We start from the raw sequence: 57,671 nt of genomic DNA, 5'->3' as shown, positions 1-57,671 counted from the left end.
CGCCTGCCGCGGGTCGACCGGCGCGGGCTGTCCGGCCTGCGCGGGGTAACCGGGCTGCGGCTGGGCCGGGCCGAACCCGCCCTGCGCCGGGGCCTGCTGGGCGGGCTGACCGGGCTGACCGGGGTGGGGCTGCTGCTGGGGGTAGCCGTAGCCGGGAGCCTGGCCGGCGGCAGCGGCGGCTGCTGCCGCTGCCTGCGGGTCCGGGTGGCCTGCTTGCTGAGGCGCTCCCTGCTGGGGGTGCGCGGGCACGAAGCCCTGGGGCAGCGGAGGGAGTCCCTGGCCGGTCTGCTGCGGCGGGGGGACCTGGCCGACGGGCTGCTGCGGCTGCTCGGGAGCCTGGCCGGTGGGCTGAGCCTGAGGCTGCTGCGCCTGCTGCTGCGGGTCCTGTGCCGTGGGCGGGGTCGCGGGGGCGGGCGGCGTGGGAGCTGCCTGGGCCTCCGGCTCGGGCTGGGGCTCCGGCTCCGCCGTCGCCGGTGCGGTCTCGGCGTCGGCCTGCGCGGGGGAGTCCGCGTCTGCCTGGACGTGCGCGGGCTCGTCGCCCTCGGCACCGGACACCGACCCGGTGGAGTCGCCCGGCTCCGTCTCCTCGGCGCGCTCCTCCTCCGGCTCGTCGTCATCGGCGCCGCCGAACAGCCGTGCCGCCTCCGCGTCCGCTGCCGCGTGGTTCAGCGTGACCTCGGGCTGCTCCGCCACCGGCGGTACGGGGGTGGGCTGTTCGGGAGCGGGCGCCGCCGGGATGCCGCCCGCCGGGGTGGCGGTCGGGGCCGGGGCGGCGGCCTGGGCGTCGTCGTCCACCGGACGCAGCACCGGGAAGCCGGGCGCGGCGGGGCCGGCCGACGGCGGCTGTGAAGGCGCGGGAGCGGCGGGCGGCGGCGTGGGCACGGTGGCGGCAGGGGCGGGTGACTGAGCAGGAGCGTGCTGCTGGGGCACGCCGAGGCCGCCGGAGGTGTCCTGGCCGGCCTGCGGTGCACCGGTCGTGGGCTGCTGGGGGTAGCCGTAGCCGCCGGAGGTGTCGTGACCCGGCTGGGGCACGCCGAAGCCACCCGACGTGTCCTGGCCGGCCTGCGGTGCACCGGTCGTGGGCTGCTGGGGGTAGCCGTAGCCGCCCGAGGTGTCGTGACTCGGCTGGGGCACGCCGAAGCCACCCGACGTGTCCTGCCCCTGCTGCGGCGCACCGGCCCCCTGCTGCGGGTAGCCGTATCCGCCGGCAGAGGGGGTGCCGCTCGCGGCGGACTGCTGCTGCGGGAAGCCGTAGCCGCCCTGGCCCGCGGGCGTGCCCTGGGCCGGGGTGTGCTGGGCGGGCGGAGCAGGCTGCGAGGGCTGGGCGGGTTGCTGCGACGGGACACCGAAGGTCTGGGGCTGGGCCGGTGCTTGAGTGCCCGGCGGAGGCCCCTGCGCCGGGACGCCGGGCGGCCCGGTGGGTGTACCGACGGGTGGCCCGGTCGGCGGTGGTGGTGAGCTCTGGCCGGCGTCCTGTCCGCCTCCGGAGGAGCCACCCTGCGTGCTTTGGGCGTACCAGGCGGGAGGTGTGTAGACGATTTCGAACTCGCCGGTGAGATCCACCTCGTGATCGTCCCCGTCCGAGGAAGGGCTCCCGCCGTTGTACTCGGACCGATCCCTGTTCACTGCTTGCCTCCTGGTCAGCCACTGCTGCTGAGCTGGTCGTCGTCGCGGCCGGGCGGAACCGAGTGGCGAGTCCCACGCGACTGCGATCGTCACCGCACCACCAGAAGCCTAATCACTCGCATGGCGCTACGGAAAAGCCCCCATGGGCGCGGACGGTATAGCCCCGGGTGCCTGGACGGAAGAGTCTGCTGGGCGTGGGCGGAACGCCCCCTGGGCGCGGCGCAGTTCGCGGTCCGCGCCCGTCGACGACGACGGTCAGTCCATGCGGCGGGCCACACCGAGCAGGCCCGTCTCGGCATCGGTGGGCTCGGTCATCACGAACTTCTGGTGCTTGCGGGTGCACCACAGGGCGACCCCGTCGTGCAGGGTCGGCAGGTGCTGGAGCTGGTCCTCCGGGATGCCCAGCGTGTCCCGTACCGCCTCGGTCTCATACGGCGAAATGCGCTGAATACCCACCAGATGGGCCTGCGAGAGCCAGCGCGGCGCGTGCTCGCTGACGAAGGGGAGCACCGTCACCACGGCCTGCCACGGCACGGACGTCACACGACCGCGCGGCGGGCGGATGCCGCAGTCCCGGAACAGCACGACCGGACTCGACACGGAGGGCCCCTGCGCGGGCACCCGGCCGACCGGGTAGACGGTCACACACTGCTGGCCGCCGCCCGCCGCCTGGGCCAACTGCTGCCAGGCCTGCGGACGGCCGGTCTCGACACCCACGCGCGCCCCCGTCGCGGCGGCGCGCAGCGCCAGCACCTGGGCGAGCCACAGGCCGCCCACGAGCACGACGTCGAAAGGGGTCGGACGGGACAGCCCGAGCACGGCCGGGTGCGACTCCGGGTCGGTGCCGATGATCACGCCGTCGTCACCGAGCGGCATGCTGATCGCCGCGAGCTCGTCGGCGGTGACGACATGACGGTTGCGGCGCGGGCCGCGCAACCCGAAGCCGGGGCTGAAGATGCGGCGTTGCTGCTGCGGCGGCTCCGGCTGCCGGATGATCGGAATCATGCCGGTGTCGGTGGGCGAGGCCACGTGTGCGGGCGGGCGTGCGGGGTTACGGCCCTGCTGTCCCGGAGGCGCGGTCGGAGCGGGGTGGGACATCAGTACGTACCTCCGAGCGGCAGAGTGGCGAGGGCTCCGGGGACCTGCTCCCGGTCGAGACGGACCAGGCCGACCTTCGAGGAGCTCGCGGCCCGCTCCAACTCACGCCCCACCTGGCCGAGTTCGCTGTCGCCGCGGGCGGTGACGCGGATGTGGCCGCTGAGCGAGACACCGCGGTTCCCGGCCTTGCTCAGAGTCATGCTGAACGTCGTGGCGAGCACCGGCAGCGAGGTGAACCGCGTCACCAGCTCCGGCAGTGCCGCACCGCCGCTGCCCAACTGCGGCCAGCGGGAGACCCAGTACGTGGTGTGCCACCGGTCGTCCACCCGCCAGGTGCGCACCGCCTCGACGGTACGGCGCTGGGTGCGACCGTCCTGTCCGTGCTGCGCGTTGGCGCGCGGGTTGAGGCAACTGGAGGTCGCGAGGGCCTGCACGAGCTCGGTCTCGTCGAGGAGCGTCGCCTTGAAACCGGCACCGGCCAGCCGGCTCGCCAACTGGTCGGCCACGCGCAGCAGTGCGCGCTGCGCGCCTGGAACGCCGTCGCCGCGCGCCTGCACGGCCTCCGGGCACAGCTCCGGGTCGAGCTTGAGGGCGACCCAGGTGAGCCGCAGCGCGGGAGAACCGGCCTGCGCCTGGAGGGGGCCGTAGGAGCGCGCGGCCAGCGACTGCTGCGGCAGATGCGGCGCGGGCGCGGGCTGGGTGTGCTGCACGACCTGGGCGGAGGCGAGGCGGATCCCGTCGACCTCCAGCGCGTCCTGGATCAGCCGCAGCGGCAACTGACGCCCGGCGGCCCCGGGACGCAGCGGCTGGTCGGCCGGTTGGACGAAGAGGACGGCGGTCAGGAAGGTGCCGTCGCCGATCATGCCGATGGAGCGGTCGTCACGGGAGACGAAGGAGTAGGTGCGCAGCGCCGGGTCGCACTCCACGACCGGCACCAGCATCGCGTCGGTGCCGGGCGGGACGGGCGTCTTGGCGTCACGCTTGCGCTGCCGCAGCGCGCGCGTCGTCTCGTACCACTCGGGCAGCGGACGACGGCCGCGGCGCAGGACCGCCATCAGGAGCAGCAGCGCCGCCACGGCGCCGGCCGGAGCCAGCAGCCAGGAGGTGTCGGCAACCCAGGCGACCAGCATGACCGCGGCCGCGAGCTCCACCAGGATGAGCTGCTGCAACCGCACCGGGCCCAGACCGCCCGGCCGGGGCAGTGTCCGCGGCGACGCGGCGGCGGGGGCGGCGGGAGCGGCCGGCGTACGTCTGCCGTTCGGCCCACCTTGTTGCTGCTGTGCGCGGCGTCCGCGCCGAGTGCTCGTAGCGCTGGTCATCCCCCGGGACATCCCTTTCGCGAAGTATGGCCGTACGTAGGCGAGATCCTCTGTCAGGGATCCCGGCGACGGGCCAGGGGCACCGATGGCCCACAACATGCATGCGAGTGGCTCACGGTACCCGTTGCGGAACGCGAGGCGACACAGGGGACACCGAAACCCCAGGTGGTCCAGCCTGTCATGGAGCCGACTCACTTGGTGGAGCGCAGTGGTGAAGCTCTGTGAAGATGCGGGGGCGGCCGCGCACCTGATGAATCCCGCTCGGCCGGCGCAGGGCATAGTAGGTGCCTGCGCGACCCGCGCGGGCACATAGGCGCGGTCGGGTCATCACAAACGCGATCGGGTACCGCGAATTGCCGCGGAGTACCGCAAGACGATCGAGCATCACAAACGGGAGAAACGGGGACCATGGCAAAGCAGCGTCGGGACGAGCTCGCCGCCTACACCTTCGCTCGCAAGCGCACCGTCGCGGCGTTCCTCGCGCCGTCGCCCGGCGGCTCGGAGGAAGGCGCGCCGCGTCCGGTCCGTACGGTGATGCCCAGCCTCGCGGTGGGTGTGGTGCTGGTGATCGGCTTCATCGCATGGGGCGTCATCAAGCCCACCGCGCCCAAGGGTTGGGACACTCCGGGCGAGTACATCATCGTGGACAGCGACTCCACGACGCGCTACGTCGTCCTCGACCCGAACCCGAACGACAGCAAGGTGGAGAAGGTCCTCCACCCCGTCCTCAACTACGCCTCCGCCAAGCTCCTGCTCGACAAGGGCAAGGGCACCGTCCTCGAGGTCCCCGGCAAGGAGATCGACAAGAGCGGCATCCGGCACGGGGCGACGATCGGCATCCCCTACGCCCCCGACCGGCTGCCTTCCAAGGAGGACGCGGAGAAGGCGAAGACGTGGGCGGTGTGCGAGCGGCCGGCGCCGGGCGAGAAGGGCGCCATCGACCGGGCCGTCTTCGTCTTCGACGACGATGACGCCAAGTCGCTGGAGAACTCGGGGAAGGTCGACTCCCGCAAGGCCCTGTACGTCATCGACACCAAGACCGAGCAGGAATACCTGGTCGACGGCAAGGGGAACCGCTTCCTGCTGGGCGGCAAGGAAGGCCTCGACTCCACCTCCATGGAGCAGCTCCGCTCCGCCGTCATCGGCAGCAGCGCCACGGCCGAGCCGCAGCCGGTGAGCCAGGAGTGGCTCAACACCCTCAACGACGGCGGGGACATCACCTTCCCGACGGTTCCGTCCGACGGCGATCCCACCTCGGTCCAGGGCCTGCCCGCCGAGGCGGGCACGGTCGGTCAGGTGCTCAGGGCGCGGGACGCGCAGAGCGAGCAGTTCTACGTCGTCCTCAAGGACCGGGTCGCCGCGATCTCGCCCTTCGTCGCCGGACTGCTGGTCGCACGCGACGAGGCCGGTGCCGTCAAGGTCCCCACCCGGGACATCATCGAGGCCAACGGCGGCCGGGCGGACCGCTTCTACGCGGACAAGGGCTGGCCCGACTACGTTCCCCGGCAGGCCAACTCCGCCGCGACGGCGTCCGGCGAGGCCCGCACCACTTCGTGCAGCGTCTACAAGGGCTCCTTCGGATCGGACAGGAAGCCGGAGCTCGCCGCCTGGGCCGGGACGAACTACCCCAAGAAGGTCATCACCGACTCGCTGAGCGCGTACGTCTCGTCCGGCTCGGGCCTGCTCTTCCAGGAGGTCACCGGTACGGCCGGGGGCGGCGGCGCGGTGTACCTGCTGACGGACACCGGCCTGCGGTACTCGCTGCCGGCGAGCAACGACAGTGAGGCGGAGAACGGCGAATCCGGCTCGTCCTCGTCCTCCTCCGACGGCGGCTCGTCGCAGAGCGGGCCGAGCGAGACGGACAAGGCGCGTACGCGGCTGGGCTACGAGGACCTCTCCAACCCCAAGTTCGTGCCGCAGACCTGGGCGACGTTCATCCCGAAGGGCCCGACGCTGGACACCGCGAGCGCGACGCAGCCGCAGAGCCAGTGACGCGCGCTGCCCGCCGGTCAACGGGCCGGTGGCTCGATGGCCAACGGGCCGACGGGCAAGGGCACTTGAAAGTAAGACGACGCACGGGTCACAGGATCGTCGCCCAAGTGTGTGAGCCGTGTAACTGATTGGCCTTGCCTGTGGTTGAGTGACAGGCTGACGATAGAGTGTTTGCAGCGCTCAAGCGTGCGAAGCTCGTCCGGGCACCGGAAGAGGTATCCCGGATCAACGACGACATGGGGGAAGGTTCAACATGGCCGGCCAGTTCCGGGTAACAGAGGACGAACTCACCAAGCTCTCCGGTGACATCAGCACCGCGAACGGTCAGCTTCAGGGCGAGATCCGCCGCCTCAACGGAGTGATCGACCAGATCGCCGGCGGTTGGAAGGGCCAGGCGGCCCAGTCGTACCGCCAGTTGCAGGACCGCTGGAACGCCGACGCGAAGCGGATGAGCGACATCCTCAACGACATCAAGGAAGCCGTGGACTCCACGCGGAGCAACTACTCCGCGTCGGAAGAGCAGCAGAACTCCGAGATCAGCAAGATCATGTCCGACTTCGGCTGATCGAGCCGAGCGGAATTCCGGCTGTTCCAGCCGATCCGGGACGACCGTGACCCACTGAGCAGGTCGGGTCGACCCAGCCGATCTCCACAGACTTCCAACGATTCTTCCTGAAAGGGAACGACGATGTCGATCCTCGTCAATTACGCAACGATCACCAACGCGTCCACGGACGTGAAGTCGACTGCCGGCCGTATCAAGCAGCAGCTCGACGACCTCGAGGCCGCCGTCAAGCGCGTCGCCAACTCCTGGGAGGGTGAGGCGCAGGAGGGCTACCAGCGCAAGCAGCGCGAGTGGGACCAGACCGCCGCTGACCTGCACGCCACCCTGCTGAAGATCTCCACGGCGCTGCAGAACGCCGCCGAGAACTACCAGGCCACGGAGAAGAGCAACGCCTCGACCTGGGGCTGAGCCCGTCGGCGACCCGAGGGACATGAGATGAAGGGAATCGGCCCAGCGGACGCCACGGCGACCGCTGGGCCGACCTCTGCTTCGGGGCCGTACACACCTCCTGCGGGAGTGCACACAGCAAATCCCGCAAATATTCACAAACGCAGCCACACGCGTGACATCTACATGACCGAGCTTCGAAGGAAGCAAGCAAACCCTGGGGGCCTGAGCATGAGGGGCCTGGACGTGAAGGGCCTGAACGTGAAGGACCGGACAGCCCGTTCGCGTAGCCGCATCGGCCGCAACAGTGGAACCCGCGCACTCCAGCGGGTTCTCGGCGTGCTCGCGGTGACCGGGGTCTGCCTTGCGTCGACACCGCCCGTGTCCGCGGCACCGACGGACACGACGGCGCCCACCCGCCTGACGGACTCCTCCGCTTCGCGCGGCAACCCGGACTTCGGCCTGTCCGCCAGCACCGAGTGCGTCTTCGGCGGGGACGTCATCAAGTCCACGCCCTGGTCGCTCCAGCGGATCCTCCTGGACCAGTTGTGGGGGCAGGCGACGGGCAAGGGCGTCAAGGTCGCCGTGATCGACACGGGCGTCGACGACTCCAACCAGCAGCTCAGCAGCGCGGTGGCAGGCGGCAAGACCTTCGTCGACGGCCCGCCCACCAAGGACATCGAGGGCCACGGCACGCGCGTCGCGGGCATCATCGCCGCGCGCCCGCTCAAGGGGACGGGCTTCGTGGGCATCGCACCCGACGCCAAGATCCTCTCCTACCGCTACACGGGCGGGGAGGAGAAGCAGGGCAACTCGGGGACGATGAGCAGCGCGATCAAGGCCGCTGTCGCCGCGGGCGCGAAGATCATCAACATCTCCTCGGACACCGCGAACCGGAAGGACAACGGGCCACTGCGGGATGCCGTCGCTGCCGCCGTGAACTCGGGCGCCCTCATCATCGCGGCCGCCGGCAACGACGGAGCCGACGGCAAGTCCGCGGACACCTACCCGGCGTCGTACCCCGGCGTCCTGGCGGTGGCGGCCTCGGACCGCAACGACGAGCGCGCCTTCTTCTCACAGGCGGGCGACTTCGTGGACGTCGCGGCACCGGGCGTCGGCATGGTCTCGACGGTTCCGACGGACGGCCAGTGCACCGCCGACGGCACGAGCTTCGCGGCGCCGTACGTGGCGGGTGTCGCGGCTCTGCTGAAGGAGAAGTACCCGGACTGGAACGCGGCGCAGATCGCCACGCGCATCGAGGAAACGGCCCAGCGGCCGGGCCGGGGCCCCAACCGCTTCATCGGCTGGGGCGTCGTCGACCCGGTCGCGGCGTTGTCGGACGGCTCCACCCCGGCCGAGTCCCCGAAGCCGGACCCCCCGGTCACGGCCGGCTCGGGCGGCGTCGTACCCATGGCTGTCACCATGGGTGAGAGCGAGGCAGAACGGGAACGCCGGGTCGCAACGTACGTCCTGGGCACGGGACTTGCCATCGCCCTCGTGATTGCGGGGAGCGGGGTGGCTGTACGGGACTGGCGCGGCCGCCGGGTCGGAACCTCCGGTCGGTCCGGGCGGTCCGGTGGGTTCGGGCAGTCTGGTCGGTCTGGTCGGTTCGGGCGGACCGGTTAGGGGCTGGGTGATGACAGCGACGACGGCGACGACAGCGACAACGGCGATGGCGTGGCGCGGGCACCGAGTGGGTGCTGACAACTTGAGAAACAGGGGAGAGGACAACGGGGTATGAGTAACGGAATGCGGGTTGATCTGAGCCAGCTGGATGATGTCATCCGCAAGCTCAACGGCCTTCTGTCGGACATGGACAAGGCCAACACGAAGGCAAAGTACGAGACGGACATCCCGAGTACGGCCTTCGGCAGCATGAAGTTCCTGGAGTCCAACGAGCTTCACAGTGCGCACCAGGACCAGAAGACGAGAATCGAAAAGATCATCAGGGATCTGCACCAACTGATCGATGATTTCGGCAAGAGCACCTCGAAGGTCAGGGACAAGTACAGCAACCAGGAGCAGGCGAATGCGCAAGGTGTGAGTGCTGCTCCCGGCGCAGCCAACTAAGCCATTCAGCGACTGGCCACTGACAGAGGGGACGTTTCAACCATGGCCTACGGCGGTTACTACCAGAGCCCTGAGTACTACGAGGCTCAGGAAAAGGCACGACAGCAGCGAATCCAGGACAAGCACGACGAGAAGCTCGAATCGCTTCCCAACGGAGGCATGGGGGGCCCGAACCGCGCCAACCTCGACACGCCCTTCATGAAGATGAGCATCCCTGACCTGCGTGCCATGATCCTGGACGCGGACCCTGGTCGGATCTATGAGGTCAGCCAGCACTGGAAGTCGATCCACAACATCCTGTCCGGCGGCGATGGCGACGGCAAGAGCGGCGCCGTGGACTCGGTGTCGGCGAAGGACAGCGTTGCGGGCATGTTGCAGAGTGCCGTGGAGAACGTCCTCGAGCACTGGGAGGGCGACGCGGCCGAGGCCTTCCGCAAGAAGGCCAACGAGATCATGCAGAACGTCCGGAACGGAGCTGCGTGGGCCAACCACTACGGGGAAGCCATGCACGGCGTTCAGAACGACCTGCGGAACTCCATGTCCAAGATGCGCGAGGTCGAAGAGCCCGGTTTCTGGGACAAGGCCTGGGACAAGATGTGGGACGACGAGCGCAGCGACCAGCAGCTCCTGGACGACATCAACAAGGGTGTGAGCACTGACGCCGCGCGTCAGGCGAATGCCGACTCTCTGTCTGCGGGGAAGGAAGCGCAGCTACAGGGGGTGGCGATCATGGAGCAGTTGGCGGTCAACTACAAGGCTTACTCGAAGGGGACCTTCCGGGACGACAATCCGACGGATCCCTTCCAGCCCCCGAACCCCCAAACACCAATGCCTACCCCTATTTCCATGCCTTCTGGGGGTAGCTCAAGTCCAGGCATGGGAGGCGGCACCGCCAAGCCGTGGAGCGCCGGGCCGACCACCAGTGTCAAGCCTGCTCCCACGGTGCCCCGTGACTCGGGCATCACGGGAGGCTCGCAGTTGCCGACAGCCAGGACGAAGATCGACAGCATTTCACCCGGTCTGTCAGGGACAGGTCCTGTCACAGGCGCCGGCGGTGGTATCGGTGGCGGTGGTGGCGGTATCGGTACCGGTGGCGCTCAGGGCCCGGGCATCGTGGCTGCTGGCGGAGGCCCTGGCCTAGCGGGCGGTGCGGCAGCACGTGGTGGCATCGGAGCCGCGGGCGGTCGCGGTGGCGTGGCTGGCGGCGGTGCGGCAGGCCGTGGCGCTGGCGGACGAGCCGGTATGGGCGGTATGGGCGGCGGTGCCGGAGCGGGCGCAGCTGGCCGAGGAGGGGCTGGCGCGAGCGGCCGCGGAGCCCTGGCGAAGTCTCGTGGCGGTGTGGTCGGTGCGGCCAAGGGGGTCGCCGGCAAGGGTGCTGGCGGCGGTGCGGGCCTGCATGGCAGCCGCGGCGGTACGCAGCGTGGCGCCATGGCGGGCGGAGCTGGCGGCATGGGCGGCCGCAACGGGCGTCGGTCGGAGGACGAGAACAGCCGGGGCGACCGTCCCGACTACCTGGTCGAGGACGAAGAGACCTGGATCTCGGAAGAGGACCGCAACCGGAACGTGCCGCGAACCATCGAATAGGCAGGTAGGCGCACCGGGCAGAGTTGCTACCGGTCCGCTGTGAAGGCTGCTATAGCCAGCCTTAGTTGAGTGAGGAGCAGGGAATTGGGTGCCAAGCGAGTCTGGTCCACGACAGGTGTCGTGGCATTGACAGGAGCCTTGCTCCTCACATCAGCGCCATTGGCGTCAGCAGATGAGGTCAGAGACGCTCAGTGGCCGCTTTCGGTCTATGACGCTGAAAAGGTTTGGAAGACCTCCGAAGGCGCTGGAGTCACCGTTGCAGTCGTCGACTCAGGTGTAGATTCCAGTCACCCGGATCTTGTCGGTCAAGTTCTGCCAGGAAAGGACTTCACTGGCTCCGGAGACCCTCACAAAGATACTCTCGGGCATGGCACTTCGATGGCCAGCCTCATTGCTGGTCACGGGCATGGGGCAAATGGCTCGGCGGGCGTGATGGGGCTAGCTCCTAAAGCGAAGATTCTGCCGTTGCGGGTGAATGCGACCAGGGGTGCGATTGATGGGAAAATTGATACAGCGGGTTGGACCGCTGGTGTCCGCTATGCGGTAGACCACGGCGCTTCAGTAATCAATCTGTCACTCGATGACACTTCCGCCTACCCTGGCTCGAAAGCCGCCAAGGCAATCGAGTATGCGCAGTCACACGATGTCGTCGTTGTCGCGGCTGCGGGAAATGACGCGGGGAAGGTCAATTACCCGGCCGCGCTCCCCGGTGTGGTAGCCGTCTCGGCGGTGGACAAGGCTCTCATTCCTTGGTCTAAGTCCAACACCGGCAACGTCGTCGTCGCAGCGCCCGGAGTGGAAGTCGCCCAGGCTGACCCAACGACTGCCAGTGGCTATGCGGTGGCAGACGGAACCTCTGGTTCCACTGCATACGTATCAGCCATCGTCGCGCTCCTCCGTTCCAAGTACCCTGACCTGACTGCAGGTCAGATCGTCAACCGCCTGATCAAGTCCGCATCCTTCCTGAACAACAAGGGCAGGACTGCGCCGGACGAGGAACTCGGCTACGGAATCGCCCGTCCGGGTACGGCCTTGACGATGGAGATTCCCAAGGGCTCGAAGGAGGGCCCCCTGGCCAAGGGCTCGTCCTCCACTTCCACGAACTCTGCCGCCGGCTCCGACGACAACGACAGCACCAGTCAGGCCAAGAAAAAGAAGAAGTCCTCCTCGGGCGGCCTTCTCCTCATCGTCGGAATCGCAGCCGCAGTGCTCGTAATCGGCGGCATCCTCTTCGCCGTACTCCGCAGCCGCCGCAACGGAGGAAGCGGCGGCCCCGGCTCCGGCGGCAGCCCCCAGCACCCCACATACCCGTCCGCCCAGCAGCCGTACCCCAACTCAGCTCCCAACCAGGGATACCATGCTCCTCCGGGACAGTTCTCGCAGCACCCCAACTCCTACAGCCAGCAGCCCCCGAACCAAGGGCAGTAGGAATGAGGAGGGGGAGCGCACCCCCTGGGTGAGGCTGTGAATTCCGAACTGCCGGATCTGAATTCCCAGTCTGCTGCTGATGAAATGGCATCTCGTACCGTCGGCCAATTCAGGGGCATCCTGCTCGGGCTTGCAGTTGTCGCTCCTTGGCTGCTTTTTCGTCGGGTCGCTCATGTCCGGTTTCAAAATGTTGTGGCTGACATCGCTGGACTTGATCGGCACGCACGTGGGTCTCTGGTGCATGCTGCGCGGGTATCGCCATGACAACCGGGTTCTCAAGACTCGTGGGGCGTGCATTCACGCTGTAACCATGCTGCTCTGCCTCGTGCGAATTGCGGTGTGGAAGTGACGAGCCATCAGCGATCAGCCCGAGAATGAGAAGGGATCTCCCCAATGGGCGCCATCGTCCTTGTCGTGGGCATCATCGGCGTCGGAGCTGTGATTGGCGCCGTCGTCGTCCTCGTTATGACCCGCAGTCGCCGTAACTCCGGGGGCGGCCCCGTCAATCCTGGGGCGGGAACATACCCTCAGAACATGGGGTACCCGTCGCAGCAGCCCGGCTACCCGCCTGTTCAGCAACCGCAGCCCCCAGCTCCGTATCAGAGTTATCCCGCTGCCCCCGGACAGCCGCCGCAGCACCCGAACCTCAATCCCAACCCCCCTTACCCTCAACAAGGTCCGTATCAGGGGCAGTAGGCAGGGGATTTGGCGCTCAGGGCGTCACGCTGAATCCAGGAACATGCAGGAGATACGGCAGGCGCTGGGCACATTCCACCGGCGCCAATGCCGCTCCGAGGCCACGTTGCAGAACCTCGAATTCTCAGCAGAGCAGCAGGAGAGGCCACGCGGGCAAAGTGAGTGGGCCCGCAAGCGACGCGCTAGACACCTACAGCAGGTCAACGACTGGATGAGCCCGCTCAGTGGGCCGCTCGGCGAGCTGGTGCGCCCACTGGTTGAAGCGTGGTCGAGGCGGTCAACCGCGAGCTGATCGAATGGGCCCTATCACCCTGGCTGGTTCTGCCGCCTTCGCCGCGCTCATAGAAGGCATTTCCGCCGCGGGACGGTGTGGCGGCAGCCGCCGCCGAGGGTGCCCTGGCCGCGACGCGTTCGAGAGTCTGATTTCGCGGCTCGCACAGGTCTTGAGGAAGATCGCGGATGCCATGAAGGCCCTCAATGCGGTCGTCAAGGCGAACAGGTTCAGCACCTTCAATGAGGTCGACGACCGTCTGGAGGGAAACCGCAATTCCAGCACGCCTACGCGTGAGGCTCTGGGCATCGCCAATCCGTCGGACAGCGATCGACGGACTGTGGAACCGCGGCACTGGGACGATCCCTTCGGCTGACCGCTCATCTGAGCAGAAGGAAATGCGGGATGAACAAGGAATGCCGTGACCAGGTCCAGCCGCACCTCCAGCCCGGAGAGCGGCTACTCGCGGTATGCGAGTGCGAAACGGCACCGGGGGTACCGGAGCGGCCGGTCTGGCTACGGCAACCGCCCCAGGAGTCAGACCTGGAGCGCCGGCTCAAGTCCCGCCTTCCGGGGGCAGTGCAGAGGTTCCTGCGTCCGGCCGAACCGCAGCCCGTCACTCGCTTCGAGCGGAAGATGGAGGGGGCTGACCAGGCGACCGAGAATGCCTTCACCCGGGTCGCCCACGGCAAGGGCATGCATGGTGGTTGGGAGAGCCAGGCCGGACAGTTCCTTGTGACGCACTACACCGCGGCACATTTGCCCGCCTTGACGCTGGCGATCGCGTTCACCGATCGCCGGGTGCTCGCGCTTGCCGACCGTGCCAAGTTGTGGCAGTCCGGTCGGTCGTACGAACTCCAGTGGGAGACCCCGCGGACCGGCGTCCTTGGAGTCCGTGCCAACCCCAAGGGAGTGCTTCAGCGCGGCCGATTCGAGCTCCTGTTTGCAGACGGGTCCTGGATCGCATTGGTGGCCTCGGTGCCGACATACGCGGAGCCGTTCGCCGCTGAGGTGAGTGGCTCGCGCCCCTCGTGAATCAGCCCGTTGCGGGGCGCCGGCCGCATCACGCCTGGAGGCCGACCCTGCAGAAGTTGGTGGTGAGGCCGCCGCATGGCCACGGCAGCACCCGGGCGTCAGGGCCCGGGTGTCAGAGTCGGTCGTACGGAGCTAGATGATCCTGCGCATGAGGTCGGCTTCCTGGGCGCGGGTGACGCGGTCGGGTGACGCCAGCTTGCGGTCCTTCGCGGCAGCGTCCCAGTCCTCGGGCTGCATGAGGAAGAACGTTCCGGAGGTCGGCACGTAGCCGACGGCGCCGAAGGGCAGGTCACCGGCGACGTACACGCCGTTCTGGATGCCTTCGGGCCAGGGGTTGCGCCAAGGGCCGCGCCGGGGGACCGGGTTCATCCGCATCAGCGGCGACTCTTGGCCCTGAGCGGTGCGCAGTGTGAGCGTCATGCTCTTCGGGCGGCCCTTGGTCGCCTCGGCGCCGTCCACCTTGGTGATCTGCGGGCAGAAGGTGTCGAAGGAGTATTGGGCCAGCGTCCTGCGGCTGGAGCGCGTGAGGAGGACCGCGACCGGGATGGTCTTGAGCGTGGCGAGGAGACCGAAGATGCCCACGAGGATCATCGGCCCCCCGATGATGAAGATCCAGGAATGGCCGGCACGATTCGCCGCCGCGCCGAGCGGCGGGACCCCGAACGCCATGAGCGCGTAGATCACGGTGTTGCGGATACTGGTCCACCACATCCGGGTGGTCAGCTTTCCGCGCAGCGCAGCGGTGTCCAATGTTCCCGGTGCGTGGGTGCCTTGCATGTTGTCGGGCACTAGCTCTCCTGCAGTCCGTCCCAGCCTGGCTGGTGCTATCCGAAGTCGTTCCGCATGACGGCGGCGGCACCGGTCGGTGCCTCTGATCCCTGGGTGATTTTGTCGTCCGCCGATCGTTCGGGATCGGTGAAAGTGAGGGTGCGGGCGATCCCGAGCAATATGTTTCGGTAGTCGTCGGCGGAGTCGAGATCTGGGGTCACCATCTGGAGCACGATGAGCTCGGGGGTGCTCGGTGCCGCCACCGCGACGATGCCCTGCCAGATGTGACTTGGAAGCGTGTCATTCAGCGCGGGCCGTCGCGACGACCGCGGGGCGGCCAGCCGCTTCTCGGACAGGTAACCGAGACCGCACGGCAGCTCCAGCGGTCGCGTGCCCTGCTCCGGGCCGTCCGTGGCGCTGCCCGCGAGGCCGGCCACCACGAGCTTCGGGCTGCCAGACGTCGGTAGCGTCGACACGGTGAACACCGACGTCGTGAAGCCGTCGGCATCGTTGGGATGCAACCCGAGCGCGCACGCCTGCACCCGGTTGCTGTTCAGTTGGTTGACGATACCCGCGTACAGCCGCAGGGCCCGGTCCGCCTCCTCGCGCCGCTGCTCCGGCAACCCACGGAGCTGATTGATGAGCTCCAGGATTTGCTCGGCCGGCGGATTGAGGTCCATGGATATGTAGCCGACGGGCAGCCCGTACCAGAAGGACGGCTTGCGGGTTTCCCGCGGTGCGGTGGTGCTCGCGGTCATGCGGTGCCTCCACTTTCGCCGTGGCTGGTCATACGAGGCCGAGCAATCCGGCGATGCCGTGTGCCGTCGCGGCGGCCTTCGTACCCTCGGCGGTGTTGTGCTCGGAGCCGTCGTCGCCGATGAGGCCGAAACTCTCGGCGGACGAGATGCCATTCGCGGCGACGTTCACCACGTTGACCTTGATGTCGCCCATCAGCTTCAGCGAGCCCACGGCGCTGTCACCGGCAGCCCACCAGGCGTCAGTGGCCTCATCCGCCGCCGAGCGGCCGATCCCGAGGAACCCGCCCTTCACGCCGCCCCAGGTCTTGGTGGCGAGGTTGGCTCCGTCGGCCGCGCTTTCGAATCCCTCCTTGGCCGCGACGCCCAGTGCCTTCCCACCCGGGATCATGCCGACGATGTCCCCGGCCATGGACGCATAGGCGGAGAAGATCTCCATGCCGCTGCCCTGGAACATCAAGTTCTTGCGGAACTCGTCGTCGGAGAGGTTCTTGCCCATGGACACCGCGCTGGCGATGAGCGCGATCGGTCCCATGATCGGGGCCAGGGCGGGGAAGAGGGCAAGTAGACCGGCGATGGCACCGATGGTGCCCGCGTGCTCCGCCAGGAACTTGCCGACCGACGTGAGGATGTCGCCGACGCTCTCCCAGAAGCCCTTGTCCGGGGCCTTCTCAGCCGTGCTTTCCAGCGCCTTGGCGATGACCTCGGCCTCGTGGGAGTGCTCGGACTCCAGCTCCTTGATCTTGCGGTCGAGTGATTCGTACTCGTTGTTGGCCTTGGTGAGGGCCGTGCTTGCCTCGTTCAGCTCCCGCTCGGCGGAGCGCAGCCGCGCGGTCGCGTTGTCGGCCTCCTCCTGCGAGGGGAAGGTCTGGTTGGCGAGCTTGAGGTCCGGGTGCTGGGCGGCCTGGTCGTAGGAGGGCTTCGCCTTGTCGGCCGCGGCCTTCTTCTCGGCCGCCTCGTCGTCGTACTTGCTCGCCAGCCCCCGGTTGGAGGCCAACTGGCCGTCCCAGTTGTGCAGTTGGGTTGAGGCGGAGCGCAGTGCCGAAGCGGCCTTCTTGATGTACTTCGTCAGGTGCGTGCTGCCGCCGCATGGCAGCGACAACGGCCGCGTCGGTCAGGGTCATTGCGTGTTGTGTGACTTGACGGAAGTCACGCCCGCCGGCGCTGTCTTCACCGCACGCGGCGTCCCATCTCCTCACTTGCAGACCCGGCCTCCGTCACACGAAGAACATCACCAACAGGCTGATCGCGAAGCCGATCACGCCCACCGCGATCAGGGTGTGGACCGTGCTGATCAGTCCCTGGCCCGCTGTCTGCTTGGCGTTGCGGAAGTCGGCGGGGCCTCCGAAGGCGAAGCCCGTGATGGTGCTGAGGAGGCCCAGGGCGAGGGGGATCAGGGCGGCGAACCACCAGACGCAGCCGACCGCGATGGCGCCGGTCCAGCCGTGGTCCTGTTGGTAGGAGGTGTCGCCGGTCTTGAGGGCCTCGATGACGTCGCCGCGCTGGTGCAGGGCGTCGCTCTTGAGTTCGGCGTTGATGTCCTTGGTGGAGCCGTCGGTTGAGGTGAAGGTCCCGTAGCACCACTTCGTCTTGGTCTTCTTGCGTGAGCTGCTCGACGTGCTGGAGCGGTACTTGTAGTCGACGGTGCAGGTCTCGACCGTGAGCTTGCCCTGTGTGGACGAGGAGTAGGTGTACGGGCCGAGGTAGGCGCCCAGGGCCAGGAGGACGAGGCCCAGGAGGATGAGGCCCGCGCCGATCAGGCGGCCGAGGCCCGCGCGGTCTCCGGGGGCGGCGGTGTTCGGGGCGGGGTTCCCGTGTACTTGTGTCATGGAGGGCTCCTCAGAGTGCGGACGCGGGTGTTGATACGGGCATCACAGAGCGACGGCGCAGACCAGTGCTGCCAGGACGCCCAGCGTGAACAGGCCGCCCACCAAGGGGCCGGTGACGGTCGGGGCCGGCAGGCGCCGCCAGGAGCTCGTGAAGTCGGGGCCGTTGCGGGAGCCGAAGCCGGTGAGGAGGCAGTAGGTGCCTGCGGCCAGCAAGGCGAGGCAGAGCGCGAGAACCGCGGCGTCGTCTCCGGGATCGCGGTCCCGGGGCTGTTCGAACGCATCGCCCACCTGGACCACGGGGATTTTCGACCCGGTCTCGAAACGCGATGAAGTGTCCACTTCTATATTTCGGTAGGAAGCTTCACCGTGTTGCGCTGTCCAGTTTCCGGCGCAGTTGAACTGGAGTTCTGTAGAACGCCGGTGCGTGCCGTAATGGGTCTTTGTGTGTGCTTCGCATGAAGAAACCGTGAGGGTTCCTTCGGTGCCCTCGCCTGCGAGTTCACTGCGCAGTTCCGGAATGGTCACCATGGCGACGACGGCAGCCGTCAACAGCAGTCCCAATCCGATGAGTCTTCCCACCCACAGGCTTCCTGAGCTGCTGTAACGCGGTTGGGCTGTCACCACTTGAGGGTCCCTTTGGATAACTTGACGTTCTCTTTACCGATGGACTTTCGGGGTCGTGCGCGAGGAGTCTAAGCTATCGGCCTGTCGTGCAATATGACGTACTGCAAAGGGACTTCGGGGGACAGTGGTGACGTACGACTTCTTTAGTGTGGACACGGATGTGCTCCGTCGGCAGGGGCAGAAGTTCGCGGACCTGGGTGGCGATTTCGCGAGCTCCTCCAAGCGGCTTCAGAGCGACCTCGAAGGGATCGGGGAGCCGTGGGCGGACGCTGATTTCGGAGAGATTTTCGGCGAGATCTACACGCCGATTCGTGACGGGCTCTTCACGTCGATGGACAGCCTTGCCGAACGGCTCCAGCAGATCGGGCACAACCTCCAGGACAACGCGTCCAACTACGACACCTCGGACGCGTCGAACAGTGGCCTTCTGGGCGGGATCGCCGGCCAACTGTAGGTACGTGAAGGGCTATTGGGGTTATCGGGGTCAAACGGGGATATTGCTATGTCGCTCACACTGCCCGGCGAGCTCGTCTGGGTGCTTGATCTGCTCGGCTACAACTGGCCCGAGGCCGACGAAGAAGCACTGCATCAGGTCGCCGAGACCTGGCGGGCCTTCGGTGCGGAACTGGAGAAGATCGAGGCGCAGGGCGAGGGTCTTGCCCGGACCGTCGTCGCCAGCAACTTCGGTTCTGCCATCGAGGGCTTCAGCAAGGACTGGGGCGCCTACACCGGCGCGAACGGCGAGGACCGTTACCTCCCGGACGCCAAGACCGCGTGCGAAGTGATCGCCCTCGCCTTCGACGCGGCCGCGATCGCGGTCCTCACGGCGAAGTTGTCCGTGATCGCCCAGCTCATCGCCCTTGCCATCGAGATCATCGCGGCACAGGCAGCGGCGCCGTTCACCTTCGGACTGTCCGAGATCGGCGCGCTGGGTGCGACCCAGGCCACTCGGCTGATCGTCCGGGAACTGCTGGACCGGCTCAAGAAGGAGGTCATGGAGGCGGTCACCAAGGCCATGGAGCACGCCACCATGGACGCCCTGAAGAAGGTCGCCAAGAAGGTGGTCAAGGAGCAGGTCAAGCAGTTCGTTCAGGAGAAGGTCGTCGACGCCGCCAAGGACAAGGCCCGCGAGGCCGCCGTCGGCATGGCACAGAACGTCGGCCAGCAGAGCATCGAGGCCTACTTCGACGCTCGGTCCGGCATCGATCTCGGTGAGACCGCGGACGTCGCCAAGACTGCGGCCGGTGAGTATCTGGGTGACCTCAAGAACGAGGTCACCGGCGGCGAGGGGTCGACGCTCGCCGGCTACGCGGATCCGAACACCTACCTCGACCACGCGAAGGAGACCGCCACGGGGGCGGTCGGAGACCGTGCGCAGCAGGGTGTCGACGCGGTGACCGGGCACGGCGCCAACGCCAACGCCAACGCCAACGGCAATGCCAACGCCGAATCCGATGCCGGCACCGGTACCAGCACCACCACGAACACCAGCGCCGACAGCAGGCACACGGCCGACAGGGCTCCGGCCACCGCCTCCGCGGGGCGTCCGGCATCCAGCCGTACCTCAGGCTCCTCCGGCCCCGCCGACGCCGGCGCGGACGACTGGGCTCGGAACGAGTTCGGATGACCTCGCCGCTGCTTCGGATGCCCTCCCCGCTGTTGCCGCCTCCCATCGCCGACCCGAAGGACGTACCGCACCCATGACCGCGCACCGGGAAATCCAGGACGAGGAACTCATGGGCGTTGCCCAGGACCCCGAGCAGGCCCTGCGGCTGCACCGGTCCCTGCGCACCATCGCCAACGCCACTTCGCTCGGCCCGGACCTGCGCGAGATGGCGCGGTCCGTGCTGAGCGGGGGCGTCGACATCAAGGACGCCTTCCAGGACCCGCGGTACACCGAGGCTGTCTACCAGCGCATGCACGAGATCCGCCGGGCGGCCGACGACCAGACGTATGCGGAGCAGCAGCGGTCCAAGGCCCGGTTCGCGGAGTGGGACGCCCGGCAGCAGGCAGAGCTGGACCGCGAGCGCGCCGAGCGGGACGCGCCCGTACATGCCACCGGGCGGACGGGCGGGGCGACAGGGCGATCGGCTCAGCGCTGAGGTTCCTCCTCGAAACTTTCACACCGACTCGCTTCTCGGTCATTTCGGAGCGTATTCCAGGAATAGGCGCATGCGCGATTAATTCGTCGCAATCGAATGTCCCTGCAGGGAGAGCGCGGGGAGAACCGCTTCCGAATGGCCAACGCGGCGTAACCGTTGTCGAGTTGCTGCGGCGCGCGGGCTTGACGCGCTGGGGGTGTGTTGAGCGTTCGCAGGTGCATTGGTAGGTTCACGCCGGTCGAGAAATGCCGAACCGCCCGATGAGGTACCCCTTGGACAGCGCCGCGAACAGTTCCGGCAAGCGCGTGGACGACTCCGAGTTTCTGGAGATGACCCAGCAGGACCCCGCCCAGGCCAAGATCCTCAAGCAGTCGCTGGAGCATCTCGCCTCCGGGCTCGGCGGTCCGGCGCTCAAGGAGATGGCCCAGGAGGTTCTCTCCGGGCGGATGGGGCTGCGCGAGGCGGCCAATGTGTCGGCGTACGCCGAGGAGGCGGTGGAGCAGTCGGCTCCGCTCGCCGAGAAGTGGGCCTCCATGTCCGACAGTGAGCGCGAGGCGCTCGCCGTGGACGGGGAGCGCCGGCTCGAGGAACAGCGGCGGCAGCTCGACGAGGAACGGCGTGCGGAGTCCGAGAACCGGTCGAGCCCGTCGAGGCACGACGGACGCGGCTGGTCCTTGTACTGAGGCACGACGGACGTGGCTGGTCCTTGTACTGATGCACCCGGGCGCTGAGGCGCTGAGCGGTCGTGCCCGGTGACGAGGTGACGAGTGGCCGCGCCCGGTGGCCGAACCGCCGCCCGGTGATCCGATGCAGGCAATGGGGGAGAAATGAACTTCCGTGTAGAACCCGGTGCGATCGACGGCTTCTCGAAGCTGGTCGGGCGTGCCGCGGATAGCAGTGCGCAGGCCGTCTCGTACACCGGCACCAACGCGGAGATCGACGCGTCGGTCGGCGGGGCTGCCTGGGACCTGGTCGCGGGCGACCACGACCAGTACGTCAGCGAGGCCAAGAAAGCGCTGGAGAAGGTCAAGGGCCTGTTGGAGGCGTCCGAGAAGGAGCTGACCGGCACGGCCAAGTACTACCGGGAGACCGATACCGACCAGGCGGCCAAGCTCGACGCCACCTACCCCGGCTCCAAGGTCTCGGACGGCGGCTCCGGCGGAGACCCGCAGGACTTCTCCGACGCCAGTGACGCGGTGGACGTACTGAAGGCACCCGGCGACCCGAGCAATCCCATCGTCAAATACGCCTCGGGTCACGCCGACGAGTACCAGATGAACCCGGTGCAGAAGACGCTCGGCAGCGTCCTCGACCTGGGCAGCCCCTCCGCGATGGCGGTGGAGGCGTCCAAGCTCCTCTTCGACTTCGACCCCTTCGCCGAATGTACGAACTGGGTGTTCGGCGACTGGAACAAGTACAACGACTGCTCCGACGTATGGGGCAACCTCGCTTCCTTCTGTGACGCGGTGGCCGCCAATGTCCGCAAGGGCACGCAGAACGTCGGTCTGAGCTGGGACGGCAATGCCGCCAATGCCGCGACCGTGTACTTCGACGAGTTCACCAAGAAGCTCGAGGAGATCAAGGAGACCTTCAAGTCTCTCCAGAGCTGCTATGCGCAGGCCGCGCAGATGGCGTTCCAGTTCGCGGAGTTCCTGAAGTCGTTCCTGGTGATGTTCTGCGATCTGCTCGTCATCTGGCTGGTGAATCTGCTGGCCGCGCAGGCCGTCAACGCCATCCCGGTCGGTGGGCAGGCCGCGTCGATCGCCATGTTCGCGCTGGCCGCGGCACAGGCCATCCGGCTGATGCAGATGTGGGCCGAAGCGGCCAAGGCGTTCGACACGTTCGCTTCGGCGCTGGCCGCGCTCGGTGTCGTGATGTCCGCGGCCGTGAACGGGTTCTCGGCGGCGGACGGTTTTCCGCAGGTGGGCAGCAGTGGTTACGATCACGCCGCCGTCTAGGAGCCGGGAGCCCGCGTCATGAGTTTCTTCGGTGGAGCCGGCGACCTGGAGCTCTTCCTCTCGCGTGCCCGTGCCTTGAGCGTCGGTGCGGTTCCGGTCTGCCTGGCCGCGATGGTCTTCTTCATCAGCGAGGAGGGCTGGCGTTTCAGCCTGCTCCTGTGCTGCGTGCTGCCGCCGATCGCCGCCTTTCTGGCAGTCCGGGCGAAGCGGGAGATCCGTGGGGGGATGGCGGCGGCGGGGCTCGGCCTGGCCGTGGCCACGTTGCCGCTTGCGTTCTTCCTGGCGTCGCTCGAGGGGGCGTAGCGCGATGGGCGGGCCGCCCGGGAGCGGAGATGAGCTGAGGGCGCGGTTCCGCGCTCAGGGCCGGGCGGATCTCGCGGAGGGCAGGCGGCGTGATGCGCGGCGGGCTCGCGGGATGTACGCGGCGTTCGCCGGGCTGGTGGTCCTCGTCAGCCTCGTTCTCATCGTCGTACGGCTCGGCGGGGGCGATGCGGCCGGTGTCTGGGTCGCCACGTATGCCGTGGGTGCGGCGCTTGGCGGTTGCGGTTTCGTGCTCGCCCGGGGCGGCCGTACGCGCTGGTCGATGGCCGTGAGCTGTGTCGCCGTAGTACTGGCGAGCCTCGGCGACAGCCCTGCCCTGCGCTGAAGCGAACCGGCCGAAGGCCGGGGTTCGGCCACCGACCGGGCCCCAGGAGGGCGGCCCGGACCGACGCCTGACGAGACGTCACATCTGACGACGACGCCTGCTGCCGATGAGGTACGCGAGGCCCCAGGCGGCTGCCGCGGCGAGCAGCAGGCCGAGCGGCGAGAACCAGTCGACCCCGCCGTCCAGCTCGTTGTTCCACCAGGACTTGGCCGGCAGGAGCGGGTCGGCCTCCATCATGTCCCCGATGGCGGCCGGTGATTGGCTGTCGGCGATGATCAGAGGGAGCGCATTCGTGAAGCCGAAGAAGGCGCCGGCCGCGGCGATCACGGCCCCGCTGACGTGCGCGCCCGTGCTGCGGTGACCCACCAGGCCGATCAGGCAGCCGACGATCGCGCCGTTGAGCAGCGCGTGGACCAGGTACATGGTGTTGGCCTGGGTGACCGTCAGGTCCTTGTACGTGGCCAGGATGAGACCGCTGTAGAGCAGCGAGACGATGACCGACGCGAAGAGTCCGAGGAAGACCGCCCCCACGGGATGACCGCTTGCGTTCGGCCGCTGCCCGTAGGGCGCCTGGAACGGCGGGGTGGGCTGCATCGGGTACATCGGCTGCACCGGCTGTCCTGGGGCAGGGGGCATCCCGGGGTGCATCGGAGGCTGGCCGGGAACCGGCGGCGGGCCGAATCCCGGTGCGTGCTGTGGCGGGGCCGGCTGCATGTACGGGTTGTTGGGGTCCTGCGGGGGCTGAGGATGCTGCGGGGGTGGTTGGAAGGGCGGCTGGCTCATTGGATTCCCACGGAGTGATCGAGTAGGAACAGCAAGTTATCAGTGAGATCAGGAGAGGGCCGTCGGGGGCGGAGCGGGCGGTGTGAAGGGCGCGGACGATGAGGCGATGCGCTGAACCGTCTGGTGCAGCGGCGTCAGCCACTCACGCTGGGGCGAAGGCCGATCAGGAGGATCGTCAGTCCGTGCTTCGCAGCGCGGCAGTCCAGAAGTTGGTGTCTGTGTCTGCGTTGTCGAGGTCGGGCAGCGTGTCCTCCAGATCGTCTCTGATCGCGACGCGCTCGGTACGGCTTCCGCCGCGGCCAGCATGCACCGGGCCACAAGGTAGTGCTGGAGCAGGTCGATGAACGCGGCCATGCTGCCGGCGATCAATACGGCGCTGGTTTCCGGCTCTCCGCCGTCGTCGGGGTCGGCGGGCTCGTCGTCGAAGTAGGCATCGAAGTCGTCTTCTGCGCTGCTCCAGTCGTCCGCACCGAACAGGATGACCTGCCCCGTTCCGCCGTGCAGGGCCAGGTCGCCGGCACCCCACGTACCGATCTTGTAGTACGTACCTGGGACGGCGTCTGCCGGCAGGGCGCCAGGGGTGAACTGGAGCAGACGCACTTCGTCCAGTGCCTCCAGCCGGATGGCGGCGCCTTCGGAGGCGGGCAGGCCGACTTCTGTGAGAACGCGGCGTGCCTCCGCGTCCGTCACTCCCTCGGGCAGCAGGCCGGTGGGCAGACGACGTACGACGCCCGGTTCGAAGAGGTCGGGATCGTACGAGCCTCGGCGCCGTGCTGTCCCGTGGTGCAGTGCCGGGAGGAAACCGGGGTCGTCGAAGAGGGGCTCCCCGTGCACCTTGCTGATGTGGGGACTTACGGCGGGGTCGTGGACCTCGACCGCGAAAATGCCGCCGAGCCCCGTCACGACCAGGAGGTCGCCGACCCTCATCTGATCCGACACAAAGGGGGGTTCCAGGGTGTCGAACACGGTCAGATCGTCCCAGTCGGGTGTGACGTTGCGGTCCACGTCGGTGAGCCAGAGCGGCTCGCGCCGTCCCGGTGCCGGCATCGCCTCCGGCCAGCTCTTCGCCGGTTTCGGCGTCCCAGACTCGGTATCGCTCGTCCATTCCCCCGGTGCGGAAACGGCGTGCCGGTCAGGGAGACAGCCCTCGGGGGCGATGACCGGATCACCCAGTGGACCGGGCCGAACATAGGCGGCGTTCACGGCACCCGGCGGCCGCCAATGTGCCCGGCGCACCTGCCACGGCAGCGGCTGGCCGGACGAGGCGATCTGGGCGGCGGTCTCGGTGTCGCCACGCACCGTACTCATCAAGTGCAGTCACGATGCCCATTCGCCCTGGGACAGGGAATCGACGCCACTCATCCACAAGTTGACGGCGTCCCCGGCCGGGCACGCACCGTTCACGACATACGAGTCGGCGCGGGCTGCGTCGATCAGGGCGACTTGATCAATATGGGCGCCGTCGTCCTCCACCTCCAGCAGCTCACCAGAAGCCCCCATCGCTGGGGCGACATCCGGAGTCCGGCCCACATGGGACCCCAGCGCCCGGGCGAGGACAGTCCACACAGGCAAGGGAACACGACGGAGCTCGGCCAGCGCGAGATCCACGTTGCCGAGGCTCGACCAGCCAGTCACGGACAGCGCGCTCGGCTTGAGCGAGGCTGGTTCCTCACTCCGATCAGCCCTGGGCCGGTCAGATTACGCAGCCGACGTGAGCCCAGGCCCACTGATGGTGACGAGAGCCATCAGTTCGGGGGTGACGGTCGTCGGATCGAGCTCGTGCAGGGTAAGCCGCTTGCGGAAGTCCGAGGCGCAGCGCATCCGGAACCGGTGAGCATTCGCGACAGTCCCCTTGCGCTTCAGGCAGGATGCCTACGCCCCGGTGTCAAACCCATTCATCCCCGTAGGAGGCCAAGTCCCAGGTGCTGTCATCGAAGTCGTGCCCCTCAAGGATGAGCGTCCAGACCTCGGCTCGGGCGGCCACATCATCGATCTGCTCGCACCACCTGGCGAGGCTGTGCTGCGCGTCCTTGTGGTCGGTGGCGTAGGGGAAGTGTGTCCTGCGGAACTCGTCGTACAAGCGGACCATGGCGAAGAACTGTCTGAGGCTGCTGCCGGCGACAGGGTCGGGCGAACCACCTGTGGTGTCCCTGAAGAGCCGACCGGTACTGCCGTCGAGCAGGAGCCTCGAGTACATCCAGGTACCGAGCTCGTAGAACGGGCCGCTACTGGGTGCCTCGCTCCTGGCGCGACGTTGCCGGGGTACGTCCCGGCCGCGACCGGGCCAGGCCACCTCGGGTAGCGAGCTGTCGCCGCGCGGGGTGATGGCGAGATGCAGGAAATCGTCGATCTCCGGCAGACCTGTCTCGGTGAGGAAGCTGCGCGCGGCACGGTCGGACAGCCCTTGGGGGAGCTGATCCTCGGTCAGCCGATGACAGGTCCCCGCACCAAAGGTCTCCTCGAGCCAGTTCCGCATGCCGTCACCGCGCAGGGCGGCGGACGCGGACGGCGGTAGCGGCCAGGGAGCAGGACGGGTGTGTGCGGCGACCAGGGGCCGCTTGCGGTACGTGTCCTGTGCTGCGGTTCCAGCCGCTTGGACGGATACGGCGAAGAGTCCTCCGACACCGGCGAGCACCCACTGCCCGTCGACGTACAGGCCCTGTGTCACCGCGGACGGGCAATTGGGCGGATGAGGGAGTGCGGAGGCCCCCATCTGCCACCCGCTGTCCGTGTGTTCGGCGAAGGTGACGGCGGACGCCTCGGAACCTACCGAGCGGCGTGCGGTGCTCCAGGCGAGATCGTCTTCTGCGAGGGAGGCTCGCACCTCGACCGGAGCTGAGGCGGGCTCTCCGGTCGCCGGGACCCACACCTGACGGATGTACCGGTCTTTCCGGTAGGCGTTCTTGCCCGTCGTCACGTCCCGGGCCGTAACGACAGTCAGACCGGACTCGCCGTCTGCCACGCCGAGTTCGTCCACACGGCCTGCCTCGTCTCGGATTTGGCCGAAGATGCCCATGGGGCGCCAGCGGGTCCAAGTGGTCCGCCACGGCAACGGGACCCCTGAGTCGAGTAGTTGTTCGGCCAGCTCTACACGCCCCGCGCTGAGTGCCGCGTGATGGAGCCAGGCCACCCACTCACCCTGGGACGAGGGAGAGATGCCCTGAATCTCCAGATAGTGCAGTATCGCTGCGACGCTCGCGTACGGCACCCCGTCGGGATAGGCGATGGCCAGGCCCTCACGCAGTGCGGTGGCCGAGCACTGGGCCAGCAGCCGCCCGTCGTCCACAAGGCGGGGCAGGGCACCAGCCAGCGCCGCATGCATGGGAAGAGCATGAGCGGCGTACCGACCCATTGGTCCCTGCTGGGACCAGAGCCCCGGTCCGCCGTCCGCGGTTGCGGACAGCAGCGCCTCGACGGCGCGAGACTGAGCCGCGGAATCCCATGGTTGCTTGCGTCGCCATGCGTGGAGGAGAGGTTCCGACCGGAAAGCGACCGATGACCGGTCCTCGTCCACGACCAGGACATCCGGTTGCTGTTCGGCGAAGGAGAGGAGGTCTTGGGCCGTCGTAGGCACACCGCTGGCGGAGGCCAGCAACTCCCAGACAGACAGCGGCACTTGACGTAGTTCTGCGGCGGCCAGTGCTCCCAGCCGGCCGGCTGCGGCCGGTTCCTCTTCGGCAGCCCCACCGGCCGTAGTCGGCGCGGGCAGCGTGACTTCGGATTCGGCGACCCTGGGCGGAGCTACGAGGTCCGGGTCGTACTCCGCCATGACCCAGACCTCACGGCCTTCGAACCGTCTGAATCCCGGAGCCAGGATCTCCGCCACGCGGGCCGGTTCGGTCGACGTCAGGACCTCACCTGCGTACTGCACATTGGCGAGGAGGAGGACACAGGGACGACCGACAGGGGCGGCGCGGCACTCTTCGCGCATGCGCGTGGCCACGGTGTCGGCACTCATGCCCCGGCAATCGATCAGAATGGCGCTGGGCCAACGGTCCCGAACAGCTCGTAGATACGCGGTCTTGCCGCTGAGTGCCGGACCCATGACGGAGAACACCCGCCGCTGCCGGGCGGGGAGCTCCCGCCAGATCTCGATGCGAGCCCAGTCCTCAGCGTTGATCTCGGGCACTGGGGTGAATCCCTTCCATTTCATGGGCGGTGGGGCGTCCAGCGACGTTACTGACCCGACTTGGCGTTGTTCTCCCAAATGCCCTTGACTCGGTTCACGTAATTGTTGAAGTCGGCCTTGAACTTGACCCGGGCCGCGTCCTTGGCCTCGGCGGGGGTCATCGTGGTGCCGTCGTCCTGCGTCAGGTCCGCATTCTCATCAATCGCACCCCTACGGAATCCGACACCGTAGTGAATGCGGAGCTTGTTCTTTTTCTCTCCCTCGCTCAGCTCGTCGTCGGGTTTGCCGTCTTCGACTTCATTCGCCAGATAGTCCGAGCAGTCGTTCCCAGAGGCGTGGCCACACGGTTCGCGTTCGGTATAGAGACTGATGGGCTCGAACGGTTGCTGGCCCGCAGCTTCGCGCCTTTCGTTCACCGAATTGATCCAGTCCATGGCATGCGGCTCCGAGTGGACACCGGAGCCCCAAGGCTGACTCATCGGCAGCGAGCTGTCCACGACATATCGGATCTCGTTGTTATTCTCCGGATCGCGTACTTCGACGACGGCGTAGTTCTTGCGTGACCAGTCGCCCTTGTGCTCTTCGAGCGCCTTGAGCTCTTGCTGGACTGCATCCTCGATCTCGCTGTCTGTGAGTCCCTGGCCGTCGTCGATGCGATCGGCGATGGCCGCTTCCAGGCCGGCCCGATTCGGTATGTCGTACCTGTTGTGGTAATGCAATCCACCCGACTTGATACCCGCTTTGTCCATGAGCTTCTGGATGGTCTCACGGGCCTTGTTGGAACGCTCAGCCTTCTCAGGATCGTCTGTGGTCGGAGTGAAGTTGGTGGGTGAGTTCGGGTTGTCGGCATTGGGGTCGAGCGCGATTCCGACCGAGCTCGTCGCATGAAAGCGCAGGTCCATCCGGGCCAGTGCCGCGACGACGGCTCCCTGCTGCCCCTCGGTCATGTCACCGAACCCGGGCAAGGCATCGATCAGGGTCTGCTTACGGATACCACCCTGCTCGGCAGCGAGACCGTCGTGCAGGAGGGAACGGAGATCGCCGTCGGTGCTCCACTTCTTGAGGTTGTCGTATACGGGCTTGAGGTCGGTCTGCCGGACTTCATTGCTTTCCCGGAGGTGAGCCTGGGACGGCTCGGGGAGCATGTCGTAGTGCGTATCCTTCGGACCCTGAACGGATTCGTACTCGGCGCTGCCGCGTGGCCGCTCGGGGGACTTGTCTCCCTCAGGGGCCGCCCCTGCGGGATCCTGCGGGACCCGACGATCCGTACTACCCCGCGTCTCGGGCGTCTGCCCGTCGGACTTCCGTTCTGCAGCGGGGCGTGACTGTGTGTCGTTGTCCGGGGTGACCGGCTGCCGGTTCGAGTCCAGCGGAATCGCGAAGACCCCGTTGTTCCCGTTGTGCAGTGGCTTCGAACTCTGCTGACCCGTCTGGGCGTCGATGTAGGTGACGCGGCCGTTGTGGTTGACGGCGTTCCACGCGTGGGCCCGCCCGTTGGCGTCCTGCGTGATGATCACGGCCTGTGAGCCGTGGCCGCTGTTGCGGAGGGTGTTCTCCAGGCGGTTGAAGGCGCCGCGACCGTTGCCCATGTCGCTGAAGCGGGCGCCGAGGGTGTTCTCGATGCGGTCGCGGCCGGCCTTCTCGCCGCGGTCCGACGGGGTCCCGTCCGGGTTGGGGTCCGGGGTGCGGGCTGCGGCGGCCGTGGGGTTGCCGGCGTATGTGTCGACGGTGGACAGGGCCACGTCGGCGCAGTTGTTGTTGCGACCGGGGCTGTCGGCACCATCGCCGTTGATGTTCCGGACCCAGGGGCCGTCCGCCGGGTCCGGCGGCCGGATGGGGTCGCCGTTCTCGTCTCGGGGGACCGAGTTCTCCAGCGACTGCTGCTCGGAGGGGGTGGGGTGGGTGACACCGCCGGGAGGGGTGGTGTCGCGAGTGGCCGTGGCCGGGACCGGGTCTGGACGCGAAGGGCTCTCAGGGGAGCCATCGTCGGACTTCTCAGGGGTCGCGCTGTCCGAGTCCGTGGACTCGGTGGAGTCCGGGTCCTTGGTCTCGGTGGTGTCCGAGTCGGTGGACTGACCGGAATCCGGGTCGTCGGCCTGGGGGGTGTCCGAGTTCTCGGGCTGGGCGGGGTCGGGATCCTTGGGCTGAGTGGTTTCCGCGTTCTCGGGCTGGGCGGGGTCCGGGTCCTTGGTCTGAGAGGGCTCCGGGTCCGTGGGCTTGGTGGAGTCCGCGCTTTCGGGCTGAGTGGTGTCCGGGCTTTCGGACTTGTTGGGGTCCGAGCTTTCAGGCTGAGTGGTGTCCGGGCTCTCGGACTTGTTGGGATCCGAGTTGTCGGAAGGGCTGTCGTCCGTCGACTCGGTTGACGGGTCCGACTCGTTGGTCTGCTGGCTCTCGTTCGTGTCGGGGGAGTCTTGGGCCCCTTGTTGGGTGGTGTCGGTGCCGTCCTCGGACGGCTGCGGGTTCTGCTGGGTGCTCTCGGGGTCCGGCTGCGAGTTCTCGGCGTTCTGGTTCGAGTCGTCCGCTTCCTGAGTGGAGGCGTCCGCCTCGCCCTTAGAGGCGTCCGTCCCGTCCTGAGAGGCGTCCGTCCCGTCCTGAGAGGTGTCAGTCCCCTCCTGAGCGGCGTCCGTCCCGTCCTGGGCGTTGTCCGTCCCCTGGTCTGAGTCCGTCGCGTTCGGCTGGCTCAGGTCGATCGGGTTGCGGTCGGCGTCCAGGGGGATGTGCCAGACGTGTTCCGCCTGGTCGATGTGGAGGGGCTGGTCGCTGACGTCGCCGCTCTGGGTGTCGATCCAGACGATGCTGCCGTTGTGGTTGACGACGTTGAAGGCGTGGCCGCCTCCGCCGGGCCAGTCGACCTGGACGATGGCCGCCGAGCCGGGGCCGGACTGCTGGAGGACCGACGCGATGTTGTTGGCGGTGTTGGGGTCGCCGCCCGGGCCGGCGTAGGTGTGGGATGCGCCCGTCCAGCGGATCTGGTTGTCGTTGGCGTTGTCCTCGGGCGACCAGTAGTCGGGGTTGCCGTTCGCGTCGGTGTCGACCGTGCGGGGCGCCGAGACCTGCGGGTTGCCGTACCAGGTCTCCAGGAAGGAGCGGGAACAGTCCGCGCAGTTGTTGCTGCGGCCCGGCACCGTGTTGCCGCCGTCGTTCTGGAGCTGGGACCAGGAGCCGTGCGGGTCCGGGAAACGTTCCGGCGTGCCGTCCTCGTTGCGCGGTACGGCGTCCGCCAGCGCCTGCTGGTCCGCCGGGTCCGGCTCGGTCAGGCCGCCCGGGTAGTGGTCCAGGTCGGAACGGATGTCGTCCAGGCTGTCCTGGTTGGGGTGGTTCTGATTGCCGGAGTCGTTGGGGGTGGCATGGGGTGAGCCCGGGTTCTGGGGCGTGGTCGGGTCCGGCTGCGCGTGCGAGGGCGACGGGGTGGTGACGACCGTGTGGATCGGGACCGGCGTCACCTGTTGCTGCTGTTGTTGCTGATCCGGGTTCTGCTGCGAGTTCTCCGGCTTGTTGGTGTGTGCGGCCGGTTGCTGCGGGGTGTTCGGTGTGTTGCCCGTGGGCTGGTGCGGTGGCTTGTTGGGCGTCGGGCCCGCGCTCGGCTGGTTCGGGGTGCCCGGCGTGCCCGGTGTGCTCGGCGTGCCCGGTGTGGGGTGGTTCGTCGCGGGGCCGGGCTGGTTCGACGGGGTCGAGGCATTCGGTGTGCGGTTGCTCGGCGTCGAGGGGTTGGAGTTGGAGTTGCTCGGTGTGCCGCTGTTCGGAGTCGAGCTGCGGTCGGGGCCCGTACCGGTCGACGTGGACGGCGTCGTCGTATTCGTGCTCGTCGACGGCGATGAGGTCCTGGACGGCGTCGACTGGGACGGGTTCGACTGCGACGGATTCGAATGGGACGGCGTCTGGTTCGGGGTGGTCGTCCTGGCGTCCTGACCCGGAGTGTGCGTACGGGTGTTGCCCGAGGAGTCCGGGGTGTTGCGAGGCGACGTCCGATCACCAGGGGTCGTGTTGCCAGGGGTGTTGTGCGGAGTGTTGCGGTCACCCGGAGTCGTGTTCCCGGGGGTGTTCCGGGGAGTGCTGCCGTCACCCGGCGTCGTACCGGGTGTGTTTCGCGGCGCAGTTCGGTCACCCGGGGTGTTCTGCGGCGACGTGCGGTCACCAGGCGTCGTACCCGGCGTCGTACCCGGAGTGTTCCGCGGCGACGTACGATCCCCCGGCGTCGTCCCAGGCGCGTTCCGCGGCGTGCTGCGGTCGCCGCCCGGCGTCGTGTTCCCTGGTGCATTCCCGGTCGTGTTCCCGGCCGTACTACGAGGCCCGGCCCCGTCCCCCGGAGTCGTACCCCCAGGAGCCCGCTGAGGCCCGGTACGCCCGTCACCCGCCCCGGCACCTCGACCGTCCGGCGTCGAGGTCGGCGTCGTGGCCGGTGTGCTCCGAGGCCCGGTGCCCGCAGTCGGGCTGGGTGTAGAGGCAGGCCCGGTCCCCGTAGGAGACGGGGTGGCGGCGGAAGGGTTCCTCGCCGGGCCCGAGTTGGGCGTCGGGCTCGTCGCGGAGGGCGAGCCGCCGCCCGACGCACTCCCACCGTGATGCGACCCCGCACCGCCCCCCGCCGCGGCGGACGCCACAGGCGACGTCGGAACGGCCGAGCCACCGTCCGAACGACCACCCGTCCCCGACGGCGACGGATCGGACGTAGCCGTCGTGGGCGCGGCGTTCGACTGCGTCGGTGTGGTCGCCGCCAGGCTGTCGATCGACGTGCCGATCGCCCCGTTCCCCGGCGACGACGACGTACCGCCGGAAGACGACGGCGTGGGCGCCGAATGCGCCGTGGGGGAGGACAGCCCGGAGACATGGGAGCCGCCGCCGCTGTTGGACGGGCTGCCGGACGTGCTCGGGGAACCGGAGGAGCCGTTCCCGTCCCCGGCATTGGACGACGGGCCGCCGGGCGACGGGTCGTCGAAGTCCGACAGGGACGGGCTCGAGGAGGACCCCGTCGGCCTAGGGTACGAGGAGTCCGACGATGACGAGTCGCGCCCGGAGTCCGAACCAGGGCCGGAGTCGGGGCCGGCGCCCACATCCGGGCCGCCGATGTCGTTGCCGCCGGTGTCGGCGGATATCCCGCGGCCTATGTTCGAGCCGACGTCGGTGGGCGTACGGGTCGACGAGGAGTCCGAGGAGGAGTCCGACGACCTCGAGGACCCCGAGTCCGAGCCCGAGTCCGACGACGAGTTGGAATTCGACGAAGTGGACGAAGAGCTGGAGCTGTCCGAGCCGGAGTCACCGTCGCTATTGCCGGTGCTGCCGCCGTCACCGTCCGCCCCGTCGCCCCCGAGGCCGTTGCTCGACGGCCCGTTGTACCCGTCGATACGGCTGTCGACCGCGTGGTGGAACTTGTTGCCCGCCTTGTGCCCCAGGCTGTCGCGGACCCCCTCGGCGAGGGTCTGCGGGGTCTGCTTCAGGGCGTCCAGGCCCGCCTGGCCACCGGCCTTGATGGTGGCGCTGACGTCGTAGCCCTCCTGGGCACCGAAGCCGACGTTCACGGTCTGCCGGATGAGGTCGGTGATGATCGCCTCGATCGCGGAGATCGCCGGCTCCTTCATCGCCTCGACGATCGCCTCCATCAACGCCTTTTTCAGCTCGTCGAGGAGGCGGCGCACGATCAGCCGGGTGACCTGGGTGGCGCCGAGACCGGCGACCTCGGACAGGCCGAAGGTGAAGGGCGCGGCGGCATGCGCGGCCACGATCTCGATGGCCAGGGCGATGAGCTGCGCGATCACCGCCCACTTGGCGAACTCGACCAGGTAGGCGCAGGCCTCCATCACGTTCGCGATGATGAAGGCGGCTTGGGCTGCGTTCTGGAGGTAGCCGTCGCCACCGCCGCTGTCGAACTTCTCGTACGTCTTGGAGAACTTGTCGATCGACTCGCCGGCGTTGTGCGCCAGGACCTGACGGGCGCTGGTGTTCGCCGTGGTGTGCAGCCCGTTGACCTTCTCGCCGAACTCCCGCCACAGGGTGGCCGAGTCTCTGAGCTTGTCCTCGTCCGCCGTGGGCCATCTGTAGCCCAGCATCTCGAGAACCCACTCGAGCTCGTCCGGCAGCATCATCGACACAGCAGCTAGCACCCCCGTAGCCAGAACGGCCGTACAACTCCCTCATCCGTCAAGGGAAATCACACAGGAGTACAGCCGCCCGCAAAGTTTACGGACTCACCAGCAGGCTGGTTCAGGGGGTTGCTGTCACAAATCCGTTGCAGGATGGCGCGGTTGTCCGGAGAGGTGCGCTATCACGTCGGCCGGACAACCGCGATCGCACGGCTCACTGCGTACGGCCCCGGGTGCGCTCCCGGTGTCCCTTCACGTCGGGGCGGCCGATGTGACCCTGCGCACGCTCGGACTCGCCGAGCCAGATGTGCGGGACGTACTGCCTGACCGCCGAGACCACCTGATGCTGTTGGGCGGCGGGGAAGGGGAGCCGGTAGCGCAGGCCGGGCATGTCGGGGTGCAGGGGTTCCTCGTCGCGGACCAGGGTCCACAGGACCGGATCATTGCGGTCGATCGGGCCGACGGGGAACAGCTCCAGCGAGTAGACCTTGTTGCTCTGCCCGAGCTTGCTCCAGAACAGGCCGACTCCGGCCAGGGTCTGCCAGGGGATGACGTTCTGGGCCTTCTTGCCGGCGACCCACAGGCCGGTGTGGTCGACCAGGATCCTGTTGTGGCGGTTCGCCCAGTGGCCGATGAAGAGGAACACACCGAGGGCACCGAGAGCCAGCATGAACACCATGCCCGCGTAGCCGGCGATGCTCGACTCGCCCTTCTGGTTCCCGGTAGCAACCATGGCGGCGCCGAACACGCCCACGGCGCCGATCGCGATCAGGACGACGGAGCAAGGGAGACCGGTCATGGCGCCCCGGCGGCCGGTACGTATGACGACGGCGTTCGGGGAGGGTGTGGGGGTGTGCGGCGGCAACATGGTGGGTGAGCCTATCGAATCCGAGGGGGCGGTCAGCAGGGCGCTCGCCGCCCTCTGGAGGCGCCGCGGTCGCACCGCACTTGCCCGATGCTTCGATCTCCCGCCACTGGCATTACGCTCCCTCGTCATGACTACGCACGATGGGGAACAGACGCTGGCGGGACGCGACGAGCGCGAGCCGGTCCGGCAAGGAGCGGATGAACTCCGCGTGCGTTTCCAGCAGATGCCGGATCCGGGCGTCGCGCGGGCACGGTCCCAGCAGGCGCGGAGCGCCCGGACCGCCCTCATGGGCGCCGGGGCCCTCGTGGCGCTGTACAGCCTCGTCGGAATCGCGGGACGCCTCGACGGCGGCGCAGGCGCATGGACCGCGGCATACGCCATGAGCCTCGCCTGCGCCGGCTCCGCCGTGGAGTGGGCCCGCCGCGGACGCACCCGTTGGGCCCTGATGGCGATCATCGTGGGAGCGGTGGGGGCGACACTGGGGAACGCGTTGCCCTGACGAGCCCGGTCAGCCGTTCCCTCGCCCACGCGATGAACCCGATGCTCACACCTTGGTGAAGCACAACGTGTAGTCGAAGCCCCGGCTGCTGTAGTACTGGATGCCGTAGTCGTACTTCGCCGAGCACTCCTGGCCCTGGCCGGGCAGCATTTCGCCCATCTTGTACTCGGCCTCGGGCGAGCCGCAGTCGACAACCGTGGGCACCGGCTTGCCCTTCGGGTCCGCGACCTTGACGCAGTCGCCGACCTCCGGGTCGTGCGTCTTCGCCTCCTCGGCGGCCGCCGACGCCGAGGCCTCCGCCTTCGCCTTGCCGCCGGCGGGGCTGGTGTTGTAGTCCCAGACGTAGTAGCCCAGGCCGCCCACGATCGCTATGACGACGACGGCCGCCTTCACCATCCGCAACGCGGCTCCCGGCTGCGGACGCTGTGGACCACGCGGCGGCTGCGGCTGCTGCGGGTATCCGTACGGTTGCTGGGGCGGCTGCCCGTACGGCTGAGGCTGCTGCGGTTGCCCATAGGGCGGTTGCTGCTGGCCGTACGGCTGGTTCGGGTACTGCGGAGGAGGCGTCGACATGCCTGGGGAACCCCGTAATTGACTGAAAGTTGTATGAGCGGGAACAAGATCAACATGAAGTTGACCGGGCGCACGCTACCCTCTGCGGCCGGCCGGGTCGTCACGGGGGGGCGAGACCCGATCACGTGCGAAGGCGGGCGGGGCGCGTCACCCGCGCGTGACGGGAGATACTGCGGATGTCGAGTTCGGGCAGGAGCAGCGAGGAGAAGCGACATGGCCAGGCAACCCGATAACTCACCGAACCCGCACGGCTCTTCGCAGGAGCGCGGTGTGCTGGACGAGGCCCTCGAACCGGCGCAGATCCGCTCGCTGAACTCCGCGCTGCGCAAGCTGACCGAGACCGACGGTGTCAGCAAGGACATGCAGGAGGCCGCCAAGAGGATGCTCTCCGGCCGTCTCGCCCTGCGCGACGCCCTGGACGACCCCGCGGTGGCACGCGCCCTCGGCGGTGGCATGGCGTCCCTGCGCGGTCAGTGGGAGTCGCTCTCGGAGGAGGAGCGCGACCAGGTCAGGCACGGGGAGACGCCGGGGAGCGGTGGCCCGTCCTCAGGGTCCGCAGATCCGAAGGGCCCGCAGGGGCAGCCCTCCCAGGACGGGAAGAAGGGCCAGGGCGGCCGGCACAGCGGCGGTTTCTCGCTGTACTGATCCCCGCACCCGGTACCGATCCACGTACGGCTCACTGAGCCTGACGCTGCTTGCGGTACAGCGCGATCGCCGTCTGGGTCGGATAGTTGGGGACGGTCACGGTCTCGCCGGTGTCCTTGGCGACCACGATCTTGCTGCCGCCGGGCGGAGCGGGCTGTGGTCGGCCGGCCGCGTCCGTGACCGGCGGGAACACCGCGTACACCAGGTATCCGATGTCGAACTCCTCGACGCGCAGCTCGGCGGGAGTGCCGTCCGGCAGCTTGGGCTGCGCGTACCGGCCGCGCACGATGTCGAGGGCCTGCTCGGCGGTGGTCGGCGGGGCCGGGTTGTCCGAAGTCACGTGCTGCGCTCCTAGTCGGCTGGGTCTGGATCTCTCGGCGGGAACTTCGCGGTGCTGAACCCGGGGCGGGTCAGAACAGCCCGTGCCACATCTGCTCGACGATCAGTGACCACCACGTGTCCGCGTTCGCGAGGGCGGAGGCGTCGACGGCCGCCAACTGCTCCTGCAACGCGGCCACTTCACCGCCCGCCGCGACCGGGTCGAGGCCGCGCATCCGCTGTCGTGCGTTCGCCAGCAGCGCCAGGGAGCGGGCGAAGGCGGCGGCCGAGATGTTGACGTAGCGCGAGGTGGCGGTCACCGGATCCACGGCCCACAGCGCGCCGAGGCCGTCCGGCTGGCCCGCCCCGGGCCGGCACTGCACCGCGATGACCGCGACGCCGTCGAACCCGATCCGGGCCAGGTGCGCCAGGACGGCGATCTTCTCCTCGCCGGCCGGACTGCGCCGCTCCCGCAGATTCGTGGCGACATCGGTGAACAGTCCACCGGCGGGCGGTGCCTCGGGCCGGTCGGCGGTGAAGAAGAGCGGGAGGTCGGCGGGGATCCCGGCCTCGGCGAGCGTGGAGCCGGTGGTCTCCGGGAGCGTGCTGCCCGCGACGACCTCGGCGTCGTAGCGACGTACCCCGTCCTCGCCGAAGACGTCGACGAGATGCCGGCCGAGCGCCTCGTCGCTCATCGGTTCCGCGGGTGTCACCTGCGCGGGCACCGGCACGCGGTGCGGGCGGGGCGGCGGCTGCTGACCCGCGGTCCGGTGCATCGTCTCGACCTGCTCGACCAGCGCCTCGATGCCCTCGGCGCGTACCTCGGGGAGGGCGCCGTAGCTCTGCGAGCAGGACAGCTGTGCGTTGGGGAAGGTGTTGAGGAGCTCGGCCGTGTAGCCGCCGGGGAGGAGGCTGGGACTCAGGTCCGTGTGGATGGCGATGACGCTGTCGGCGGGGACGTTCATCCCTCGCAGGTCGGCCCACGCCTGGTACTCGGAAGGGGCGAGGCCGGGGCCGGAGTTGCGGAAGAGGGTCGTCTCCTCGCCGTTCGCCGGGTCGATGTACGTGAAGACGGCGGTGTTGCCCGGTCCGGTGACCGGCCGGGTCTCTCCCGACGGGCTCTCTCCCTGCCCCGCGGCGCCGTGCTTGCGCCGGTACATCTGGACGACCTCGTCGACCGGCACCGACGGCCAGACCGTCAGCTCGCCGGTACGGCGGTCCACGACCCCGCAGGCGTTGCCGATCTCGGCCGGTGGCCGCCGCTCCCCGGTCTCCGGGTCACGCTCGGGCTCCGCGGGCGCGGCCCACACGACCCAGCCCAGGTCGAACTCCTGCATCCGGACCTCGCGGTGCGGCTGCGCCGAGCCTTCCGGGTTGAGCCAACGGTCGGCGATGGCGAGCGCCTGCTCCTGGCTGGTCACGGGAGGCTCCTTCGGAGGGGTCGGTCGCTGGTGGTGCGAGTCATGTGGGTGATGCGGGTCAGGTGGGGCGCCTGTGCACGGTGTCCGTCCGGCATTCGTACGCGCCTACGAGGCTATCCCCGAGTCCGCCGCGCGGATGCGGAGGGCCTTCGCCCCGCGCTCGGTGGCGAGGAGCAGGATTCCGTCGGGAGAGAGGTCGGCGGCGGTGAAGGACGTGTCGGAGATCAGCGCGGCCACGACCTCCTGGTCCGCCCGGTCCCAGACACGCAGGTAGTCGGCGCCTCGGCTCAGGCCCAGCGGCGCGGCGGCACGTTGCTCCTCGGAGGGGCGGATGATCAGCGCGGGGTCGACGTCAGCGAGGTCACCGGGTCGTACGAGGCCATGGACGAGCGCCGCGGCACGGGGCTCCTCCCCGGGCTCACCGACCGGCCGAGCCCCCGGCGTTCCTGCCGGGACCACCAGTACGGCCACCGGAGTCGCCGTGCCGTCGGGGTGGGGCAGGCTGCCGACCGTCACGGCGCTGATGCCGTGGACGGGCAGACTCCACAGCGTCCGCCAGGGCAGTTCGAGGCCGAGCCGCTGGTGGATCGCGTCGGCGTACTCGGGCAGCCCGTCCTCGACGAACGCCGTCTCCAGCAGAGCGGCGCGCAGCAGCGTGGGCGGCTGGGTGCGGGTCAGCACCGGCGCCGTACGCCGATACGTACGGGCCGGAGCACCCAGCTCCTCCACCGGTACGGCCTCGATGGCGGCCCGCAGCGGAACCGGGTCGGCGTGCACGAACAGGCCCGGATCCGTCAGGAGTTGGGGGAGCAGACCCGCTTCCAGGGTGTGGCCGGCGATGTGGTCACGGACGTACGGGTCGGCCTTGCTCCAATCCTGCTCGGGCACGGCCTCCAGCAGCGCCATCGCGACCTGGGTCTGAGCGGCGCGGACGCTGGGCAGCCCGGCGCGGATCTCGTCCCCGACGGCCGGGTGCAGCAGCCCCACCAACGTACGCGGGCCGTCCTCCGTGTCCGCCGCCTCCTCCTCTTCCCTGGGCTGCACGAAGGGCCCGGCGAGGAGCATCCCGTCCGCGAGGGCCTGACTCATGTCCCGCCCGGCGACCGCACTGACCAGCCTCGCCCACAGGTGGACCGGCATGCCGTCGGACTCAGCCAGGGCGAGCGGCGCCAGCAGGAGCCGGAGCGTCTGCGGGTCGGCGCCGAGCCGCCCGGCGTGCAGGTCCAGAGCCTCGCCGACGGAGGTCGGCAGATGCCTCTCGTCGGCCGGGTCGAAGCCCTCCGGTGCCATCAGGATGCCGTTGACGGTGAGCTGGACGACCAGCGGACTCCCGGCCCTGCGGCCGATCGCCGCGCCCAGCGCGAGCCGGACGGCGGGATCCACGGTGAACGGCAGCTCGGGTGCGCCGAACTCCGGGTTCAGCGCGGCCTGCGCGTGCAGCACCAGGCCCTCGGGGTCGGCCCACTCCGGCTCGTCGAGATCGATGACCCGCACCGTGCCGGACGGCAGCCCCGCGGCCAGTTCGGCGGCCAGTGGACGCGGCACCTCGGTCAGCAGCCGGACCGTCCCGGTGGCGGCCAGCGGGGCCAGTACCTCCCGGACGACCCGGGCCGGCTCACCGGTGGCCCGCACCGGGCCGGCGCGGTCGACATCCGGGACGACGACGGTCACCGGCTCGGCGAGCGCCGCCAGTTCGGCGAACACGTCCTCGGTGCTGCCGGCGTCGAGCTCGTAGTGGTCGGCGAGCAGCCAGAGGAGCTGGGCGGCGGTGAGCCCTTCGGCGGCCGGTACCGCGGGCGCGGGCAGTTCCGGCGGCACAGTCGACGGATCCATCTCGTCCAGCGGCAGCCGCTTGCGGTACTCCGGATCGCACAGCGTCAGGAACCCGGTGAGCAGCCTCGAACGCCCGCTGCCCGAACCACCGGTGAGCACCACCACGCGCGGAGCGCCGGGCGCGGCTCCACGCCATGCGCTCAGCGCGCGCAGCGCGGCGGTGCGGCCGCCTATGTGGGGGTGTGGTGCGTAGTCCTCGGTCGAGCCGGTCATGGGTCCCCGTCCTCCGCCGTCGCGGACGCGTTCGATACGACCCTGATCTTAGGCGTCGAGCAGGTCGGCCGGGCAGGTGGAGGACCCTGCCCGCTGCCGAACGGCCGCCTTCTACTCGGCCGCCACCCCACCACCCCGAGGCGACGCCTCCAGGTCGAACTCCCCGTCCCGCGCGCCAAGTACGAACGCCCGCCACTCCGCCTCGGTGTACCGCAGCACGGTGCCGGGGTCGAGGGAGGAGCGCATGGCCACGGCGCCCTCGGGCAGGTACGCGATCTCCACTCGCTCCTCGTGCTGCTCGGTGCCGGGCGCGCAGTGCCACTCGACACCGGAGATGTCGAGGGCGTACAGCTCGTCGCGCTCCCGCTCCTTGCGCGCCTTGATGTCCTCGGCCTGAGTCCCGACCTCGTTGTTGCTTGCCTCGGTCATGCCGCTGGGCCTCTTCCTGACGTGCGAACGACGTACGGGTCTCACCCTACTGAGGTCCGTCGCCCCGTACGTGCCCGTCGCGGATCAGGGGTCGTGAGGCTGTGACGTCGCCTCCGCTCAGGGGTCGTGAGGCTGTGACGTGCCCGTCGCGGATCAGGGGTCGTGAGGCTGTGACGTGCCCGTCGCGGATCAGGGGTCGTGAGGCTGTGACGTCGGCTCCGCTCAGGGGTCGTGAGGCTGTGACGTGGCCTCCGCTCAGAGGTCGTGCGGCCGCAACCTGGCGTGCGCGACCCCGGTCGGTACCTTGACCTGGCCGTCGTACTGGGCCGTCGTCTCCTTCCAGATGGCGTCCTGCTCGGCCTCGTTCAGCTCGTGGGCCACGCCCATCTTGGTGAAGGCGACGCCCATCCCGGCGATGCGCTCCGCGAGACTGGCCATCGACTCGTACATGCCGTCGCGCAGGCCCTCGTAGACGACGCCGAACTTCTCGCCGATGTCGTCGTCGCCCCACGGCGGGGTGTCGCCCTTCTCGAGCGCGGTCAGCCCGGTCCGCAGGGCCGTCACGGCCTTGCCGAAGTCCAGGCCGACGTTGAACATGTGGAAGCCCTCGGTCTTGAGGACCTCGGGATCCGAATCCATGTAGTCCGACGGCACAACTGCCCCCCGTGGCTCGTCATTTCTGTCGTGCTGCCAGCTTAACCGGGGTCCCCGTGCGAGCCCCAGGCCCCCACGGGCAACGGAGAGGGGCGGCACCCTTCGCGGGTACCGCCCCTCCGGCTCGACCGGCCGTGCCTAGAACCGGTTCGGCAGCCATCCCGTCTGAATGAGCTGCCCACCGCGCCGACGCGTGTGGAAGTACCCACGGCCGGGCGGCAGTTGCGTGGCCGTGATGTTGCCGAGCAACTGGCCCTCGGACCGGTCGCCGGACAGGACCACGCCCTGGGCGCCGAGTTCGCGCATCCGCTGCATCACCGGCTCGTACAGCGAGCGGCTCGCACCGCCCGAGGCGCGGGCGATGATGACGCGCAGGCCGATGTCACGGGCGAACGGCAGGTACTCCAGCAGCGGGGCCAGCGGGTTCACGCCGGTCGCCACCAGGTCGTAGTCGTCGACGATGACGAACGCGTCCGGGCTGCTGTACCAACTGCGGTTGCGCAACTGCTCGGGCGTGACGTCCGGGCCGGGCATCCGGCGGTGCATGGAGCCGGCCAGACCCTCCAGCGTCTCCGTGAGGGCCGGCGCCGAGGCGCAGTACCGCGACAGGTGAGAGTCGGGCACGCCCTCCAGGTGGGCACGCCGGTAGTCACCCATGACGATCTTCGCCTGGTCCGGCGTGTAGCGCTCGGTGATCTGCTTGACCAGCAGCCGCAGGATCGCGGACTTGCCGGACTCGCTCTCACCGAACACGATGAAGAGCGGGTCGGTCTCGAAGTCGACGAAGACCGGCGAGAGCGACGACTCGTCGATACCGACGGCGACACCGCGCTCCGGGTGCTCGAAGCCCTTGGGCAGGCGGTCCACCGGCAGCATCGTGGGCAGCAGCCGTACGGCGGGGGCGTGGCTGCCCTGCCAGTTGTCGTTGATCCCGCCGATGAGGATCGACGTCGCCTCGGACAGGTCGTCCGTCGCCGAGGAGCCGTCGACACGCGGCAGCGCCGTCATGAAGTGCAGCTTCTCCTGGGTCAGACCACGGCCCGGCACGGTGGCGGGGACGTTCTGCGCGACCTTGCGGTCGATCTCGGACTCCGTCGGGTCACCGAGCCTGAGCTCGATGCGGTTCTGGAGCATGTCCTTGAGCGCCGGCCGCACCTCGGTGTAGCGGCTCGCCGTCAGGATCACGTGCACACCGAAGCCGAGACCGCGGGTCGCGATCTCCGTGACGGTCGCCTCCAGCATCTCGTAGTCGGTCTTGAAGGTGGCCCAGCCGTCGATGACGAGGAAGACGTCACCCCAGATCTGGTCCGGCAGTTGCCCGGCTGCCCGGCGCTGACGGTAGGTCGTGACCGAGTCGACGTTGTGCTCGCGGAAGTACTCCTCGCGCGCGTTGAGGATGCCCTCGACCTCGCTGACCGTACGGCGCACCTTCTCGGCGTCGAGACGGTTCGCGACGCCGCCGACGTGCGCCAGCTCCTCCATCGAGATCAGCGAGCCACCGCCGAAGTCCAGGCAGTAGAACTGCACTTCGGACGGCGTGTGGGTGAGCGCGAACGACGAGATGAGCGTACGCAGCAGCGTCGACTTGCCGGACTGCGGACCACCGACGAACAGACCGTGGCCCGCACCGCCCGCGAAGTCCCGGTACAGCACGTCACGCCGCTGCTCGAACGGCTTGTCCACGAGACCGACCGGCACGTTGAGCCGGCCCAGTGCCGTGTAGTCGGGCGCGGTCAGGCCGCGCTCCGGAGTGACGGCGAGCTGCGGAAGCATCTGCTCCAGCGACGGCGCCTCCTCCAGCGGGGGCAGCCACACCTGGTGCGCGGGCGGACCCTGGTTGATCATCCGGCTGACGAGGACGTCCAGGACGGTGTCCGCGAGCGCGTCGTCCACCCGGTTGTCGGGCTCCGGCTCCTCGATCACCGGCTGCGGCGGCAGCGCCACGTGTTCCGCCGAGAACAGCGCGGGCCGCAACTGCGTCGAGCGGTGCACCCGGGACGGACCTTCGCCGTGGTACGCGCCCGACACGTACGCCGCCTTGAAGCGGACCATGGTGTCGGTGTCGTACCGCAGATAACCGGAACCGGGGATCGACGGCAGGTGGTAGGCGTCCGGGACGCCGATCGCCGTACGGGACTCGGCGGCGGAGAAGGTCCGCAGGCCGATCCGGTACGACAGATAGGTGTCCAGACCGCGCAGCTTGCCCTCTTCCAGGCGCTGCGAGGCCAGCAGCAGGTGCACACCCAGCGAACGGCCGATACGACCGATCTGGATGAACATGTCGATGAAGTCCGGCTTGGCCGTGAGGAGTTCGGAGAACTCGTCGAGCACGATCACCAGCGAGGCCATCGGCTCCAGCGCGGCACCCGCCGCCCGGGCCTTCTCGTAGTCGTGCAGGTTGGCGTAGTTGCCGGCCGAGCGCAGCAACTCCTGGCGGCGCTGCGTCTCACCCATGATCGAGTCGCGCATACGGTCGACGAGGGTGAGGTCGTCCGCGAGGTTGGTGATCACGGCCGCGGTGTGCGGCATGTCCGCCATACCGGCGAACGTCGCACCGCCCTTGAAGTCCGCGAGGATGAAGTTCAGCGTCTCCGAGGAGTGCGTCACCGCGAGGCCGAGCACGAGCGTACGCAGTACCTCGGACTTGCCGGAACCGGTGGCGCCGACGCACAGGCCGTGCGGGCCCATGCCCTCCTGCGAGGCCTCCTTGAGGTCGAGCATGACCGGCTCGCCGTTCTCACCGACGCCGATCGGCACCCGCAGCCGCTCGTGCAGCGTGCGCGGACGCCAGGTGCGGGAGACGTCGACCGTGCCCGCGTCGCCGATGCCCATGAGGTCGGTGAAGTCCAGGTTGGACAGCAGCGGTTCGCCCTCCTCCGCGGAGCCGACCCGGAACGGGGCGAGCTGCCGGGCCAGGGACTCGGCCTGCGCCGGGTTGAGCACATCGGGCTTGCCGGTGTACGCCGACTCGTGGCCGACGAACAGCCGCATCCGGTCCGGCTTCGCGTAGACCGTCAAGCCGGCGCGCAGCTCTTCCTCCAGCGGGCCGGGCGAGATCTCCAGGAACGTCACGCCCTGGAGGCCCTCGCTGCTGGCGAGTTCGGAGTCCGGCGGCACGGTGCCGCCGTCGAGCACCACGATCAGGTGCGGCTGGTCGTAGACCGGGTTGGCCTCACGGTTCCAGCGGGGCCGGTCGCCGAGCTGGTCCGCCAGCGCCTCCTCCAGCTCCCCGAGGTCGTCGAAGAGGAGCCGGGACGAGCCCGCCCCGTCCTTGGCCTTCGGGTGCTGGCTGTGCGGCAGCCACTTGATCCAGTCCCAGTCCGCCGCCGCGGAGGGGTGCGCCACCACCGCGATCATCAGGTCCTCGGGCGAGTGCAGCGTCGCGAGCTGGGACAGGCTGGAACGGGCGTTGCCGTAGACCGTGTCCGTCTCGCCGCAGATCGTGACGTGGTAGAAGGCGCGCAGCGAGATGGCCACCGGCAGGTCGGACAGGCTGCCGTGCGCGTCGAGGAAGGCCTTCATGGCCGCCGCGGTCAGCGGCTCCAGCTCCTCCTTGGGGGCGGTCTCCGGCGCGACGAGCGGAGTGTTGAGCTGCTGCACACCGCGCCCGATCCGCACGGAGGCGAAGTCCGCGTCCGTCGGACGCCGCTCCCACAGCCGCTTGCCGTCGGCGGCCACCGCCCACAACTGCTCCGGGTCGGGGTGCTGGAAGAGCTGGCTCTGCCGCTGCAGTTCCGCGGTCTTGTGCACGTCCTTGCGGACCTGCTCCAGGTAGCGGAAGTAGTCACGCCGGTCCTGGGCCATCCCCGCGCCGCCGCCCTGCCGGGACTTGGCGAACTGGGCGATGGCCATGGCCAGCGTCGACGCCAGCATCAGCCCGCCGACCACCCTCATATAAGACGGCAGGTTGGGCATGAAGAAGAAACCGACGGAACCCAGCATGCCCATCATGGGCAGCAGGTTCATGAGCATGCTCTCGTCGCCCTCGCGAGGGATCTCGGGGGGCGTCTCCAGTTTGACCTCGCCGTCCGGGACGGCCGGCGGCACTATCCGCGGTGGTCGTTTGATGATGACGACGCTCACCGATGCACTCATCCTTCGCGATTGATACGTACGTCCTGGCACCGACGCCCCCGTGTACCGCGACGTTGTTCTTCGTTCGCGTAGGCGTCGTTCGCGTAGTAGAGGTCGATCCTACTGATGCGGTGGATGCCCGAGGGAGGGAGGCGGATGGAGATGCGGCGCAGGTCCTGGGAGGAATGCGGGAGGCAGGTCCGGTGGCGGGGGTGGCAGCGGATAAGGTGGCGACCCGCGCCGTAGGAGCGGTGCGAAGAGCCTTGTCTAGCAGGGGGAACACCAGGTGAGCACGGGGACTTCGACAGGTTTCTGCCGAATCACCATCGCAGCGCCGGACAGTCGCGTCGATGTCGCGCTGCCGGAGGACCTGCCGGTCCAGGACCTCTTTCCCGAGATCATCAGACTCTCGGGCCTGGTCCAGTCGGACACCGGTCCCGCCGGTTACCACCTCGTGACCCGCGAGGGCCAAGTACTCGACGCGAGCCGGTCGTTGCTGGAGCACCGGGTCAAGGACGGCGAGGTGTTGCTGCTGCGCACCTTCGCCGACTCGCTGCCGCCGGCCGTGCACGACGACGTGGTCGACGCCATCGCCGCCGCGGTCAAGCAGGACACCCGTAGCTGGAACGACAACCTGATGCGGGTGGCCGGCCTCGTGGCGGGTTCGCTGCTGCTGGTCATGCTCGGCTTCGTCTTCTGGTTCGCGGATCCGGTACGGCACGACATGCACGGCCTTCAGGGCATCCTGGCCGGCGTGACCGCGCTCGCCCTGACGGCACTGGCCGGCGTGCGGGCCCGGGTGTACGACGACCGCGGCTCCGCCGTCGCGCTCGGGATCTCGGCACTGCCGCACGCGCTCATCGCGGGCTCCGGCGCCATTCCCCAGGACGCGGGCGAGGGCCCCGGCAGGATCCAGTTCCTCGTCGGCTGCGTCGCCGTACTGCTCCTGTCCGTCGTACTGATCATGCTGCTGCCGCAGGGCGACGCCCCGTTCGTCGCCGCCGCACTGGCCTCCGCGATCGGCACGCTCGCCGTGTTCTGCGGGGTGCTCACCGAAGCCGAGCCGCGGGAGATCGCCGCCGGTACCTCGGTCGTCGCCCTGGCGGTCGTCGGCTTCCTGCCCGGCTGGTCGTCCCGTTTCGCCAAGCTGCCGATCGGCTTCCGCAACCCGGAGGAACTGGCCCGCGCGCGTCGAGACGGCCAGGAGGGCGACCTCGAGGCCGTCGACGTCCAGCGCATCATCGCCCAGACCAGCCGCGGCCACGAGCTGCTGCTCGGCCTGGTCGGGGGCTGCGCCGCCGTGATCATCGGCGCCGGCGGCGCGGTGCTCGGCTTCAGCGACAACGGCTGGGCCCAGTTGCTGGCCCTGTGCACCGGCCTCGCCGCGATGCTGCGTGCCCGTCTGTTCCGCTACACCGCGCAGGTCACGTGCCTGTTCGTGGCCGGTGTCGTCACGCTCGCCCTGCTGGTCCTCGGCCTCGCGATCTCGCCGCCGGCCGACGTCATCATGGATCTGCTCCGAGGCGACTCCGGCCCGGTCGACGTACGCACCCTGTGGCTCGGCGCCTCCGTCGGAGCCGGCGTGCTGCTGCTGATCGCGATCGCCCTGATCGTCCCGCAGAAGGGCCTGTCCCCCTTCTGGGGCCGCATGCTCGACCTCGCCGACTCGCTGGTCCTGCTCTCCCTGGTCCCGATCTGCCTGGCCGTCCTCGACGTCTACGGCAAGGTCCGCGGCGGCGTCTGACCGCCCCGGTCACGCGGGCCCGCCTGTCAAGGGCGCGCCCGCGTGCTGGTACGCTGTGTGACGGCCGTTTGTGTACGCGCCCCCGGTCCACCTGGGGGAAGCGCCCAGCGGATCCCCGCCTCCCGAGTCACGGAAGCCCCCCTGAGATGCAGACCAGGGGCACTCGGTGGCAACAGAAGACCTACGAGGAGTACGCGTGTCGCTCGACGCCGCTACGAAGAAGCAGATCATCACCGAGTTCGGTACCAAGGAGGGCGACACCGGCTCCCCCGAGGTCCAGGTCGCGATGCTCTCGCGCCGTATCTCGGACCTGACCGAGCACCTCAAGACCCACAAGCACGACCACCACTCCCGTCGTGGTCTGCTGATCCTGGTCGGTCAGCGTCGCCGCCTTCTCCAGTACCTGGCGAAGAAGGACATCCAGCGCTTCCGTACGCTGGTCGACCGCCTCGGCATCCGCCGCGGTGCGGCGGGCGCCAAGTAAGACGCCATGAGGGGAGCGGTTCCCGGACGATCGGGAGCCGCTCCCTTTGCCGTACGTACGGAAAGTCAACCGAGCGTGCGGAAACATGCGGAGTGTCACTCACGCTTTGTAGTGTGGTAGCACAACGCAGTACGGACGACACAGCACGACCAGAGGAGAAGCGCACCTAGCCGCCGCCGGTCCTCGGTAGTGGCCCCCGGGGGAAGCGAACCCCGGGTGCTTCGATCGAAGACCGGCCCGCACCGCACGGAGCGCTTCTCCGCCACCGTCCCCCTGCCACACGGGCAGCGACGGGACAAAAGACGACAAAGTAACGGAGAAAACGCTAGTGGAGAACGAGACCCACTACGCCGAGGCCGTCATCGACAACGGCTCCTTCGGCACCCGCACCATCCGCTTCGAGACGGGCCGCCTGGCCAAGCAGGCCGCCGGCTCCGCCGTGGCGTACCTGGACGACGACACCATGGTGCTGTCGGCCACCACCGCCTCCAAGAACCCCAAGGACCAGCTCGACTTCTTCCCCCTGACGGTGGACGTCGAGGAGCGGATGTACGCCGCCGGCAAGATCCCCGGCAGCTTCTTCCGCCGTGAGGGCCGCCCCTCCGAGGACGCGATCCTCACCTGCCGCCTGATCGACCGCCCGCTGCGCCCGTCCTTCAAGAAGGGCCTGCGCAACGAGATCCAGGTCGTCGCCACGATCATGGCGCTCAACCCCGACCACCTGTACGACGTCGTGGCGATCAACGCCGCGTCCGCGTCCACGCAGCTCGCCGGTCTGCCCTTCTCCGGCCCGATCGGCGGCGTCCGCGTCGCGCTGATCCGCGGCCAGTGGGTGGCATTCCCGACGCACACCGAGCTCGAGGACGCCGTCTTCGACATGGTCGTCGCGGGCCGCACCCTCGAGGACGGCGACGTCGCGATCATGATGGTCGAGGCCGAGGCCACCGAGGGGACCATCAAGCTGGTCCAGGGTGGCGCCGAGGCCCCGACCGAGGAGGTCGTCGCCGCCGGTCTGGAAGCCGCGAAGCCCTTCATCAAGGTGCTCTGCAAGGCCCAGGCCGACCTCGCCGCGAAGGCCGCCAAGCCGACCGGCGAGTTCCCGATCTTCCTCGACTACCAGGACGACGTCCTGGAGGCGCTGACCGCCGCGGTCAAGCCGGAGCTCGCCTCCGCGCTGACCATCGCGGGCAAGCAGGAGCGCGAGTCCGAGCTGGACCGCGTCAAGGCGCTCGCCGCCGAGAAGCTCCTGCCGGAGTTCGAGGGCCGCGAGAAGGAGATCTCCGCCGCGTACCGCTCGCTCACCAAGTCCCTGGTCCGCGAGCGCGTGATCAAGGAGAAGAAGCGCATCGACGGCCGTGGCGTGACGGACATCCGTACGCTCGCCGCCGAGGTCGAGGCCATCCCGCGGGTCCACGGCTCCGCCGTGTTCGAGCGTGGCGAGACCCAGATCCTGGGCGTCACCACCCTGAACATGCTCCGTATGGAGCAGCAGCTCGACACGCTGTCGCCGGTGACGCGCAAGCGCTACATGCACAACTACAACTTCCCGCCGTACTCCACCGGTGAGACCGGCCGCGTCGGCTCCCCGAAGCGCCGCGAGATCGGTCACGGCGCCCTCGCCGAGCGCGCCCTCGTGCCGGTCCTGCCGACGCGCGAGGAGTTCCCCTACGCGATCCGCCAGGTCTCCGAGGCGCTGAGCTCCAACGGCTCGACGTCCATGGGCTCGGTCTGCGCCTCCACCATGTCGCTGCTGAACGCCGGTGTGCCGCTGAAGGCCCCCGTCGCCGGTATCGCCATGGGCCTGATCTCCCAGGACATCGAGGGCGAGACGCACTACGTCACGCTCACCGACATCCTCGGTGCGGAGGACGCCTTCGGCGACATGGACTTCAAGGTCGCCGGCACCAAGGAGTTCGTGACCGCCCTCCAGCTCGACACCAAGCTGGACGGCATCCCGGCCTCCGTCCTGGCCGCCGCCCTGAAGCAGGCCCGTGACGCCCGCCTCCACATCCTCGACGTGATGATGGAAGCGATCGACACGCCGGACGAGATGTCCCCGAACGCGCCGCGGATCATCACCGTGAAGATCCCGGTCGACAAGATCGGCGAGGTCATCGGCCCCAAGGGCAAGATGATCAACCAGATCCAGGAGGACACCGGCGCCGAGATCACGATCGAGGACGACGGCACGATCTACATCGGTGCCGCCGACGGCCCGGCCGCCGAGGCCGCCCGCACCACGATCAACGGCATCGCCAACCCGACGATGCCCGAGGTCGGCGAGCGCTACCTGGGCACGGTCGTGAAGACGACGACCTTCGGCGCCTTCGTCTCGCTGCTCCCCGGCAAGGACGGTCTGCTGCACATCTCGCAGATCCGCAAGCTCGCCGGCGGCAAGCGCGTGGAGAACGTCGAGGACGTCGTCGGCGTGGGCCAGAAGGTCCAGGTCGAGATCGCCGAGATCGACTCCCGCGGCAAGCTCTCCCTCATCCCCGTGATCGAGGGCGAGGCCGACAGCGGCTCCGAGGACGACAAGAAGGACGACACCGACAAGTGACGTCGAGCAGCTCCACGGCGACGGCCCGCACCTCCTCGGAGGCGCGGGCCGTCGCCCGTACCCAAACGATGATCAAGGGCACCAACGGCATCGGCACGGTCCGCAAGACCACCCTCCCGGGCGGCCTGCGCATCGTCACCGAGACCCTGCCCTCGGTCCGCTCCGCGACCTTCGGCATCTGGGCGCACGTCGGCTCCCGCGACGAGACGCCGACGCTGAACGGCGCCACGCACTACCTGGAGCACCTGCTCTTCAAGGGCACCACCCGCCGGTCGGCGCTGGACATCTCCTCGGCGATCGACGCCGTCGGCGGCGAGATGAACGCGTTCACGGCGAAGGAGTACACCTGCTACTACGCGCGTGTGCTCGACACCGACCTGCCGCTCGCCATCGACGTCGTCTGCGACATGCTGACGGGCTCGCTCATCCTCGAAGAGGACGTGAACGTCGAGCGGGGCGCGATCCTCGAAGAGATCGCCATGACCGAGGACGACCCGGGCGACTGCGTGCACGACCTGTTCGCGCACACGATGTTCGGCGACAACCCCCTCGGCCGCCCGGTCCTCGGCACCGTCGACACGGTCAACGCCCTCACGGCCGACCGCATCCGCCGCTTCTACAAGAAGCACTACGACCCGACGCACCTGGTCGTGGCGGCCGCCGGCAACATCGACCACAACAAGGTCGTACGGCAGGTCCGCGCGGCCTTCGAGAAGGCGGGCGCCTTCAAGAACGGCGACGCGGCGCCCATCGAACCGCGCAACGGCAGTCGCGCCCTGCGCACCGCCGGCCGCGTCGAGCTCCTCGGCCGCAAGACCGAGCAGGCCCATGTCGTCCTCGGCATGCCCGGCCTGGCCCGCACGGACGAGCGCCGCTGGGCGCTGGGCGTCCTCAACACCGCCCTCGGCGGTGGCATGTCGTCCCGGCTGTTCCAGGAGGTCCGCGAGAAGCGCGGCCTCGCCTACAGCGTCTACTCGTACACCTCGGGCTTCGCCGACTGCGGCCTGTTCGGCGTCTACGCGGGCTGCCGGCCCTCCCAGGTCCACGACGTGCTGAAGATCTGCCGCGACGAACTCGACCAGGTCGCCGAACACGGCCTGTCCGACGACGAGATCGACCGCGCCATCGGCCAGCTCCGCGGCTCCACCGTCCTCGGCCTGGAGGACACCGGTGCGCTCATGAACCGCATCGGCAAGAGTGAGCTGTGCTGGGGCGAGCAGATGTCCGTCGACGACATGCTGACCCGGATAGCGGCCGTGACCCCGGACGACGTCCGCGCGGTCGCCCGCGACATCCTGGGCCGGCGGCCCTCGCTGTCGGTCATCGGCCCGCTGAAGGACAAGCAGGCCGCCCGGCTGAACGACGCCGTGGCCTGACAATCCCCTGCTGAAGGAAGCACAAGAGATGAGCAAGCTGCGCGTGGCGGTCCTCGGCGCCAAGGGCCGTATCGGCTCCGAGGCGGTACGGGCGGTCGAGGCCGCCGAGGACATGGAGCTGGTCGCCGCCCTGAGCCGGGGCGACCGACTGGAGACCCTCGCGGAGACGGGCGCCCAGGTGGCCGTCGAACTGACCACGCCCGACTCGGTCATGGCCAACCTCGACTACTGCGTGAACCACGGTATCCACGCGGTCGTGGGCACCACAGGCTGGACCGACGAGCGCCTCGCGCGGCTGAACGGCTGGCTGGCCGCCTCCCCGGAGACCGGCGTGCTCATCGCGCCGAACTTCTCCATCGGCGCCGTTCTGACGATGAAGTTCGCGCAGATCGCCGCGCCCTACTTCGAGTCCGTCGAGGTCGTCGAGCTGCACCACCCGAAGAAGGTCGACGCCCCCTCCGGCACCGCCACCCGCACCGCCCAGCTCATCGCCGAGGCCCGCCGCGCCGCCGGCACGGCCCCCGCGCCGGACGCCACGGAGACCGCCCTGGACGGCGCGCGCGGCGCCAGCGTCGACGGGATCCCGGTCCACGCGGTCAGGCTGCGCGGTCTGCTCGCCCACCAGGAGGTCCTGCTCGGCGGCGAGGGCGAGACCCTCACCATCCGCCACGACTCCCTGCACCACAGCAGCTTCATGCCGGGCATCCTGCTCGGCGCGCGCCGCGTGGTGACCACTCCGGGCCTCACCTTCGGCCTGGAACACTTCCTGGACCTGGGCTGATGCGCGCCAAGCTGTCCTACGCCATAACGGCCGCCGTCCTGGTCGTCTACTTCGTCCTGGTCGGCAGCCGTGGCGTGATGCTCATCCAGTCCGGCACGGTCATCACCGTCACCTTCGGCGTGGCGGTGCTGATCCTGCCGGTCATCGGCCTGTGGTTCCTGTGGAAGAACACCCAGTTCGTCCGCAGGGCCAACGCGCTGGCCGCCCAACTCGACGCCGAGGGCGGCCTGCCCGTCGACGAGCTGAAGCGCACGCCCGGCGGGCGTATCGACCGCGACTCGGCCGACGAGGTCTTCGCCAAGCGCAAGGCCGAGACGGAGGCGGCGCCGGACGACTGGCGTAGCTGGTTCCGTCTCGCGGTCGCCTACCACGACGCCCGGGACACCCCGCGCGCCCGCAAGGCGATGCAGCGCGCCATCGCCCTGCACGACGGCAGGACCGTCGAGGCCTGACCGACCGAACCGCCTGATCGCCCGAGGCTCGACCGACTCCGTACGGCGATGCCTCGGCCGTATGCCGAAGGGGCCGGTCCGCTGTGGCGGACCGGCCCCTTCGCGTGCTCCGTGAGGTCAGCCGCGCGAGTTCTCCGCGGCCCACGCCTCGATGGCGTCCGTGGCCCGCTCGAACGCCGCGACCCGGGCGAGGAAGTCGGCATTGTGCGTGGTCATCAGCATCGGCACGTCATCCGCCGCACGGCCACCCCGTACGAGCATGAGCGCCTGCCCCTGCACCGTGCGCGGCAGTCCCAGCCAGCGCACCGGCTGCTGCACCGTGCGCACCGCGGTGACCTGGTCCCAGGGCACCGTCCGCGTGATGAGGAACTTCACCTGGCGCAGCCCGCGCGAGCTCACCCACACGCCCATGCGCAGCAGCCGCAGCGCACCGGCGATGATCGCCAACGCGATGCCGAAGACGACAGCGGCATCGGTGATCGTGCCGGTGAGGGCGATGATGACGGCCGCGAACAGCACGTACGAGGCGAGCAGCAGCCACAGCGCGGCCGCGCCCACGCGCCACGGACCGGGGCGGTAGGGCCGCCGCCAGCGCTCATGGTCGTCGAAGGGCAGCGCGACGTCGTCGGCTGCCTCGAAAGCGCGATCGGCCGTCAGGAAGGGCAGGGGCACGGCTGGTCCTCACTCAATCCATGCATGGGCTGTGCCCGGTGAGGCTATCGAGCCGCGTCCCCGCTCACCACCCTTGGGGGTCCGAAGGGGTCAGCGCCCCTGGGACGCCTGCGACTGCTGGGCCGGCGAGCCGGTCTCGGTCGACAGGGCCGGCATCCCCACCAGCAGCGAGCCCACCAGCCCTGCGACGATGGTGAGGCCCAGCAGCCAGCGTCCGGCCATCTGACCGGCCGACGCCCTCTCACGGGGCGGGGGAGCGACATTGCTGCGGAATCGGTCGGCTTCGGCGAGGAAGGCGAAGGGTACGGACTCGCGCCGACGGAACATCGGGGGTCTTCTCCTCTTGGGATCGTAGGGGTGACCGTCACCAACACAGACGAGCGAGAGCCTCAAAAGGTGCCCGGTTTCACCGAATTCACAGAAATTCGCTGCTGTTCGCCGACGTATGTCGCGACCCCGCACCGAACGCCCCGTTGTCAGTGCCGACCCGTAGAGTGGGCGCCGCCCGCAGAAGTGATGGAAGGACCCCCCGAGCCGTGACCGACACCCCCGCCGACGACCTCAAGCCCAGCTTCCGCAGTGATGTCTCCGTCGAGCTGGTCAAGCACAGCGCGGCCGACTCCGACGTGCTGTGGGCCGCCCGCGTCTCCACCGCCGGTGAGCAGTCCCTGGACGAGCTGAAGAAGGACCCGGAGCGCTCCAAGGGCCTGATCAACTACCTCATGCGGGACCGGCACGGCAGCCCCTTCGAGCACAACTCGATGACCTTCTTCATCAGCGCCCCGATCTTCGTCTTCCGCGAGTTCATGCGGCACCGCGTGGGCTGGTCGTACAACGAGGAAAGCGGCCGGTACAGGGAGCTCCAGCCCGTCTTCTACGTCCCCGGCGACTCCCGCAAGCTGGTCCAGGAGGGCCGCCCGGGCAAGTACGTCTTCGTCGAGGGCACCCAGGCCCAGCAGGAGCTGGTCGGCCGCACCATGGAGGACTCCTACCGCCAGGCGTACGAGGCCTACCAGGAGATGCTCGCCGCCGGCGTGGCCCGCGAGGTCGCCCGAGCCGTCCTCCCGGTCGGCCTGTTCTCCTCGATGTACGCCACCTGCAACGCCCGCTCGCTGATGCACTTCCTCGGCCTGCGCACCCAGCACGAGCTGGCCAAGGTCCCGTCCTTCCCGCAGCGGGAGATCGAGATGGTCGGCGAGAAGATGGAGGCGGAGTGGGCCAAGCTCATGCCGCTCACGTACGCCGCCTTCAATGCGAACGGCCGCGTGGCGCCGTAACGCGCCTCGGGCACGGGGGTGTGCGTCAGCCTCATGAAGTGTCCGTATTGCGGCATTTAGAGAAGTTCATCTAGCCTGATCAAACGGACCCGGCACTGCTTGAACCCCCGAGCAGGCAGTGCCGGGCTCCATATTTGTCCTGACTTTCCCGCACCCCCCGAGGGCAGACCCGGCCGTGCGCAACGAGTAGCGTGTAACCCATGGCTCCGACCTCCACTCCGCAGACCCCCTTCGGGCGGGTCCTCACCGCCATGATCACGCCCTTCACGGCGGACGGCGCACTCGACCTCGACGGCGCACAGCGGCTCGCCGAGCACCTGGTGGACGCAGGCAACGACGGCCTGATCATCAACGGCACCACCGGTGAGTCCCCCACCACCAGCGACGCGGAGAAAGCCGATCTCGTACGAGCGGTAGTGGAGGCCGTCGGCGATCGCGCCCATGTGGTGGCAGGCGTCGGCACCAATGACACCCACCACAGCCTGGAGCTCGCCCGCACGGCCCAGCAGGTGGGCGCACACGGCCTGCTGGTCGTCACGCCGTACTACAACAAGCCCCCGCAGGAGGGCCTGTACCGGCACTTCAAGGCCATCGCCGACAGCACCGAGCTGCCGGTCATGCTCTACGACATCCCCGGCCGCAGCGGCGTCCCGATCAACACCGAGACGATCGTCCGGCTGGCCGAGCACCCGCGCATCGTCGCCAACAAGGACGCGAAGGGCGACCTCGGCCGAGCGAGCTGGGCCATCGCACGCTCCGGCCTCGCCTGGTACTCCGGCGACGACATGCTGAACCTGCCGCTGCTCTCCGTGGGCGCGGTCGGCTTCGTCTCGGTCGTCGGCCACCTCGTCACCCCCGACCTGCGCGCGCTCGTCGACGCGCACGTCTCCGGCGACGTCCAGAAGGCCACGGAGATCCACCAGAAGCTGCTCCCGGTCTACACCGGCATGTTCCGCACCCAGGGCGTCATGACGACGAAGGCCGCGCTCGCCCTCCAGGGCCTGCCCGCCGGGCCGCTGCGCGCCCCCATGGCGGAGTGCTCACCCGAGGAGATCGAGCAGCTCAAGATCGATCTTGCCGCCGGCGGGGTACAGCTCTAACACCAGACTTCGCGCGCCGGCCGCGCAGCAGACTCCACAACTGAATAAGCGGGCCACCGGTGCCTGCGCACTACACACAACGACAACTGCTTCTGCACGAACGTCACGCGCGCCACGTGCCCCACCGGTACGTGGCGCGTGTGGTGAGGAGAGTCTTTTGAGTCATCCGCATCCTGAACTCGGCCCGCCCCCGCTGCTCCCCGAAGGCGGCCTGCGGGTCACCCCGCTCGGCGGCCTCGGTGAGATCGGCCGGAACATGACGGTCTTCGAGTACGGAGGCCGTCTCCTGATCGTCGACTGCGGAGTGCTCTTCCCTGAGGAGGAGCAGCCCGGAATCGACCTGATCCTGCCGGACTTCTCGTCCATCCGGGACCGCCTCGACGACATCGAGGGCATCGTCCTCACCCATGGCCACGAGGACCACATCGGCGGCGTCCCCTTCCTGCTGCGCGAGAAGCCGGACATCCCGCTGATCGGCTCCAAGCTGACCCTCGCCCTGATCGAGGCCAAGCTCCAGGAGCACCGCATCCGCCCGTACACCCTGGAGGTGGCGGAGGGTAACCGCGAACGCATCGGCCCCTTCGACTGCGAGTTCGTCGCGGTCAACCACTCCATCCCGGACGCCCTGGCCGTGGCCATCCGCACGCCCGCGGGCATGGTGGTCCACACCGGCGACTTCAAGATGGACCAGCTCCCGCTGGACAACCGTCTGACAGATCTGCACGCGTTCGCACGTCTGAGCGAAGAGGGCATCGACCTTCTCCTCTCGGATTCCACGAACGCCGAGGTCCCGGGATTCGTTCCGCCCGAGCGCGACATCTCCAACGTCCTGCGCCAGGTGTTCGCGGGCGCACGCAAGCGGATCATCGTGGCCAGCTTCGCCAGCCACATCCACCGCATCCAGCAGATCCTGGACGCGGCCCACGAGTACGGCCGCAGGGTCGCGTTCGTCGGCCGCTCGATGGTCCGCAACATGGGCATCGCTCGGGACCTGGGCTACCTGAAGGTCCCGCCGGGCCTGGTCGTGGACGTCAAGACGCTCGACGACCTTCCGGACAGCGAGATCGTCCTCGTCTGCACGGGCTCGCAGGGCGAACCGATGGCGGCCCTGTCGAGGATGGCCAACCGCGACCACCAGATCCGCATCGTCGACGGTGACACGGTGATCCTGGCGTCGTCCCTCATCCCCGGCAACGAGAACGCGGTCTACCGCGTCATCAACGGCCTGACCCGCTGGGGCGCGAACGTCGTCCACAAGGGCAACGCCAAGGTCCACGTCTCGGGCCACGCCTCGGCCGGCGAGCTGCTGTACTTCTACAACATCTGCCGCCCGAAGAACCTGATGCCGGTGCACGGCGAATGGCGCCATCTTCGGGCCAACGCCGAGCTGGGCGCCCTCACCGGCGTCCCGCACGACCGCATCGTCATCGCCGAGGACGGCGTCGTCGTCGACCTCATCGAGGGCAAGGCCAAGATCTCCGGCAAGGTCCAGGCCGGATACGTGTACGTCGACGGCCTCTCGGTCGGCGACGTGGGTGAGCCGGCGCTCAAGGACCGCAAGATCCTCGGCGACGAGGGCATCATCTCGGTCTTCGTGGTGGTGGACTCCTCCACCGGCAAGATCACGGGCGGCCCGCACATCCAGGCCCGCGGCTCCGGCATCGACGACTCCACCTTCGCGGACGTCGTCCCGAAGATCACGGAGGTGCTGGAGCGGTCGGCCCAGGACGGCGTGGTCGAGCCCCACCAGCTACAACAGCTCGTGCGGCGGACCCTGGGCAAGTGGGTCTCCGACACGTACCGGCGCAGGCCGATGATCCTGCCTGTGGTGGTGGAGGTCTGACGGTCCGTCGGACGTTCGACTGAGTGAACCCGGAGCGGGGGGGGGGGGGGGGGGGGGGGGGGGGGGGGGGGGGGGGGGGGGGGGGGGGGGTGTGCTGTCTCGAGACGGATAAAGGTCTT

At 68.9% G+C, this 57,671-nt stretch carries 50 protein-coding genes (1 of these 50 running past the window's edge); 27 read left to right on the top strand and 23 right to left on the bottom strand.

Features of this window, described 5'->3' with window-relative positions; translation table 11 throughout:
• The 3 genes from ACZ69Q_RS37315 to eccE all read right to left on the bottom strand — a co-directional run.
• Positions 1–1,626: the 5' portion of an SCO5717 family growth-regulating ATPase gene (locus ACZ69Q_RS37315; RefSeq protein WP_471051037.1), read on the bottom strand. The gene continues 1,608 nt to the left of window position 1, outside the view; 1,626 of the gene's 3,234 nt are visible here — the first part of the coding sequence; it begins with the start codon at positions 1,624–1,626; its stop codon lies off the left edge, out of view.
• 255 nt (positions 1,627–1,881) lie between these two features.
• Complete coding sequence (locus ACZ69Q_RS37310; protein WP_471051035.1) at positions 1,882–2,724, bottom strand: hypothetical protein; 843 nt, start codon at positions 2,722–2,724, stop codon at positions 1,882–1,884.
• Positions 2,724–4,043, bottom strand: coding sequence for a type VII secretion protein EccE (gene eccE / locus ACZ69Q_RS37305; protein ID WP_471051033.1), 1,320 nt, complete (start codon positions 4,041–4,043; stop codon positions 2,724–2,726). The genes ACZ69Q_RS37310 and eccE overlap by 1 nt, the downstream gene beginning before the upstream one ends.
• 408 nt (positions 4,044–4,451) lie before the next feature.
• On the opposite strand from eccE, the gene eccB reads away from it, so the two are divergent.
• The 9 genes from eccB to ACZ69Q_RS37260 all read left to right on the top strand — a co-directional run bounded on the left by eccB (position 4,452) and on the right by ACZ69Q_RS37260 (position 14,071).
• Complete coding sequence (eccB, locus tag ACZ69Q_RS37300; RefSeq protein WP_471051030.1) at positions 4,452–6,035, top strand: type VII secretion protein EccB; 1,584 nt, start codon at positions 4,452–4,454, stop codon at positions 6,033–6,035.
• A gap of 253 nt (positions 6,036–6,288) precedes the next feature.
• Positions 6,289–6,600 (top strand): WXG100 family type VII secretion target, encoded by a 312-nt coding sequence (locus ACZ69Q_RS37295; RefSeq protein WP_147999007.1) that lies wholly within the window; start codon positions 6,289–6,291, stop codon positions 6,598–6,600.
• Between the two features lie 123 nt (positions 6,601–6,723).
• Positions 6,724–7,008, top strand: coding sequence for a WXG100 family type VII secretion target (locus ACZ69Q_RS37290; RefSeq protein ID WP_030943852.1), 285 nt, complete (start codon positions 6,724–6,726; stop codon positions 7,006–7,008).
• Positions 7,009–7,218: 210 nt separating this feature from the next.
• A complete protein-coding gene (gene mycP, locus ACZ69Q_RS37285) occupies positions 7,219–8,613 on the top strand; it encodes a type VII secretion-associated serine protease mycosin (RefSeq protein ID WP_471051027.1) in 1,395 nt (464 codons plus the stop codon).
• A 111-nt stretch (positions 8,614–8,724) separates the two neighbouring features.
• A complete protein-coding gene (locus tag ACZ69Q_RS37280) occupies positions 8,725–9,057 on the top strand; it encodes a hypothetical protein (protein ID WP_471051024.1) in 333 nt (110 codons plus the stop codon).
• 42 nt (positions 9,058–9,099) lie between these two features.
• Positions 9,100–10,641 (top strand): WXG100 family type VII secretion target, encoded by a 1,542-nt coding sequence (locus tag ACZ69Q_RS37275; RefSeq protein WP_471051022.1) that lies wholly within the window; start codon positions 9,100–9,102, stop codon positions 10,639–10,641.
• Between the two features lie 120 nt (positions 10,642–10,761).
• A complete protein-coding gene (locus tag ACZ69Q_RS37270; protein WP_471051480.1) occupies positions 10,762–12,069 on the top strand; it encodes a S8 family serine peptidase in 1,308 nt (435 codons plus the stop codon).
• Between the two features lie 992 nt (positions 12,070–13,061).
• Positions 13,062–13,412, top strand: a complete 351-nt coding sequence (locus ACZ69Q_RS37265; protein ID WP_471051019.1) for a hypothetical protein — start codon at positions 13,062–13,064, stop codon at positions 13,410–13,412.
• 29 nt (positions 13,413–13,441) lie between these two features.
• A complete protein-coding gene (locus ACZ69Q_RS37260; RefSeq protein ID WP_471051016.1) occupies positions 13,442–14,071 on the top strand; it encodes a hypothetical protein in 630 nt (209 codons plus the stop codon).
• 132 nt (positions 14,072–14,203) lie between these two features.
• On the opposite strand, the gene ACZ69Q_RS37255 is transcribed toward ACZ69Q_RS37260, so the two are convergent.
• The 5 genes from ACZ69Q_RS37255 to ACZ69Q_RS37235 form a co-directional block, all read right to left on the bottom strand.
• The gene (locus ACZ69Q_RS37255) at positions 14,204–14,860 is read right to left on the bottom strand and encodes a hypothetical protein (protein ID WP_471051015.1); all 657 of its coding nucleotides are present in this window, start codon (positions 14,858–14,860) and stop codon (positions 14,204–14,206) included.
• A 35-nt stretch (positions 14,861–14,895) separates the two neighbouring features.
• On the bottom strand, positions 14,896–15,597 hold the full coding sequence (locus ACZ69Q_RS37250) for a hypothetical protein (protein ID WP_471051012.1): 702 nt from the start codon (positions 15,595–15,597) through the stop codon (positions 14,896–14,898).
• A 28-nt stretch (positions 15,598–15,625) separates the two neighbouring features.
• Positions 15,626–16,696 (bottom strand): hypothetical protein, encoded by a 1,071-nt coding sequence (locus ACZ69Q_RS37245; RefSeq protein ID WP_471051009.1) that lies wholly within the window; start codon positions 16,694–16,696, stop codon positions 15,626–15,628.
• A gap of 115 nt (positions 16,697–16,811) precedes the next feature.
• Entirely contained in the window at positions 16,812–17,423 is a 612-nt protein-coding gene (locus ACZ69Q_RS37240) for a hypothetical protein (RefSeq protein WP_471051006.1), read from the bottom strand.
• A 42-nt stretch (positions 17,424–17,465) separates the two neighbouring features.
• The gene (locus tag ACZ69Q_RS37235) at positions 17,466–18,002 is read right to left on the bottom strand and encodes a hypothetical protein (protein WP_471051003.1); all 537 of its coding nucleotides are present in this window, start codon (positions 18,000–18,002) and stop codon (positions 17,466–17,468) included.
• 172 nt (positions 18,003–18,174) lie between these two features.
• Between ACZ69Q_RS37235 and ACZ69Q_RS37230 the strand changes: the two genes are divergently transcribed.
• From ACZ69Q_RS37230 to ACZ69Q_RS37200, 7 genes are all read left to right on the top strand, one after another.
• Positions 18,175–18,501 (top strand): WXG100 family type VII secretion target, encoded by a 327-nt coding sequence (locus tag ACZ69Q_RS37230; RefSeq protein ID WP_471051001.1) that lies wholly within the window; start codon positions 18,175–18,177, stop codon positions 18,499–18,501.
• Between the two features lie 48 nt (positions 18,502–18,549).
• Positions 18,550–19,674, top strand: a complete 1,125-nt coding sequence (locus tag ACZ69Q_RS37225; RefSeq protein WP_471050999.1) for a WXG100-like domain-containing protein — start codon at positions 18,550–18,552, stop codon at positions 19,672–19,674.
• A gap of 73 nt (positions 19,675–19,747) precedes the next feature.
• The gene (locus ACZ69Q_RS37220; protein WP_471050997.1) at positions 19,748–20,149 is read left to right on the top strand and encodes a hypothetical protein; all 402 of its coding nucleotides are present in this window, start codon (positions 19,748–19,750) and stop codon (positions 20,147–20,149) included.
• A gap of 272 nt (positions 20,150–20,421) precedes the next feature.
• Positions 20,422–20,832: a hypothetical protein gene (locus ACZ69Q_RS37215; protein ID WP_471050994.1), complete on the top strand. Its 411-nt coding sequence runs from the start codon at positions 20,422–20,424 to the stop codon at positions 20,830–20,832.
• A 144-nt stretch (positions 20,833–20,976) separates the two neighbouring features.
• Positions 20,977–22,107 carry a hypothetical protein gene (locus ACZ69Q_RS37210; protein WP_471050992.1) on the top strand — a complete coding sequence of 377 codons (1,131 nt, stop codon included), beginning with the start codon at positions 20,977–20,979 and terminating at the stop codon, positions 22,105–22,107.
• Between the two features lie 18 nt (positions 22,108–22,125).
• The gene (locus tag ACZ69Q_RS37205) at positions 22,126–22,410 is read left to right on the top strand and encodes a hypothetical protein (RefSeq protein WP_471050989.1); all 285 of its coding nucleotides are present in this window, start codon (positions 22,126–22,128) and stop codon (positions 22,408–22,410) included.
• A 112-nt stretch (positions 22,411–22,522) separates the two neighbouring features.
• Positions 22,523–22,753, top strand: coding sequence for a hypothetical protein (locus ACZ69Q_RS37200; protein WP_471050986.1), 231 nt, complete (start codon positions 22,523–22,525; stop codon positions 22,751–22,753).
• A 78-nt stretch (positions 22,754–22,831) separates the two neighbouring features.
• On the opposite strand, the gene ACZ69Q_RS37195 is transcribed toward ACZ69Q_RS37200, so the two are convergent.
• From ACZ69Q_RS37195 to ACZ69Q_RS37170, 6 genes are all read right to left on the bottom strand, one after another.
• A complete protein-coding gene (locus ACZ69Q_RS37195; protein WP_471050984.1) occupies positions 22,832–23,365 on the bottom strand; it encodes a hypothetical protein in 534 nt (177 codons plus the stop codon).
• Positions 23,366–23,584: 219 nt separating this feature from the next.
• Positions 23,585–24,844 (bottom strand): SUKH-4 family immunity protein, encoded by a 1,260-nt coding sequence (locus ACZ69Q_RS37190; protein WP_471050981.1) that lies wholly within the window; start codon positions 24,842–24,844, stop codon positions 23,585–23,587.
• A gap of 9 nt (positions 24,845–24,853) precedes the next feature.
• Positions 24,854–25,144: a hypothetical protein gene (locus tag ACZ69Q_RS37185; RefSeq protein WP_471050980.1), complete on the bottom strand. Its 291-nt coding sequence runs from the start codon at positions 25,142–25,144 to the stop codon at positions 24,854–24,856.
• 277 nt (positions 25,145–25,421) lie between these two features.
• Positions 25,422–26,858 (bottom strand): SUKH-4 family immunity protein, encoded by a 1,437-nt coding sequence (locus ACZ69Q_RS37180; RefSeq protein ID WP_471050978.1) that lies wholly within the window; start codon positions 26,856–26,858, stop codon positions 25,422–25,424.
• A gap of 854 nt (positions 26,859–27,712) precedes the next feature.
• On the bottom strand, positions 27,713–33,706 hold the full coding sequence (locus ACZ69Q_RS37175) for a toxin glutamine deamidase domain-containing protein (RefSeq protein ID WP_471050976.1): 5,994 nt from the start codon (positions 33,704–33,706) through the stop codon (positions 27,713–27,715).
• Positions 33,707–33,953: 247 nt separating this feature from the next.
• Complete coding sequence (locus ACZ69Q_RS37170) at positions 33,954–34,538, bottom strand: hypothetical protein (protein WP_471050973.1); 585 nt, start codon at positions 34,536–34,538, stop codon at positions 33,954–33,956.
• Between the two features lie 196 nt (positions 34,539–34,734).
• On the opposite strand from ACZ69Q_RS37170, the gene ACZ69Q_RS37165 reads away from it, so the two are divergent.
• The gene (locus ACZ69Q_RS37165; protein WP_471050970.1) at positions 34,735–35,106 is read left to right on the top strand and encodes a hypothetical protein; all 372 of its coding nucleotides are present in this window, start codon (positions 34,735–34,737) and stop codon (positions 35,104–35,106) included.
• A 45-nt stretch (positions 35,107–35,151) separates the two neighbouring features.
• On the opposite strand, the gene ACZ69Q_RS37160 is transcribed toward ACZ69Q_RS37165, so the two are convergent.
• Entirely contained in the window at positions 35,152–35,679 is a 528-nt protein-coding gene (locus tag ACZ69Q_RS37160; RefSeq protein ID WP_471050967.1) for an LppU/SCO3897 family protein, read from the bottom strand.
• A 213-nt stretch (positions 35,680–35,892) separates the two neighbouring features.
• Between ACZ69Q_RS37160 and ACZ69Q_RS37155 the strand changes: the two genes are divergently transcribed.
• Complete coding sequence (locus tag ACZ69Q_RS37155; protein WP_471050964.1) at positions 35,893–36,324, top strand: hypothetical protein; 432 nt, start codon at positions 35,893–35,895, stop codon at positions 36,322–36,324.
• A 31-nt stretch (positions 36,325–36,355) separates the two neighbouring features.
• Here the strand turns inward: ACZ69Q_RS37155 and ACZ69Q_RS37150 are convergent, their stop codons facing one another.
• The 6 genes from ACZ69Q_RS37150 to eccCa form a co-directional block, all read right to left on the bottom strand.
• A complete protein-coding gene (locus ACZ69Q_RS37150) occupies positions 36,356–36,664 on the bottom strand; it encodes a hypothetical protein (protein WP_471050962.1) in 309 nt (102 codons plus the stop codon).
• A gap of 70 nt (positions 36,665–36,734) precedes the next feature.
• Positions 36,735–38,063, bottom strand: coding sequence for an SUKH-4 family immunity protein (locus ACZ69Q_RS37145; RefSeq protein WP_471050959.1), 1,329 nt, complete (start codon positions 38,061–38,063; stop codon positions 36,735–36,737).
• A gap of 105 nt (positions 38,064–38,168) precedes the next feature.
• Positions 38,169–40,109 (bottom strand): ATP-binding protein, encoded by a 1,941-nt coding sequence (locus ACZ69Q_RS37140; RefSeq protein WP_471050956.1) that lies wholly within the window; start codon positions 40,107–40,109, stop codon positions 38,169–38,171.
• Between the two features lie 111 nt (positions 40,110–40,220).
• Positions 40,221–40,538, bottom strand: a complete 318-nt coding sequence (locus ACZ69Q_RS37135; protein WP_471050953.1) for a DUF397 domain-containing protein — start codon at positions 40,536–40,538, stop codon at positions 40,221–40,223.
• A gap of 255 nt (positions 40,539–40,793) precedes the next feature.
• The gene (locus ACZ69Q_RS37130; RefSeq protein WP_471050951.1) at positions 40,794–41,177 is read right to left on the bottom strand and encodes a hypothetical protein; all 384 of its coding nucleotides are present in this window, start codon (positions 41,175–41,177) and stop codon (positions 40,794–40,796) included.
• Between the two features lie 153 nt (positions 41,178–41,330).
• Positions 41,331–45,275 carry a type VII secretion protein EccCa gene (gene eccCa, locus ACZ69Q_RS37125; RefSeq protein WP_471050948.1) on the bottom strand — a complete coding sequence of 1,315 codons (3,945 nt, stop codon included), beginning with the start codon at positions 45,273–45,275 and terminating at the stop codon, positions 41,331–41,333.
• A gap of 277 nt (positions 45,276–45,552) precedes the next feature.
• Between eccCa and eccD the strand changes: the two genes are divergently transcribed.
• The 6 genes from eccD (at position 45,553) to ACZ69Q_RS37095 (ending at position 52,660) form a co-directional block, all read left to right on the top strand.
• Positions 45,553–47,010 carry a type VII secretion integral membrane protein EccD gene (gene eccD / locus ACZ69Q_RS37120; protein WP_471050945.1) on the top strand — a complete coding sequence of 486 codons (1,458 nt, stop codon included), beginning with the start codon at positions 45,553–45,555 and terminating at the stop codon, positions 47,008–47,010.
• 196 nt (positions 47,011–47,206) lie between these two features.
• Positions 47,207–47,494 carry a 30S ribosomal protein S15 gene (gene rpsO, locus ACZ69Q_RS37115; protein ID WP_020138875.1) on the top strand — a complete coding sequence of 96 codons (288 nt, stop codon included), beginning with the start codon at positions 47,207–47,209 and terminating at the stop codon, positions 47,492–47,494.
• 328 nt (positions 47,495–47,822) lie between these two features.
• A complete protein-coding gene (locus tag ACZ69Q_RS37110) occupies positions 47,823–50,051 on the top strand; it encodes a polyribonucleotide nucleotidyltransferase (protein WP_471050943.1) in 2,229 nt (742 codons plus the stop codon).
• The gene (locus ACZ69Q_RS37105) at positions 50,048–51,427 is read left to right on the top strand and encodes a M16 family metallopeptidase (protein ID WP_471050941.1); all 1,380 of its coding nucleotides are present in this window, start codon (positions 50,048–50,050) and stop codon (positions 51,425–51,427) included. The genes ACZ69Q_RS37110 and ACZ69Q_RS37105 overlap by 4 nt, the downstream gene beginning before the upstream one ends.
• Positions 51,428–51,455: 28 nt before the next feature.
• Positions 51,456–52,208 carry a 4-hydroxy-tetrahydrodipicolinate reductase gene (gene dapB / locus ACZ69Q_RS37100; RefSeq protein ID WP_471050938.1) on the top strand — a complete coding sequence of 251 codons (753 nt, stop codon included), beginning with the start codon at positions 51,456–51,458 and terminating at the stop codon, positions 52,206–52,208.
• A complete protein-coding gene (locus ACZ69Q_RS37095; protein ID WP_471050935.1) occupies positions 52,208–52,660 on the top strand; it encodes a hypothetical protein in 453 nt (150 codons plus the stop codon). Before dapB ends, ACZ69Q_RS37095 begins: the two co-directional genes overlap by 1 nt.
• 117 nt (positions 52,661–52,777) lie before the next feature.
• Here the strand turns inward: ACZ69Q_RS37095 and ACZ69Q_RS37090 are convergent, their stop codons facing one another.
• Both ACZ69Q_RS37090 and ACZ69Q_RS37085 read right to left on the bottom strand, forming a co-directional pair.
• Positions 52,778–53,332, bottom strand: coding sequence for a hypothetical protein (locus ACZ69Q_RS37090; protein ID WP_471050932.1), 555 nt, complete (start codon positions 53,330–53,332; stop codon positions 52,778–52,780).
• A gap of 90 nt (positions 53,333–53,422) precedes the next feature.
• Positions 53,423–53,659 carry a hypothetical protein gene (locus ACZ69Q_RS37085; RefSeq protein ID WP_471050930.1) on the bottom strand — a complete coding sequence of 79 codons (237 nt, stop codon included), beginning with the start codon at positions 53,657–53,659 and terminating at the stop codon, positions 53,423–53,425.
• Between the two features lie 209 nt (positions 53,660–53,868).
• Here ACZ69Q_RS37085 and thyX point away from each other — a divergent pair, with 209 nt between their 5' ends.
• The 3 genes from thyX (at position 53,869) to ACZ69Q_RS37070 (ending at position 57,552) form a co-directional block, all read left to right on the top strand.
• The gene (gene thyX / locus ACZ69Q_RS37080; protein WP_471050927.1) at positions 53,869–54,609 is read left to right on the top strand and encodes an FAD-dependent thymidylate synthase; all 741 of its coding nucleotides are present in this window, start codon (positions 53,869–53,871) and stop codon (positions 54,607–54,609) included.
• Between the two features lie 200 nt (positions 54,610–54,809).
• Positions 54,810–55,709, top strand: a complete 900-nt coding sequence (dapA, locus tag ACZ69Q_RS37075) for a 4-hydroxy-tetrahydrodipicolinate synthase (RefSeq protein ID WP_471050924.1) — start codon at positions 54,810–54,812, stop codon at positions 55,707–55,709.
• 157 nt (positions 55,710–55,866) lie between these two features.
• Positions 55,867–57,552: a ribonuclease J gene (locus ACZ69Q_RS37070; RefSeq protein ID WP_471050921.1), complete on the top strand. Its 1,686-nt coding sequence runs from the start codon at positions 55,867–55,869 to the stop codon at positions 57,550–57,552.
• Positions 57,553–57,671 lie beyond the last annotated feature (119 nt).

It is taken from the genome of Streptomyces sp. NPDC036764 (assembly GCF_055609385.1).
This window is presented reverse-complemented; position numbering and strand designations above follow the sequence as displayed.

What these genes read in the sequence shown, in the direction of transcription:
- ACZ69Q_RS37095 (WP_471050935.1), top strand. Translation starts at nt 52,208, where the DNA reads ATGCGCGCCAAGCTGTCCTACGCCATAACGGCCGCCGTCCTGGTCGTC.
- eccE (WP_471051033.1), bottom strand. Translation starts at nt 4,043, where the DNA reads ATGACCAGCGCTACGAGCACTCGGCGCGGACGCCGCGCACAGCAGCAA.
- dapB (WP_471050938.1), top strand. Translation starts at nt 51,456, where the DNA reads ATGAGCAAGCTGCGCGTGGCGGTCCTCGGCGCCAAGGGCCGTATCGGC.
- ACZ69Q_RS37155 (WP_471050964.1), top strand. Translation starts at nt 35,893, where the DNA reads ATGGCCAGGCAACCCGATAACTCACCGAACCCGCACGGCTCTTCGCAG.
- ACZ69Q_RS37165 (WP_471050970.1), top strand. Translation starts at nt 34,735, where the DNA reads ATGACTACGCACGATGGGGAACAGACGCTGGCGGGACGCGACGAGCGC.
- ACZ69Q_RS37135 (WP_471050953.1), bottom strand. Translation starts at nt 40,538, where the DNA reads ATGACCGAGGCAAGCAACAACGAGGTCGGGACTCAGGCCGAGGACATC.
- ACZ69Q_RS37170 (WP_471050973.1), bottom strand. Translation starts at nt 34,538, where the DNA reads ATGACCGGTCTCCCTTGCTCCGTCGTCCTGATCGCGATCGGCGCCGTG.
- eccB (WP_471051030.1), top strand. Translation starts at nt 4,452, where the DNA reads ATGGCAAAGCAGCGTCGGGACGAGCTCGCCGCCTACACCTTCGCTCGC.
- ACZ69Q_RS37310 (WP_471051035.1), bottom strand. Translation starts at nt 2,724, where the DNA reads ATGTCCCACCCCGCTCCGACCGCGCCTCCGGGACAGCAGGGCCGTAAC.
- ACZ69Q_RS37220 (WP_471050997.1), top strand. Translation starts at nt 19,748, where the DNA reads ATGACCGCGCACCGGGAAATCCAGGACGAGGAACTCATGGGCGTTGCC.
- ACZ69Q_RS37160 (WP_471050967.1), bottom strand. Translation starts at nt 35,679, where the DNA reads ATGTCGACGCCTCCTCCGCAGTACCCGAACCAGCCGTACGGCCAGCAG.
- ACZ69Q_RS37260 (WP_471051016.1), top strand. Translation starts at nt 13,442, where the DNA reads ATGAACAAGGAATGCCGTGACCAGGTCCAGCCGCACCTCCAGCCCGGA.
- ACZ69Q_RS37180 (WP_471050978.1), bottom strand. Translation starts at nt 26,858, where the DNA reads ATGCATGCGGCGCTGGCTGGTGCCCTGCCCCGCCTTGTGGACGACGGG.
- ACZ69Q_RS37290 (WP_030943852.1), top strand. Translation starts at nt 6,724, where the DNA reads ATGTCGATCCTCGTCAATTACGCAACGATCACCAACGCGTCCACGGAC.
- ACZ69Q_RS37295 (WP_147999007.1), top strand. Translation starts at nt 6,289, where the DNA reads ATGGCCGGCCAGTTCCGGGTAACAGAGGACGAACTCACCAAGCTCTCC.
- ACZ69Q_RS37190 (WP_471050981.1), bottom strand. Translation starts at nt 24,844, where the DNA reads ATGAGTACGGTGCGTGGCGACACCGAGACCGCCGCCCAGATCGCCTCG.
- ACZ69Q_RS37200 (WP_471050986.1), top strand. Translation starts at nt 22,523, where the DNA reads ATGTACGCGGCGTTCGCCGGGCTGGTGGTCCTCGTCAGCCTCGTTCTC.
- ACZ69Q_RS37085 (WP_471050930.1), bottom strand. Translation starts at nt 53,659, where the DNA reads ATGTTCCGTCGGCGCGAGTCCGTACCCTTCGCCTTCCTCGCCGAAGCC.
- mycP (WP_471051027.1), top strand. Translation starts at nt 7,219, where the DNA reads ATGAGGGGCCTGGACGTGAAGGGCCTGAACGTGAAGGACCGGACAGCC.
- ACZ69Q_RS37275 (WP_471051022.1), top strand. Translation starts at nt 9,100, where the DNA reads ATGGCCTACGGCGGTTACTACCAGAGCCCTGAGTACTACGAGGCTCAG.
- ACZ69Q_RS37210 (WP_471050992.1), top strand. Translation starts at nt 20,977, where the DNA reads ATGAACTTCCGTGTAGAACCCGGTGCGATCGACGGCTTCTCGAAGCTG.
- ACZ69Q_RS37140 (WP_471050956.1), bottom strand. Translation starts at nt 40,109, where the DNA reads ATGACCGGCTCGACCGAGGACTACGCACCACACCCCCACATAGGCGGC.
- ACZ69Q_RS37225 (WP_471050999.1), top strand. Translation starts at nt 18,550, where the DNA reads ATGTCGCTCACACTGCCCGGCGAGCTCGTCTGGGTGCTTGATCTGCTC.
- ACZ69Q_RS37130 (WP_471050951.1), bottom strand. Translation starts at nt 41,177, where the DNA reads ATGGATTCGGATCCCGAGGTCCTCAAGACCGAGGGCTTCCACATGTTC.
- ACZ69Q_RS37265 (WP_471051019.1), top strand. Translation starts at nt 13,062, where the DNA reads ATGGGCCCTATCACCCTGGCTGGTTCTGCCGCCTTCGCCGCGCTCATA.
- ACZ69Q_RS37175 (WP_471050976.1), bottom strand. Translation starts at nt 33,706, where the DNA reads ATGCTGGGCTACAGATGGCCCACGGCGGACGAGGACAAGCTCAGAGAC.
- dapA (WP_471050924.1), top strand. Translation starts at nt 54,810, where the DNA reads ATGGCTCCGACCTCCACTCCGCAGACCCCCTTCGGGCGGGTCCTCACC.
- ACZ69Q_RS37250 (WP_471051012.1), bottom strand. Translation starts at nt 15,597, where the DNA reads ATGACCGCGAGCACCACCGCACCGCGGGAAACCCGCAAGCCGTCCTTC.
- ACZ69Q_RS37205 (WP_471050989.1), top strand. Translation starts at nt 22,126, where the DNA reads ATGAGTTTCTTCGGTGGAGCCGGCGACCTGGAGCTCTTCCTCTCGCGT.
- ACZ69Q_RS37240 (WP_471051006.1), bottom strand. Translation starts at nt 17,423, where the DNA reads ATGACACAAGTACACGGGAACCCCGCCCCGAACACCGCCGCCCCCGGA.
- ACZ69Q_RS37280 (WP_471051024.1), top strand. Translation starts at nt 8,725, where the DNA reads ATGAGTAACGGAATGCGGGTTGATCTGAGCCAGCTGGATGATGTCATC.